General features: G+C 64.4%; 49 protein-coding genes (1 of these 49 running past the window's edge). 35 read left to right on the top strand and 14 right to left on the bottom strand.

Features of this window, described 5'->3' with window-relative positions:
* From O0881_RS12480 to bla, 7 genes are all read left to right on the top strand, one after another.
* Positions 1 to 147: the end of a CerR family C-terminal domain-containing protein gene (locus tag O0881_RS12480; protein ID WP_289911528.1), read on the top strand. It extends 528 nt beyond the left edge of the window; only the last 147 of its 675 coding nucleotides appear in the window; its start codon lies off the left edge, out of view; it ends in the stop codon at positions 145 to 147.
* The gene (locus O0881_RS12475) at positions 144 to 1,352 is read left to right on the top strand and encodes a multidrug effflux MFS transporter (protein WP_289911527.1); all 1,209 of its coding nucleotides are present in this window, start codon (positions 144 to 146) and stop codon (positions 1,350 to 1,352) included. The genes O0881_RS12480 and O0881_RS12475 overlap by 4 nt, the downstream gene beginning before the upstream one ends.
* A 99-nt stretch (positions 1,353 to 1,451) precedes the next feature.
* Complete coding sequence (locus O0881_RS12470) at positions 1,452 to 2,798, top strand: DUF3422 domain-containing protein (protein ID WP_289898922.1); 1,347 nt, start codon at positions 1,452 to 1,454, stop codon at positions 2,796 to 2,798.
* A 104-nt stretch (positions 2,799 to 2,902) separates the two neighbouring features.
* The gene (locus O0881_RS12465) at positions 2,903 to 4,402 is read left to right on the top strand and encodes a hypothetical protein (protein ID WP_289911525.1); all 1,500 of its coding nucleotides are present in this window, start codon (positions 2,903 to 2,905) and stop codon (positions 4,400 to 4,402) included.
* Between the two features lie 63 nt (positions 4,403 to 4,465).
* Positions 4,466 to 4,858, top strand: coding sequence for a BlaI/MecI/CopY family transcriptional regulator (locus O0881_RS12460; protein ID WP_099664459.1), 393 nt, complete (start codon positions 4,466 to 4,468; stop codon positions 4,856 to 4,858).
* Positions 4,855 to 6,618, top strand: a complete 1,764-nt coding sequence (locus tag O0881_RS12455; protein WP_289911523.1) for a M56 family metallopeptidase — start codon at positions 4,855 to 4,857, stop codon at positions 6,616 to 6,618. Before O0881_RS12460 ends, O0881_RS12455 begins: the two co-directional genes overlap by 4 nt.
* Before the next feature lie 58 nt (positions 6,619 to 6,676).
* Positions 6,677 to 7,639, top strand: coding sequence for a subclass B3 metallo-beta-lactamase (gene bla, locus O0881_RS12450; protein WP_289911522.1), 963 nt, complete (start codon positions 6,677 to 6,679; stop codon positions 7,637 to 7,639).
* Between the two features lie 7 nt (positions 7,640 to 7,646).
* On the opposite strand, the gene O0881_RS12445 is transcribed toward bla, so the two are convergent.
* Positions 7,647 to 7,970, bottom strand: coding sequence for a tetratricopeptide repeat protein (locus O0881_RS12445; RefSeq protein ID WP_289898918.1), 324 nt, complete (start codon positions 7,968 to 7,970; stop codon positions 7,647 to 7,649).
* A 183-nt stretch (positions 7,971 to 8,153) separates the two neighbouring features.
* Between O0881_RS12445 and O0881_RS12440 the strand changes: the two genes are divergently transcribed.
* The 9 genes from O0881_RS12440 to O0881_RS12400 all read left to right on the top strand — a co-directional run bounded on the left by O0881_RS12440 (position 8,154) and on the right by O0881_RS12400 (position 21,068).
* Positions 8,154 to 9,014: an AraC family transcriptional regulator gene (locus O0881_RS12440; RefSeq protein WP_289911521.1), complete on the top strand. Its 861-nt coding sequence runs from the start codon at positions 8,154 to 8,156 to the stop codon at positions 9,012 to 9,014.
* Between the two features lie 119 nt (positions 9,015 to 9,133).
* Positions 9,134 to 11,293, top strand: a complete 2,160-nt coding sequence (locus O0881_RS12435; protein ID WP_289911520.1) for a TonB-dependent siderophore receptor — start codon at positions 9,134 to 9,136, stop codon at positions 11,291 to 11,293.
* Between the two features lie 4 nt (positions 11,294 to 11,297).
* Positions 11,298 to 12,422, top strand: a complete 1,125-nt coding sequence (locus O0881_RS12430; protein ID WP_289911519.1) for an ABC transporter substrate-binding protein — start codon at positions 11,298 to 11,300, stop codon at positions 12,420 to 12,422.
* Positions 12,423 to 12,463: 41 nt separating this feature from the next.
* A complete protein-coding gene (locus O0881_RS12425; RefSeq protein ID WP_289912225.1) occupies positions 12,464 to 13,489 on the top strand; it encodes an iron ABC transporter permease in 1,026 nt (341 codons plus the stop codon).
* Positions 13,486 to 14,271 carry an ABC transporter ATP-binding protein gene (locus O0881_RS12420; RefSeq protein ID WP_289911517.1) on the top strand — a complete coding sequence of 262 codons (786 nt, stop codon included), beginning with the start codon at positions 13,486 to 13,488 and terminating at the stop codon, positions 14,269 to 14,271. Before O0881_RS12425 ends, O0881_RS12420 begins: the two co-directional genes overlap by 4 nt.
* Positions 14,268 to 16,004, top strand: coding sequence for an ABC transporter ATP-binding protein (locus O0881_RS12415; protein WP_289911516.1), 1,737 nt, complete (start codon positions 14,268 to 14,270; stop codon positions 16,002 to 16,004). The genes O0881_RS12420 and O0881_RS12415 overlap by 4 nt, the downstream gene beginning before the upstream one ends.
* Positions 16,001 to 17,743, top strand: a complete 1,743-nt coding sequence (locus O0881_RS12410) for an ABC transporter ATP-binding protein (RefSeq protein WP_289911515.1) — start codon at positions 16,001 to 16,003, stop codon at positions 17,741 to 17,743. The genes O0881_RS12415 and O0881_RS12410 overlap by 4 nt, the downstream gene beginning before the upstream one ends.
* A gap of 70 nt (positions 17,744 to 17,813) precedes the next feature.
* Positions 17,814 to 19,901 carry a TonB-dependent siderophore receptor gene (locus O0881_RS12405; protein WP_289911514.1) on the top strand — a complete coding sequence of 696 codons (2,088 nt, stop codon included), beginning with the start codon at positions 17,814 to 17,816 and terminating at the stop codon, positions 19,899 to 19,901.
* A 9-nt stretch (positions 19,902 to 19,910) separates the two neighbouring features.
* Positions 19,911 to 21,068, top strand: a complete 1,158-nt coding sequence (locus O0881_RS12400) for a heparan-alpha-glucosaminide N-acetyltransferase domain-containing protein (RefSeq protein ID WP_289911513.1) — start codon at positions 19,911 to 19,913, stop codon at positions 21,066 to 21,068.
* A gap of 7 nt (positions 21,069 to 21,075) precedes the next feature.
* On the opposite strand, the gene O0881_RS12395 is transcribed toward O0881_RS12400, so the two are convergent.
* The 3 genes from O0881_RS12395 to O0881_RS12385 form a co-directional block, all read right to left on the bottom strand.
* Positions 21,076 to 22,947: a hypothetical protein gene (locus O0881_RS12395; RefSeq protein WP_289911512.1), complete on the bottom strand. Its 1,872-nt coding sequence runs from the start codon at positions 22,945 to 22,947 to the stop codon at positions 21,076 to 21,078.
* A gap of 107 nt (positions 22,948 to 23,054) precedes the next feature.
* Entirely contained in the window at positions 23,055 to 23,585 is a 531-nt protein-coding gene (locus O0881_RS12390) for an isochorismatase family protein (protein ID WP_289905446.1), read from the bottom strand.
* 44 nt (positions 23,586 to 23,629) lie between these two features.
* A complete protein-coding gene (locus O0881_RS12385) occupies positions 23,630 to 24,547 on the bottom strand; it encodes a LysR family transcriptional regulator (protein WP_289911510.1) in 918 nt (305 codons plus the stop codon).
* Positions 24,548 to 24,668: 121 nt separating this feature from the next.
* On the opposite strand from O0881_RS12385, the gene O0881_RS12380 reads away from it, so the two are divergent.
* The 3 genes from O0881_RS12380 to mmsB are packed head-to-tail and all read left to right on the top strand — an operon-like array spanning position 24,669 to position 28,355.
* Complete coding sequence (locus O0881_RS12380) at positions 24,669 to 25,886, top strand: ABC transporter substrate-binding protein (protein ID WP_289911508.1); 1,218 nt, start codon at positions 24,669 to 24,671, stop codon at positions 25,884 to 25,886.
* 26 nt (positions 25,887 to 25,912) lie between these two features.
* Positions 25,913 to 27,439: a CoA-acylating methylmalonate-semialdehyde dehydrogenase gene (locus O0881_RS12375; RefSeq protein ID WP_289911507.1), complete on the top strand. Its 1,527-nt coding sequence runs from the start codon at positions 25,913 to 25,915 to the stop codon at positions 27,437 to 27,439.
* Between the two features lie 10 nt (positions 27,440 to 27,449).
* On the top strand, positions 27,450 to 28,355 hold the full coding sequence (mmsB, locus tag O0881_RS12370; protein WP_289911506.1) for a 3-hydroxyisobutyrate dehydrogenase: 906 nt from the start codon (positions 27,450 to 27,452) through the stop codon (positions 28,353 to 28,355).
* Here the strand turns inward: mmsB and O0881_RS12365 are convergent.
* A complete protein-coding gene (locus O0881_RS12365; protein ID WP_289911505.1) occupies positions 28,352 to 28,741 on the bottom strand; it encodes a DUF1090 family protein in 390 nt (129 codons plus the stop codon). The genes mmsB and O0881_RS12365 overlap by 4 nt on opposite strands.
* Before the next feature lie 134 nt (positions 28,742 to 28,875).
* Here O0881_RS12365 and O0881_RS12360 point away from each other — a divergent pair, with 134 nt between their 5' ends.
* From O0881_RS12360 to O0881_RS12345, 4 genes are all read left to right on the top strand, one after another.
* Positions 28,876 to 29,718, top strand: coding sequence for a tetratricopeptide repeat protein (locus O0881_RS12360; RefSeq protein WP_289911504.1), 843 nt, complete (start codon positions 28,876 to 28,878; stop codon positions 29,716 to 29,718).
* On the top strand, positions 29,715 to 30,716 hold the full coding sequence (locus O0881_RS12355) for a tetratricopeptide repeat protein (RefSeq protein WP_289911503.1): 1,002 nt from the start codon (positions 29,715 to 29,717) through the stop codon (positions 30,714 to 30,716). Before O0881_RS12360 ends, O0881_RS12355 begins: the two co-directional genes overlap by 4 nt.
* 68 nt (positions 30,717 to 30,784) lie before the next feature.
* The gene (locus O0881_RS12350; protein ID WP_289911502.1) at positions 30,785 to 31,999 is read left to right on the top strand and encodes an AGE family epimerase/isomerase; all 1,215 of its coding nucleotides are present in this window, start codon (positions 30,785 to 30,787) and stop codon (positions 31,997 to 31,999) included.
* A complete protein-coding gene (locus tag O0881_RS12345; protein ID WP_289911501.1) occupies positions 31,996 to 32,928 on the top strand; it encodes a carbohydrate kinase in 933 nt (310 codons plus the stop codon). The genes O0881_RS12350 and O0881_RS12345 overlap by 4 nt, the downstream gene beginning before the upstream one ends.
* Positions 32,929 to 32,956: 28 nt before the next feature.
* Here the strand turns inward: O0881_RS12345 and O0881_RS12340 are convergent, their stop codons facing one another.
* Positions 32,957 to 34,051 (bottom strand): LacI family DNA-binding transcriptional regulator, encoded by a 1,095-nt coding sequence (locus O0881_RS12340; RefSeq protein ID WP_289911500.1) that lies wholly within the window; start codon positions 34,049 to 34,051, stop codon positions 32,957 to 32,959.
* Positions 34,035 to 35,948: a glucokinase gene (locus tag O0881_RS12335; protein WP_099380657.1), complete on the bottom strand. Its 1,914-nt coding sequence runs from the start codon at positions 35,946 to 35,948 to the stop codon at positions 34,035 to 34,037. The genes O0881_RS12340 and O0881_RS12335 overlap by 17 nt, the downstream gene beginning before the upstream one ends.
* Positions 35,949 to 36,294: 346 nt before the next feature.
* On the opposite strand from O0881_RS12335, the gene O0881_RS12330 reads away from it, so the two are divergent.
* The 5 genes from O0881_RS12330 to ugpC all read left to right on the top strand — a co-directional run bounded on the left by O0881_RS12330 (position 36,295) and on the right by ugpC (position 42,074).
* Positions 36,295 to 37,581 (top strand): carbohydrate porin, encoded by a 1,287-nt coding sequence (locus tag O0881_RS12330; RefSeq protein WP_289911499.1) that lies wholly within the window; start codon positions 36,295 to 36,297, stop codon positions 37,579 to 37,581.
* A 245-nt stretch (positions 37,582 to 37,826) separates the two neighbouring features.
* Positions 37,827 to 39,080 (top strand): ABC transporter substrate-binding protein, encoded by a 1,254-nt coding sequence (locus O0881_RS12325; protein WP_099664439.1) that lies wholly within the window; start codon positions 37,827 to 37,829, stop codon positions 39,078 to 39,080.
* Between the two features lie 124 nt (positions 39,081 to 39,204).
* Entirely contained in the window at positions 39,205 to 40,089 is an 885-nt protein-coding gene (locus O0881_RS12320) for a sugar ABC transporter permease (protein ID WP_010397323.1), read from the top strand.
* Positions 40,086 to 40,955 carry a carbohydrate ABC transporter permease gene (locus O0881_RS12315; RefSeq protein WP_034777933.1) on the top strand — a complete coding sequence of 290 codons (870 nt, stop codon included), beginning with the start codon at positions 40,086 to 40,088 and terminating at the stop codon, positions 40,953 to 40,955. Before O0881_RS12320 ends, O0881_RS12315 begins: the two co-directional genes overlap by 4 nt.
* Positions 40,956 to 40,964: 9 nt before the next feature.
* A complete protein-coding gene (gene ugpC, locus O0881_RS12310) occupies positions 40,965 to 42,074 on the top strand; it encodes a sn-glycerol-3-phosphate ABC transporter ATP-binding protein UgpC (protein WP_099380230.1) in 1,110 nt (369 codons plus the stop codon).
* 70 nt (positions 42,075 to 42,144) lie between these two features.
* Here ugpC and O0881_RS12305 read toward each other — a convergent pair whose 3' ends face one another.
* The 3 genes from O0881_RS12305 to O0881_RS12295 all read right to left on the bottom strand — a co-directional run bounded on the left by O0881_RS12305 (position 42,145) and on the right by O0881_RS12295 (position 45,551).
* Positions 42,145 to 43,800, bottom strand: coding sequence for a ParB-like protein (locus O0881_RS12305; protein WP_289911498.1), 1,656 nt, complete (start codon positions 43,798 to 43,800; stop codon positions 42,145 to 42,147).
* Positions 43,801 to 43,939: 139 nt separating this feature from the next.
* The gene (locus O0881_RS12300; protein WP_289911496.1) at positions 43,940 to 44,917 is read right to left on the bottom strand and encodes a ParB/Srx family N-terminal domain-containing protein; all 978 of its coding nucleotides are present in this window, start codon (positions 44,915 to 44,917) and stop codon (positions 43,940 to 43,942) included.
* An 88-nt stretch (positions 44,918 to 45,005) separates the two neighbouring features.
* Positions 45,006 to 45,551 (bottom strand): TetR/AcrR family transcriptional regulator, encoded by a 546-nt coding sequence (locus O0881_RS12295; protein WP_289912224.1) that lies wholly within the window; start codon positions 45,549 to 45,551, stop codon positions 45,006 to 45,008.
* Positions 45,552 to 45,780: 229 nt separating this feature from the next.
* On the opposite strand from O0881_RS12295, the gene O0881_RS12290 reads away from it, so the two are divergent.
* The gene (locus O0881_RS12290; RefSeq protein WP_289912223.1) at positions 45,781 to 47,160 is read left to right on the top strand and encodes an MFS transporter; all 1,380 of its coding nucleotides are present in this window, start codon (positions 45,781 to 45,783) and stop codon (positions 47,158 to 47,160) included.
* A 3-nt stretch (positions 47,161 to 47,163) separates the two neighbouring features.
* On the opposite strand, the gene O0881_RS12285 is transcribed toward O0881_RS12290, so the two are convergent.
* Positions 47,164 to 48,381 carry a hypothetical protein gene (locus O0881_RS12285; RefSeq protein WP_289911494.1) on the bottom strand — a complete coding sequence of 406 codons (1,218 nt, stop codon included), beginning with the start codon at positions 48,379 to 48,381 and terminating at the stop codon, positions 47,164 to 47,166.
* A 240-nt stretch (positions 48,382 to 48,621) separates the two neighbouring features.
* On the opposite strand from O0881_RS12285, the gene O0881_RS12280 reads away from it, so the two are divergent.
* A complete protein-coding gene (locus O0881_RS12280) occupies positions 48,622 to 48,996 on the top strand; it encodes a type II toxin-antitoxin system RelE/ParE family toxin (RefSeq protein ID WP_289912222.1) in 375 nt (124 codons plus the stop codon).
* Positions 48,953 to 49,291 (top strand): addiction module antidote protein, encoded by a 339-nt coding sequence (locus O0881_RS12275; protein ID WP_289911493.1) that lies wholly within the window; start codon positions 48,953 to 48,955, stop codon positions 49,289 to 49,291. The genes O0881_RS12280 and O0881_RS12275 overlap by 44 nt, the downstream gene beginning before the upstream one ends.
* Positions 49,292 to 49,304: 13 nt before the next feature.
* Here the strand turns inward: O0881_RS12275 and O0881_RS12270 are convergent, their stop codons facing one another.
* The 3 genes from O0881_RS12270 to O0881_RS12260 are packed head-to-tail and all read right to left on the bottom strand — an operon-like array spanning position 49,305 to position 52,201.
* Positions 49,305 to 50,327, bottom strand: a complete 1,023-nt coding sequence (locus O0881_RS12270) for a Gfo/Idh/MocA family oxidoreductase (RefSeq protein ID WP_289911492.1) — start codon at positions 50,325 to 50,327, stop codon at positions 49,305 to 49,307.
* Positions 50,328 to 50,355: 28 nt separating this feature from the next.
* On the bottom strand, positions 50,356 to 51,342 hold the full coding sequence (gene iolG, locus O0881_RS12265; protein ID WP_289912221.1) for an inositol 2-dehydrogenase: 987 nt from the start codon (positions 51,340 to 51,342) through the stop codon (positions 50,356 to 50,358).
* Positions 51,335 to 52,201: a MurR/RpiR family transcriptional regulator gene (locus O0881_RS12260; RefSeq protein WP_034757651.1), complete on the bottom strand. Its 867-nt coding sequence runs from the start codon at positions 52,199 to 52,201 to the stop codon at positions 51,335 to 51,337. The genes iolG and O0881_RS12260 overlap by 8 nt, the downstream gene beginning before the upstream one ends.
* Before the next feature lie 251 nt (positions 52,202 to 52,452).
* Here O0881_RS12260 and O0881_RS12255 point away from each other — a divergent pair, with 251 nt between their 5' ends.
* The 4 genes from O0881_RS12255 to iolC all read left to right on the top strand — a co-directional run.
* Positions 52,453 to 53,499, top strand: a complete 1,047-nt coding sequence (locus tag O0881_RS12255) for a sugar ABC transporter substrate-binding protein (protein WP_289911491.1) — start codon at positions 52,453 to 52,455, stop codon at positions 53,497 to 53,499.
* 171 nt (positions 53,500 to 53,670) lie between these two features.
* On the top strand, positions 53,671 to 54,792 hold the full coding sequence (locus O0881_RS12250; protein WP_289912220.1) for an ABC transporter permease: 1,122 nt from the start codon (positions 53,671 to 53,673) through the stop codon (positions 54,790 to 54,792).
* A 3-nt stretch (positions 54,793 to 54,795) separates the two neighbouring features.
* Complete coding sequence (locus O0881_RS12245) at positions 54,796 to 55,581, top strand: ATP-binding cassette domain-containing protein (RefSeq protein ID WP_251351989.1); 786 nt, start codon at positions 54,796 to 54,798, stop codon at positions 55,579 to 55,581.
* Positions 55,582 to 55,589: 8 nt separating this feature from the next.
* The coding region (gene iolC, locus O0881_RS12240; protein ID WP_289911489.1) for a 5-dehydro-2-deoxygluconokinase at positions 55,590 to 57,278 on the top strand (1,689 nt) is incomplete at its 3' end.

Here is a 57,278-nt window from a genome sequence, read left to right as displayed (position 1 = left end):
CGTTCGCGCATCGTGCATGAATTGGTGGCGCCGGAAATCACCTATGACGAGGCGGGCACCGCCAGCATCGCGCAGCATGTCGCCGCGTTCTCGCTGGCCGCCCTCGATGGCTTGCGCCGTCAGCATGCCGCGCAGGCGCTCGCATGAAGGCGCGCAACCTGACCCTGGTGCTGGCGGGGCTGGCCATGCTGGGCCCGTTCGCCACGGATACCTTCCTGCCGTCGTTTCCCGCGATCGGCACGCATTTCGACGTCAGCAGCGTGCTGGTGCAGCTGACCCTGAGCGTCTGCCTGGCCGCGTATGCCTTCATGACCTTGTTCTACGGCACCTTGTCCGACTCCTTCGGCCGCCGTCCTGTGATCCTCGCTTCGCTGCTGATCTTTGCCGTCGGTTCCATCGGCGCCGCCTTCGCGCCCAGCTTTGGCTGGCTGTTGTTCTTCCGCGGCATGCAGGGCGCCTCGGCGGGGGCGGGCCGGGTGATCGGGCAAGCCATCGTGCGCGACAGCTTGTCGGGCGTGGCCGCGCAAAAGATGCTGGCCAATATCATGATGGTGTTCGGCATCGCGCCCGCCATCGCGCCCATCATCGGCGGCTGGCTGCACGTGGCGTATGGCTGGCAATCGACGTTCGTCTTCACGTTTTCCGTCACGGTGCTGCTGGCGCTCGCCTGCCTGAAAGGCTTGCCGGAAAGTCTAGCCGTCGAGCAACGCCAATCCTTCCACCCAGGCAACATCGCGCGCAATTACTGGCTGGCCTTGCGCCACCGGGCTTTCCTGCTGCGTTCGCTGGCCGTGGCCTTCGCGTTTGGCGGCTTTGCCCTGTACATCGCGTCCGCGCCGCATTTCATCCTGGAATTGCTGCGCTTGCCGGAAACGGCGTTCGGCTGGATGTTCATCCCCATGGTGGCGGGCCTGGTCGGCGGCTCGGCGCTGTCGTGCAAACTGGCCCATGCGGTGAAAAGCACCGTGCTGGTGCGCTGGGGCTTGCTGGCCATGGCCGCCACGGGCGCGCTCAACATTGCATATAACTATTGGTTCGCGGCCAGCATCCCGTTCGCCGTCGTGCCCGTGATGCTGTACGCGTTCGGCATGTCGCTGGCCTTGCCGGGCATGACCATGTCGACGCTCGACATCTTCCCGCAGATGCGGGGCCTTGCCGCCTCGTTGCAAAACTTCGTGCAAATGCTGGTGTTTGCGCTGGTGTCCGGTTTTGTCGCACCGTTGCTGTTCGACAGCGCATTGAAATTGGCGCTGGGACAGGCTTCGGCCGTGGCGCTGGCCGCGTTTTTCTGGTGGCTGGGCACGCGCCAGGACGCGGCGCAGGGCGCGCTGGGAGTTGCTAAAACGGCATGAGCGGAGTTTGAAAAGGATGGCATGCTTTCTGCTTTGTTACACTGTGACAATCAGACCCGCGCGGGTCTAAGCAGTTTTGCAACTTTACCTTTGGCTATCATGCACTTGATTAACTCCAGTTTGAACCACGCCTTGCGCGTGCCGCTGGCCGCGGAAATCCACTCGCGGCCATTCTTGCAGCTCGACGCCCCCGAGCTGATCACCCATCTGGCCGTGTATAAAGATGACAGCGCGGCGCCCGGTGCGTCGAATATGGCGGCCCAGCACGCCACCCTGGCGGCCCTGTGCACGCATTTCGGCGTCACGCCGCCAAGCACCGAAGCCAAGTATTTTTACTACGACTTCGGCCGTTTCCGCCTGAAATGGGAATGCCATACGGAATTTGCCACGTTCACCTTCGCCGAGCATCCCGGTACCGCCTTGCCGCTGGAGCAAGCGTTCGAGCGCATGCCTTTGGCGCAATTGCCGCAGCAATGGCTGGCGGGCTTGAAGGGCAAGCTGATGGTGGCGGCGCACGTGGTGCTGGAGCAAGCGACCGAGCCGGCCGAGATCTTCATGCAGGGCTTGTCGCGCGTGTTTGAAGGCAATACCCTGGCCGGCAGCAAGGTGCTGCAGGGCGGCGAATTGTGGACGGATTTCACCATCCAGTCCGATGGCTTCAGCCGTTTCGTCATCCGCGACGCGGGCATGCGCTCGCAGCAGTCGGGCCGCTTGGTGCAGCGCGTGCTGGAAATCGAAACCTACCGCATGATGGCCTTGTTGGGCTTGCCTTACGCCATGCAGGCGGCGCCATCCTTGAATGCCATCGAGAATGAATTGGCGACCCTTGCCGCCGCCATGGTCGACACGGACGACGCACCGGGCCTGGTTAAGGCCGACGAAGGCGTAGCCGAACAAACCTTGCTCGACCGCATCACGCGTTTGGCGGCCCGCATTGAAAAGCTGTCGCTCGACAATAGCTACCGTTTTTCCGCCTCGAAAGCCTACATGGGCCTCGTCAAGGCGCGCATCGACGAGTTGCGCGAAGTGCGCATCGAAGGCATCCCCACGGTCGAGGAATTCATGGACCGCCGTTTGACGCCCGCCATGAATACGTGCGCAGCGATGGCCAGCCGCCAGGAAGCGATGGCGCAGCGCATCGCCAACACGAATGACTTGCTGCGCACGCGCGTGGGCATCGTGCAGGAATTGCAGAACCGGCAAATCCTGCAATCGATGAACGCCCGCGCGGCGCAGCAGCTGCGCCTGCAGCAAGCGGTGGAAGGCTTGTCGGTGGCCGCCATTTCGTATTACGTGATCGGCCTGTTCAGCTACACGGGCAAGGCGGCCAAGGTGCTGGGCCTGCCCGTGAACCCGGAAATCCTCGTCGGCGCCCTGGTGCCGTTCGTGGCGGCCGCCGTGTGGCTGGGATTGCGCCGCATGCACCACAAGCTGCACGCGGACTGAACAGGACGACACCGCGCTGTCATTTTTGCTATCTTTCAACATTCGACCGTCAGGTGTTTTGAAAAGGAAGTTGCGTGCTAGCGAATGTTGGAGATGTTTACAGTGTGTTTTCGCCCGAGCTGCAGCAGTATGTGGCTTGCCAGGTCACCCGCATCAAGGATGCATCCTCGTCCAGGCCGGTAGCTGCCGTGCTGGAGCTGGACTGGACCGGCGACGCCTTGCCCGATGCGGCGGCCGTGCAAGCCATGCGGCCGCTGCTGTGCGATTATTTCTTTTGGAACAATCGCCACGATCACTGCTATGCCACGGCGAACGTGCCGCCTGGCTATACGCTCGTTGGCAATATCGCGCCGCTGGTGGATGTGGAAGTGAACAGCTACCGCAGCGCCTGGTACGTGGGCGACAGCGTGCTGCGCCAGCGCAACTGGGAGCGCATCGATCCGCTGCGGCGCCAGCAGTTCAAGGCCGCGTCGGACAAGCGTGAAGTGACCTTGGGCGGCCAGGTCTTGCGGCAAGACGCGACGAAAATCAATGACAGCGTCTTGCAGGCGCTGGGCGACGTGTCCGAGCTGGAGAAACTGCCTTGCCTGATGTCGATCGAGACGGGCAACGGCACGCAAGCCTTGATGGAGTTTATCCAAGGCAATCCCTTCATCAATGAGCTGGACTGGCAATCATCGACGGTGCATGCGCTCGATTTCAGCGGCAGCGGCCTGGAACGCCTGATCCTGCAGCCCGATGGCGTCACCAGCCTCGTCTTGAACGAAGGCTTGAACCTTCTCGCGCTGGACAGCGCGCCATCGCCGGCGCTGCGCATCGAAGATGGCGCCGATGGCCGCCACCTGACACTGCAGTGCAAGCACGCGCTGCCGCCGTTTCACGGCCTCGGCCAGCTGGGCGGCCTGTCGCTGATCGGCATGAAAGAAGTTGATCTGGCGCAAGTGGCGCGGCGTTTTCCCCATCTGACCTCCTTGCGCATCTGGGGCAAACCCGGAATGGCGTCGCAGATGGCCAGCCTTGCGCAGCTGACCCGGCTGCGGACGTTCACCGCCTATGACCTGTTCGGCTTCACGGCGGAGGAGTTCCCATCGGCCGCGCAATTGCCGCAGCTGTCGGCCTTGTGGCTGACCAGCTTGCCAGCCGATGTCGCCAAGGCCATCAAGGCCGGCTACAAGAAAGCGGCGGCGCAGGGACTGGACCTATCGGTCACCAAGGCGCGCAAGCCGGAATGGCTGGCTGAAAACCTGCTCAACCCGTTCCGCGACTGGGATGGCCGCGAGCAAATTTCCCCTGCGTATGCGAAAAAGGCGGCGCTGGCCTACAAGAACATGCTGGCCGTGACGCGCAGCCTCGATGCGGCCATGGCGGCGACGGCCGCTGCCGCCGCGCTGGAAGCGATGGTCGCCGCCTATGTGGAGGCATTCAACAAGATCGAGCGGCGCGCCAGCATCATCGAGACGGTCGAGCGCGAGGAAATCTACACGGTGCTGGCGGAATTGCTGGCCCAGCTGCGGCAGCAATTGCAGCAAGCGGGCGGGCAGGGGGCTGCGCTCGTCGACGAGGCGGCCTTGCTGGACTTGTTCGACCGCTTGCGCGAATTCTAGGCTTGCCGGCAATCTAGAAAAAAAGTTCTAGACAGGGCGTTCTAGACTGGGTATTATAGCGTCATGCTAAAAAATACCTCCACTCCCCATCCCACGGCCGCCGAACTGGACCTGCTGCGCATCCTGTGGCAGCGCGGTCCGTCCGACGCCCGCGCCGTGTATGACGCCCTGGCCGCGGAGCGTGCCGACGCCAGTTACGCCACCGTGCTGCGCCAGTTGCAATTGATGCATGGCAAGGGCTTGCTGAGCCGCGATGAAAGCCAGCGGCCGCAGCTGTATGCCGCCGTCGAAGCGCAGGAAAAGCTGCAGACCAGCTTGCTCAAGGACTTGATCGGCAAGGTGTTTTCCGGTTCCGGCAAGGCGCTCGTGCTGACGGCGCTGCGCGAGCACGTGAGCGACGCGGAACGCCTGGAAATTGAAAAAATTCTGAGCAGCAAGGATGGCAAGGCGCCATGAACGTGGACATGCACCTCGGCATCGATGTGGGCAACCTTGTCCCCGCGCTGGGCTGGGTCTTGCTGTATTTCGTCTGGCAAGGCTTGATCGTCGGCGCCGTATCTGCCGTATTGCTCCGGCTGCTGCGCCACGCCAGCGCGCGCTGGCGCTATGCCGTCTGCGCGCTGGCCTTGCTGCTGTGCCTGTGTATTCCCTTTGTGCACCTGCTGTCTCTGCTGTCGGGCGTCTCGCCGGCCCGGATGCCGGTGGATGCGCCGCCCGCCTGGCGCGCCGCGCTGCAAGCGTGGATGCCGGCCCTGGTGCTGGCCTGGAGCGCGGGCGTTGGCCTGATGAGCTTGCGCCTGTGCCTGGGCCTGGCCTGGGTCGGCAAGCTGCGCCGCCAGGCGGTGGCGGCGCCGGCCATCTGGCAGGCGCGCGTCGATGCGCTGGCGCAGCGCATGGGCTTGCACCGCAGCCGCCAGGTGCCGCTCAAGCTGCATGCGGGCTTGTCCAGCCCCGTGACGGTGGGGTTCTGGCGCCCCGTCATCCTGCTGCCGGCCGCCTTGCTGAGCGGCATGCCCGTCGCCTTGCTGGAAGCGCTGCTGGCGCATGAACTGGCCCACGTGCGGCGCTGGGATTATCTGGTCAACCTGTTGCAAAGCGTGGCCGAGGCACTGCTGTTTTTTCACCCCGTCGTCTGGTGGCTGTCGGCGCGCATGCGAGCCGAACGGGAGCAGGTGGCCGACGCCCTGGCGGCGCAAGCGCTGCAAGACCCGCAGCAGCTGGCCACGGCGCTGCATGCGCTATCCCTGCACGCTGCCGTGCCGCAGCATTCCGGCTTGCTGATGTCGGCACGGGGCGGAGCTTTGCTGACGCGCATAGAACGCCTGATGGCGCCCGGCCCGGACACGGCCGGCTGGAAACTGGCCGTGCCCGCCTTGTTGCTGGCTTGCGCCACCTTGCTGCTGCAGGTGCAGGGCAAGCCCGCCGTCAACGGGGCGACCCTGGCCGAGGCCGCCTCCGGCATGCTGGCCTTGCCCGTCAGCGCGAAACACATGCTGGTGTTCGATGATGCCAGCGGCAAGGTGCTGATGGCGAAGGATGCGGACACCGTCGTGCCCATCGCCTCGATCACCAAGCTGATGACGGCCATGGTGGTGCTCGATGCGGGCCTCGACCCGGAGGAACAGTTGCGCATCGTGCGCGCCGATGGCGACGCTTCCATGCAGCGCCACAGCCTGCTGGCCGAGGGCGTGGCCGTGTCGCGCGGCGCGCTGTTGCAACTGGCGCTGCTGCCATCCGAAAACCGCGCCGCCGCCGCGCTGGCGCGCACCTATCCGGGCGGCAGCGCGGCGTTTCACCTCGCCTTGCAAGCGAAGATACGCCAGCTGGGTTTGCGCCGCACCACCTTGACGGACCCGGTCGGCAGTTCGCCCGCGAATACGTCCACGGCCAGCGAAGTGGCGAAGATCGTCGCGGCAGCCGCGCGCTATCCGGACATCGCGCGCATCACCAGCCACCCGCAGGCGAGCGTGGCCGTCAATGGCAGGACGCGCACCTTGCACAACACGAATCCCTTGGTGGGCGGCAAGGGCTGGGACATCTTGCTGTCCAAGACGGGCAGCAGCAACGCGGCGGGCAGCTGCCTGACGATGCGCATGCGCAGCGGCGGCAAGCACGTCACCGTGGTGCTGCTGGACGCCGCCGGCGCGCAGCGGCGCTCGCTCGACGCCGGACACATCCGCGACACCCTGGCCGACAGGACCGGCCGCATGCATTGATACCCCCCCCGGGCGCGCCAGTGCGGGCGCCCTTCTTTTTGACACTCTGGAGATGAAGATGACACTATTGGCGAAGTTGATGCTGGCTACGGTTGCGACCATGGCGGCTGGCGCGGTGCAGGCGAAGACGCCCGCACCGGTGCAGGATAAACCTGTTAATTGTGATAGTTGCAAGGAATGGAACGCGCCCGTCAAGCCGTTCAATGTCTTTGGCAATACCTGGTATGTGGGCACGGCTGGCCTGTCCGCCGTGCTGGTGACGAGTCCGCAGGGCCATATCCTGCTCGACGGCGCGCTGCCGCAATCGGCGCCCCTGATCATCGCGAATATCCAGGCGCTGGGCTTTCGCATCGAGGATGTGAAAGTCATCCTCAATTCGCACGCCCATTGGGACCATGCGGGCGGCATTGCCGCGTTGCAACGGGCCAGCGGCGCCACCGTGATGGCCAGCGCCTCGGGCGCCCTTGGCCTGCAAAGCGGCACGAATGGCAAGGACGATCCGCAGTACCAGGCCAATCCCGTCGTACACGTCGCCAAGGTGCGCAAGGTCAGCCTGGTGGGCGAGGGCGATACCGTCAAGGTCGGACCGTTGACCTTGACGGCCCACATGACGCCGGGCCACACGCCAGGCGGCACGACGTGGACGTGGACCTCGTGCGAAGGCGACCGCTGCCTGGACGTCGTGTATGCGGATAGCCTGAACCCGTATGCGAGCGGCGATTTCCGCTATACAGGCAAAGGCGCGGGCAAGGGTGGCACGCCTGACATCTCAGCCTCGTTCGAAGCGAGCATCGCCAAGGTGGCGGCCTTGCCATGCGACATCATCATCCCCGTGCATCCGGGCACGACGGACGTGCTGGGCAAGGCCTCCAGGCGCAGCGGCACGGACAATCCCCTGATCGACGCCAGCGCCTGCCGCGCCTATGCGGCCGAAGCGGGCGGCTTGCTGGCCAAGCGCCTGGCGAAGGAACGGGGTGAAACGCTGCCTGCGGAGGCCAAGGCCGCGGCGCACGCGCACTAAGCCGTTTTTACTGTGCCGCCTGCCGCTGTTTTTGCAGGCGTTTCAGGAACACCGTCATTTCCTTGACGGCCTGCAAGTCGCCTTGCTGCTGGGCCACCGTCATGCCGGTGGTCCAGGCGGCTTGCGCGTCATCCAGCCGGCCCAACTGGTGCAAGGCCTTGCCCAGCAGTTTCCAGGCGGCGGAATAGCCCGGTTGCTGCACGGTGGCTTGCGCCAGGTGCAGGGCCGCTTGCTGCGCGTCATGCTCTTTCAGGTAAGCATCTCCCAGGCCAAAGCGCAGCAGCGCGTTATCGCGCCCCTGCGCCAGCAGTTTTTCCAGTTTTTCACGCATGCCCGGCCTCATTAATATGCAAGTATATTCTTGTATATTAACGCTTCCGCGTGCCTGTAACAAGCCGGCGTTCGAGCGTGCAAGCGTTCGTGGATTTTCTGGCGCAGATCTTCCATGGCCGGCACGCATCCGAGACTTCGCTGTGTTACCATAAATGAGAATTATTCTCATATGGAGTAGGGCGTGGTATCGACTGTGTGGACGCGGCAACTGTCTTCCGAACTGACCTTGTCGGCCGGTTCCGTGCTGTCGCCCACTCCCATCACCGTCAATACGCCCGTGTTCGAGGGTTTGCAAGTCATCGTCTCGCTGAACGGCAAGTTGAGCGGCAGCGTGGATGGCCGCGCGCCGTTCGCCATTACCGATGCGGGCGTCTACCTGGTGCTGGCGCGGGGCCGCCACGAAGGCTGCGACCGCTTTGAAGCGAATACCTTGCAGCGCTACGTGAAAGTGGGACTCGACGCGGGCCATGCGCAGCGCAGCGGTTTCGACCTGGAACGCCTGGCCGTCACGGGCGGCCAGCAGCTGCACCGTGATGGCGTGCTGGTGATGCGCCAGGTGTTGACGCCGGCCCTGCGGGCCATCGCCACGCAGATCCTGATGTGCCCCTTCGACGGCGCCGTGCGCGACATGTATATGGCGGGCAAGGCGCTGGAGATGGCGGCCGTGGCCAGCGACCGGGTGTTGGGACGGTCGCGGGGCGGCGCTGGCGGCGCGGATTTGAGCGCCTTCGAGATTGAGCGCCTGCAGCAGGCGCGCGAGCTGGCCGAGCAGCATTTCCAGCAACCGCTGGGTTTGCCTGAAATAGCCAGATTGAGCGGCTTGAACGTGAAGAAGCTGACGGCCGGCTTTCGCCAGCTGTTTGGCGTCAGCGTGTTCGAGCATGTGCAGGATTACCGTCTGCAGGAAGCCTATCGCATGCTCAGCGCGGGCGGCTATACGGTGACCCAGGTGGCGTGCTTTGTCGGCTATGCCATTCCGCATTTTTCCACCTTGTTTCGCAAGCGTTTCGGCATGCCGCCCAGCCAGCTGGCGCGCGCATAGCCGGCTGCATCTTTTCCGTTTTTCGTAAGCCGAAGGCCCGATAACGAAAGCAGCCGGTGCTTCCAGATTTTATGATGAATGATATTCATTCTCATTTAAAGCCTGGAAGGACACACCGTATGTCACGCTCGCAGTCCCACCGTTTGCCGCGCCTTGTGCGCGCCGTTCCCATTCCTCTCGTGCTGGTCCTGGCTTGCCGCGCCGCCTATGCCGCCGCAGCGCCGGAGGCGCCGCAAGCCATGCAAGGCGTGACGATCGAAGCGCAGCGCTTGAAAATCGCCACGCAAAGCACGACATCGAGCAAGACGGATACGGCGCTGATCGAAACGCCCGCTTCCGTTTCCGTCATCACGCGCGACCAGATGGATGCCCAGGGCATCCAGTCTGTCGGCGAGGCGCTGCGTTATTCGGCCGGCGTGCTGGCCAGTCCGTCGATGGCTGCGTCGCAGCGCTATGATCGTTTTGATAACGTCAAGATCCGCGGCTTCGACGTGGGCAGCAACGGCATGCTGCGCGACGGCTTGCGTGGCACCACAGTGCAAGCCTGGCCCAAGGTCGAGCCGTATGGCCTGGAAGCGGTGGAAGTGTTGCGGGGACCCAGTTCCGTGCTGTATGGCCAGAATTCGCCGGGCGGCATCGTCAACCAGATCAGCAAACAGCCGCTGTTTCAGCCATACCGGGAGCTGCAATTGCAGACGGGCAACTTCCACCGCAAGCAGGTGCAGGGCGATGTGAGCGGCCCCGTGGGCGAGGGCGGCGACTGGGCTTACCGCATGACGGGCTTGCTGCGCGATAGCGATTCCCAATTCACAGGCGTGCCGGACGACAAGGTATATTTCGCGCCCGCCCTTGCCTGGCGCCCCAGCGCGGCCACCAGCCTGACCTTGCTGGCCGATTACACGCGCGACAAGTTCGGTCCGCCCGCCGTGGTGGCGCCCATCCAGGGCACCCTGTTGCCAAACCGCCATGGCCGCCTTCCCTATAACCAGATGCTCAACGAAAAGGGCCTGGACAATCACCGCGTGCAATATTCGCTGGCCTATCTGCTCGAGCACCGCATCGACGACGTGTGGAGCGTGCATTCCAAGGCCCGCTACGGGCGGGTCAACCTGATCACGGAAACCATCCAGGGCCGCCTGCTGGCCGACCAGCGCACCTTGCGCCGCACGCCATATTTCTTCGATATCGATGGCGAGAGCTGGTCGCTGGATAACAATGCCAAGGCCAGCTGGCGCAGCGGCGGTGCCGAATTCGAAACCCTGGTGGGCCTCGACTACCGCCACACGAAAGAGGATTATGTGCTCAATGGCGGCCCGGCCGGCGCCGAGATTGATATATATCAGCCTGTCTACCTGGGCCATATGCTGCCCACGCCGGAGCGCTATGCCAGCACCGTGCAAAGCTCGGACCAGTACGGCCTGTACACGCAGCAACAGATCAAGCTGGCGCGGCAATGGGTGCTCAGCGCTGGACTGCGCAAGGATTGGTCGGACACGTCCACGCGCGACCGCCTGGACGGCGTCACGCCGCCGTCGCAAAAGGATGACGCGCTGACGTGGAAGGCGGGCGCCGTCTATCTGGCCGAGAATGGCCTGGCACCTTACGTCAGCCTGATGACCTCGTTCAATCCCGTGTTGGGCAACGATTTCTATGGCAAATCCTACGACCCCACCAAGGGCAAGCAGGCGGAAGTGGGCGTGAAATACCAGCCGCCCGGTTTCGACGGATTTTTCACGGCATCCGTGTTTGACTTGCGTCAGGAAAACGTGCAGACCCTGGACCCGAACAATTCGCTGAACCGTTTGCAGACGGGCGAAATCAAATCGCATGGCGTGGAACTGGATGCGCTGGCCAATCTCACGCGCAATTTCAACGTGGCGGCCAACGTCACGTGGAACCGCCTGGAAGTGAGTAAAAGCAATAACGTCAATGAAGTGGGCAAGCGTCCCGTCGGCATGCCGGAGACCATGGCCAGCGTATGGGGCAAGTACAAACTGGTGCAAGGCCCGCTGGCGGGACTGGGCATAGGCCTGGGCCTGCGCTACACGGGCGCCACCAAGGCCGACTCCGCCAACCGTATCGACGTGCCGTCCTACCTGCTGACGGACCTGGCGCTGGACCTGGATCTGCTGCGGCTGTCGCCGTCCCTGCGGGGCACGCAGCTGGCGTTGAACGTGACGAATCTGAGCAACAAGCATTACTACGACAGTTGTTCATCGAGCAATTGCAGCACGGGCGATGCGCGCCGCTTGCTGCTGACCGTCAAGCATGCGTGGTGATGCCATGAGAAAAATCGTATCCATGCTGGCCGCCGCGTTGTTGTCCTGCATCAGTTTGTCGGTTGAAGCCGTCACCGTCACCGACCTGGCGGGACGCACGGTGAACGTACCCGACAAGGTGCAGCGCGTCGTGCTGGGTGAGGGCCGCCTGATCTACACCTTGTCCATCTTGGAAGGAAAAAATCCCTTTGCCCGCCTGGCGGGCTGGCAGGGCGATTTCCGCCACTTGGATGTGCAGGGCTACGCGGCCTACCGCAAGGTCTTTCCGCAAGCGGAGCAGGTGCCCCTGGTGGGCGCCACGTCGGCCGACAGTTTTAGCGTGGAAAAAGCGCTGTCCTTGCGGCCCGACCTGGCCATCCTGGCCCTGTCGGGCGGCCACGGCCCCGCGCCGGGCAGCGACGCCGTGCGCCAGCTGGAAGCGGCCGGCGTGCCCGTGATCTTTGTCGACTTCAGCAACCATCCGCTGGCAAATACCGTGCCCAGCATGCGCCTGATGGGCAAGGCGCTGGACCGCCAGGCGCAGGCCGCCGCCTTCATCGCCTTTTACGAAGAGCAGGTGGGTCAAGTGGCGCGCGCCGTGCAAGCGGCGCAGGCCCGGCCGGGCTTTCGCCGCCCTGGCATCTTTGTCGACATGCTGGCGGGCTTGCAGGGCTGTTGCGGCTCTCCCGGCACGGGCAATTTCGGCGAGATGATCGCCCTGGCCGGTGGCGAGAATATCGGCGCCGGCAAGATTCCCGGCCCCATCGGCACCCTGAACCCGGAATACATCCTGTCGCGCGATCCCGACGTGTATGTGGCGACGGGCGTGTTCGCCAGCGGGCAGGGCGGCGTGACCCTCGGTTACCAGGCCACCTTGCCGCAGGCGCGCAGCAGCCTGCGCGCCGTGGCCTCGCGCACGGAAACGGCCCAACTGCGCGCCGTGCGCGAAAAAAATGGCAGGCGCTCGCACGGCCTGTGGCATGTGTTCTACGACTCGCCCGAACACCTGGTGGCGGTGCAGGCGCTGGCCAAGTGGCTGCATCCTGAGCTGTTTGCGGACCTGGACCCGGCCCGCACGCGCCTTGAAATGTATCGCCGTTTCATGCCGATTCCCGCCACGGGCGTGCTGTTCGTGGACATGCAGCCGTGAGCGCCGTGCTGACACAAGCGCCGCCTGCCATGGCGGCGGGCATGGCGTACCGCCAGCGCCATGTGCGCCGCGTCATGCTGGTGGGCGCGCTGCTGTGCACGCTGGCCGTCTCGCTGGCGATGGACATCGCCACGGGACCGTCCGGCATGGGCATCACCCGCCTGTTCCAGGTGCTGCTGCAGCCCGATGGCGTGCCGCGCATGGAGCAGGTCATCGTGTGGGATGTGCGCCTGCCATATGCGCTGATGGCCGTGCTGGTGGGCGCCGCGCTGGCGCTGGCGGGCGCCGAGATGCAGACCATCCTCGTCAATCCGCTGGCCAGCCCGTTCACCCTGGGCGTGTCGGCCGCCGCCTCGTTCGGCGCCGCGCTGGCCATCGTCCTGAACTGGAGCTTGCCCGGGGTGCCGCCCCAGTACGTGGTGTCGGCGAACGCCTTCCTGTTCGCCTTTGCGTCGGTCGGTCTGCTGCACCTGCTGACGCGCTGGCGGGGCTTCGGCGTGGAAAGCCTGGTGCTGTTCGGCATTGCGCTGGTGTTTGCCTTTAATGCGCTGGTGGCCCTGCTGCAGTTTGTCGCCAGCCAGGACAGCTTGCAGCAACTGGTGTTCTGGACCATGGGCAGCCTGTCGCGCTCTTCCTGGGACAAGATCGCCATCCTGGCCGCGGCGCTTGCCGTGATCGCGCCCTGGGCCGTGCGCGACAGCTGGGCCATGACGGCCCTGACCATGGGCGAGGACCGTGCGCGCAGCTTCGGCGTCGATGTGCGCCGCTTGCGCATGCTGTCCCTGCTGCGTATCAGCCTGCTGTCGGCGCTGGCCGTGTCCTTTGTCGGCACCATCGGTTTCGTCGGCCTGGTGGCGCCGCATATCGCGCGCCTGCTGGTGGGCGAGGACCACCGCCTGCTGTTGCCCGCGTCCGCGCTGGCCGGCGCGCTGATCCTGTCGCTGGCCTCGATTTGCAGCAAGACGCTGATCGACGGCGTGCTGATCCCCGTCGGCATCGTCACGGCGCTGGTCGGCATCCCGTTTTTCATGGCCATCGTCATGCGCCAGCGGGGAGGTGCTGCATGAGCGGCTTGCTGGTGCGCAATGCCTGCGTGGCGTACGGACGGCGCGACGTGCAGCTCGGCGTCAGCCTGCCGCCCTTGTTGCCGGGCAGCGTGACTGCCCTGATCGGCCCGAACGGGGCCGGCAAATCGACCCTGTTGCGCGGCATTGCCGGCTTGCAGGCGATGCAGGGCGCCGTGCTGCTCGATGGCGTGGACCTGGCCTGCGGGCCGCAAGCCCGGCGCGCGCAAAGCATGGTGTACCTGCCGCAAAGCCTGCCCTCGCGTACGCGGCTGGGCGTGTTCGAGGCTGTGCTCAGCGCCGCGATGGCGGGGCGCAGCGAAGGCTGGCTGGGGGCGAAGGTCGATGCGGGCGCCGTGGCCAGGGTGGAGGCCGTGCTGGCGCGCCTCGACTTGCTGCCCCTGGCCAGCCGCCAGGTTGAGGCGCTGTCGGGCGGCCAGCGCCAACTGGTGGGCCTGGCCCAGGCATTGGTGCGCCAGCCCAAGGTGCTGCTGCTGGACGAGCCCACCAGCGCGCTGGACCTGTATCACCAGTTCCAGGTGATCGAGGCGATAGGGCGCGCCACGCGCGAACATGGTTTGATTACCGTCATCGTCCTGCACGACATCAACCTGGCGCTGGGCTGCGCCGATCAGGTGATGGTGCTGCACGATGGCGTGCTGGCGGCGTCCGGCGCGCCGCATGCCGTGATTGACGCCGCCCTGATCGCTCGCGTCTACCGGGTACGAGCCAGGGTACGCCAGCTCGACGCGGGTGCCGTCGTCTGCGTGGAGGGGACACTGTGAGCGACTGGCGCGAATTATCGGCCTTGCTGGCGCCCGTGCGGGGCCGCTTGCTGGGGGCTGGCGCACTGCAGGCGCTGGCCGCCCTGTGCGGCGTACTGCCATATGTTGCCATGGCGCAATTGGGCGCCTTGCTATTGGCATCGGATGTCGATGCCGGCCGCGCCTGGAATGTGCTGTGGCTGGCACTGGTTGCGCTGTGCCTGCGTCAGCTGACGACGGCGCTGGGCCTGCACTTGACGCACCTGGCCGATGCGGACTTGCAGTGCCAGTTGCGCCTGCGGCTGGCGCGGCAGTTGTCCAGGGTGCCGCTGGGCTGGTACGCGGGCAGCAATGCGGCCAGGGTCAACGAAATCGTGCACGCTGACGTGGCTGCGCTGCACCGCCTGGTGGCGCATGCGCCGTCCGACCTGGCCGCCGTGGTCGTCGCTCCCGTGGCATGCCTGGCCTGGCTGCTGCATGCGGACTGGCGCATGACGGCCATCACCCTGGTCGCGCCAGCCCTGGCCTGGTGGCGCTATCGGGGCATGGCCGCGCCAGCCTTCCGCGAGGGGCTGGCGCAGTTGCAGCGCACGGGCGGCGAACTGGCGGCGGCGATGGTGGAACTGGTGCAGGGCATGGCTGTCTTCAAGACGTATGCGCAGCAGACATTGCCGCAAGCACGCTTTGATGCTGTGGCGGGACGCCATGCGCGGCAGTTTCTGGCCTGGGTGCGGCGCTGGGGCGGCATGGGCGCGCTGGTCGATGTGCTGCTGTCGCCGCCCGTCGTGCTGGCTCTTGTCGTGAGCGGCGCCTGGCTGGGTGCGCAAACCTGGGCGATGGCGCCCGCGCAGATGCTGCCGTTTGCCTTGCTGGGCATGGCCTTGTGCGCGCCCGTGGCCGCGCTGGGACACGGCGCCGATGGCTTGAAGGGCGGCTTGGCGGCGGCGCGCAGGATAGGCGTCTTGCTGGCCGAGGCGCCCATGCCGCAGGCGCAGACGCCGTTGCTGCCCGCCGGCGACGATGTGTGTTTTGAACAGCTGCGTTTTGCCTATCCGGGCGGTACCGAGGTGTTGCACGGCATCGATTTATGCCTGCCTGCGGGCAGCGTGACAGCCCTGGTGGGGCCGTCGGGCGGCGGCAAGTCGACCCTGGCCATGCTGTTGCCGCGCCTGTGGGACGCGACGGCCGGCGCCGTGCGCGTCGGCGGCGTCGATGTGCGCCAGATCGATCCCGCCGTGTTGTATGCGCGTGTGGGGTTTGTCTTGCAGCACGCGCAAGTGCTGCGCCTGTCCGCGCGCGACAACATCCGCCTGGGCCGGCCGGAGGCGAGCGACGCCCAGGTGGAAGCGGCGGCGCGCGCCGCGCACATCCATGCCCGCATCACCGCCTTGCCGCAAGGGTATGACACCTTGCTGGGCGAAGGCCTGGCGCTGTCGGGTGGCGAGGCGCAACGCCTGGCGATCGCCCGCACCCTGCTGGCCGATCCCCGTATCGTCGTGCTGGACGAGGCGATGGCAGCCCTCGACCCCGAGTCGGAAGCGCAGGTGCAGGCTGGCCTGTCGGCCTTGCTGGCGGGACGCACGGTGCTGGTGGTGGCGCACCGGCTGCAGACCATCGTGCAGGCCGACCAGATCGCATTGCTCGACGGCGGCCGCCTGTGTGAGCTGGGCACACATGCGCAGCTGCTGGCCGCGCGGGGCGCGTATGCGGCCCTGTGGGCGGCGCAAAGCCGGGTTGACGAGGTGGCGGCATGATCGCCGCCGTGCGTTTGCTGTTGCGCCTGCTTGATGGCGCGGCCGCCGGCAAGTTGCGCCTTGCGCTGGCGCTGATGGGGGCCAACAGTATGCTGAGTGCGCTGGCCCTGTGCATGCTGCTGCCGCTGCTGCGCGCCTGGCTGGCGCCGCAGCCGGGGCAGGCGCAAGGTGCATGGCTGGTCCTCTTTCTGCTGTTGGCAACGGCCAGCGCCGCGCTGCGCCATGTCACGCGCTTGAAAGGCTATGCGGCCGGCGCCCACTGCGCGCATGCGCTGCACCGGCGCCTGGCCGATAAAATCGTGCGCCTGCCGCTGGCCTGGTGTACGCCGCGCCGCGCCGGCGATATGCGCCAGCTGGCCTCTGGCGGCGTGATGACCGTGATGGGCGCGCCCGCGCATTTGCTGCAGCCCCTGTTCGATGCCGTGCTGGCGCCGCTGGTGGTCGGCTTGCTCTGGCTGGCCGTCGACTGGCGCCTGGGTGCGGTGCTGCTGCTGGCCATGCCGCCCTTGTTGTTCGTGTATCGAGGGGCGCTGGCCTGCGGCAGCCGGGCCGAGACGGCGCTGGCGGCCAGCAGCGCCGAGGCGAATGGCCGCGTGCTGGAATATATCGCGGCGCAACCCGTGCTGCGCGCCACGGGCCGGTCCGGGCTGGGCAGCGCCATGCTGGAACAGTTGCTCATGGCGCAGCGCCAGGCGGAAAGGCGTTCCCAGCGTTTGCTGTTCCCCGCCGCCCTCGGGTTTACCGTGGCGGCGCAGCTGGCGTATGCGCTGTTGCTGGCCATCGGCTTGCGCCAGGTGTTGGCCGGCGCCCTCGATGTGCCGGCGCTGCTGGCGACATTGATCGTCGCCACCGTGCTGGCCGAGGCGATGGCCGCCGTCGTGCACACGGGCGCCGCCCTGCAACAGGTGGCCCACGCCCTGCGCCAGTTGGATGGCGTGCTGGCGGAGCGGGAATTGCCCGTGCTGGCGTTGCCCGGCGGCGCGCCGGAACAGGGCGCGCCAGCCGCCGAGGCGCGCCATGTCTGCGTGCGGCGCGATGGACGCCCCATCGTCGATGAAGTCTCGCTGGAGATTGCTCCGCGTTCCCTGACGGTGCTGGCGGGCGCCTCCGGCTCGGGCAAGACGACCTTGCTGCAATTGCTGTGCCGCCAGCTGGATCCCGATAGCGGCGTGCTGCTGGCCGGCGGCGTCGATATGCGGACCAAGGACGACGCCGCGCTGGCCAAACTGGCGACACCGATGTTCCAGCATGCCTGGCTGCTGCCGGCCAGCTTGCGCGACAATCTGAGCCTGGGCCGGCAGATCGCGGCGCAGGATCTGCTGGCGGCGCTGTCGGCGGCCGGCCTGGCATCGCTGGCGCAGTCCTTGCCTCAGGGCCTGGACACGGTGATAGGCGAGGGCGGCTGGACCTTGTCGGGCGGGGAGCGCCAGCGGCTGGCGTTCGCCCGCGCGTTGTTGAAACCCGCGCCGCTGATGCTGTTCGACGAACCGCTGTCGGCGCTTGACGCCATCAGCGAACGGTGCGCCATCGCCACCCTGGCCGGCTTGGCGCGTACCCATGCCGTGGTGGTCGCCACGCACCGGCTGGCGATTGCCGCGCAGGCGGACCAGATCCTGGTGATGCAGGCGGGGCGCATCGTCGAGCGGGGCACGCATGCGCAATTGCTGCGGCAGGGCGGCGTGTACAGCGGCATGCTTCGCCAGGCGGGCCAGGCACGGGGCTGGCATCTGGGAGTCTAGGTCTTTATTGAGAGTGAATTATCATTTATAATGCAATTCATTTGCATGTAATTTTCTTTCAGGAATCCCCATGTGCCTCTTTTTACAGCGTCCGATGGCGCTGCTGCTGGCCGCTGCCAGTCCGCTGGCCCTGGCGGATGGACCCGCTGGGCAGGATGTCGTCACCGTCAGCGCGGAGCGCCAGCATTACCGCAGCCTGTCGGCCACGGGCGCCACCAAGACGGACGCCTTGCTGATGGATTTGCCGCAAAGCGTGCGCGTGCTCACCGGCGACCTGCTGCGCGACGCGGGCGTGACAACCCTGGCTGGCGCGCTGGAGCTGGCCAGCGGCATTGCGAAGCAAAGCCCGCTGGGCGGCCTGTGGGACAGTTATGCCATGCGCGGCTTTACGGGCGACCCGAATTTCGGCTCCGACTACATGGTCAACGGTTTCAGTTCCAGCCGCGGCTACAACGGCATGCGCGACGGCGGCAATACGCAGGCCATCGAAGTGCTGAAAGGCCCCGCTTCGGCCCTGTACGGCCGGGGCGAGCCGGGCGGCACGGTGAACATCACGACGAAAAAACCGAAGTTCGCGCCCGAATATGGCGCGGATTTTTCACTCGGCAGTTTCCAGACGCGCCGCGCCGCCGTCGACTTGACGGGACCCGTAAGCGGCACCATCGCCTACCGCCTCAATGCGGCGCATGAAGAGGGGTACAGCTTCCGCGATACCGTGAAGGTCGAACGCAGCCTGTTTTCGCCTTCGTTTCTCTGGCTGGCGGGCGAGCACACGACCGTGTCGTATGAAATCGAAGCGGTGCGGCAGCGCGCGCCGTTCGACCGGGGCGTGGTGGCCGTCAATGGCCAGCTGGGTCTTGTCCCCGTCTCGCGCTTCCTGGGCGAACCGGGCGACGGACCCATGACGGTCAAGTCGCTGGGACAGCAGCTGTTCATCCACCACGCGCTGTCCGACGACTGGACGGTGCAGGCGGGCGTTTCTTACCGCGACAGCGAATTGACCGGCTATTCGACCGAGGCGAACAAGCTGCTGGCCGATGGCCGCACCTTGAACCGCCAGCGCCGCCATCGCGATTTCTCGGCCACCGACGCGTCGGCCCGCGTCGAATTGCTGGGCAAGTTCAGGACGGGCGCCCTGGCGCACGAAGTGCTGGCCGGTGTCGACGCCTATCATTTTGACGACCACCGGGTACAGCTGCGCCGCAATCCCTCCGCTGCCAACGCCTATGCCATCGATATCTTCCATCCCGCGTATGGCGGCCAGGCCGATCCGCTGGCCCTGTCCATCGATACGCAGGAAGGGCAACGGGCGCGCGGTCTGTATGCGCAGGATCAGGTCGACTTGGGCGCGCAGTGGAAGGCGCTGGTCGGCGTGCGCCACGATACGTACACGCAGGACGTGACGAACAGGCGCCTGAATGTCAGCAACCGCCAGTCGCTGTCGGCCACCAGTCCCCGCGCGGGCCTCGTGTACCAGCCATCGAAGGCATGGTCGCTGTACGCGAGCGCGGCGAAGGGCTTCCGGCCCAACAGCGGCATCAGCATCGCCAACCAGGCTTTCCCGGCCGAGCGCAGCCGCTCGTATGAGCTGGGCGCGAAGCTGGAAACGGGCAAACTGACGGGCACCGTGGCCGTGTACGACATCCGCAAGCGCAATGTGCTGACGACCAATCCCGCCAACACGGACTTCGCCATCGCGGCGGGTGAGGTGGGCAGCCGTGGTCTGGAGCTCGACGTGTCGGGCGAAGTGGCGCGCGGCTTGCGCGTTTCGGGCGCCTATGCTTATACGGACGCCAGCGTCACGCGCGGCGACAATACGATCGTGACGGGCAGCCGCTTCGCCAACGTGCCGCGTCACAGCGCCAATGTCCTCGCCACGCAGCAGTTCGCGCTGGGTACGGGCACGGCCAGCGTGGGCGGCGGCGTGCAGTACGTGGGCGAGCGCCTGGGTGACGTCGCCGTCAGCAGCAGTTTTACCCTGCCGGCCTACACGACGGCCAAATTGCTGGCCACGTATTCGCCCAACGCCAAACTGCGCCTGGCCTTGAACGTGGAAAACCTGTTCAACCGCAGCTACTATGCGAGTTCCTATAGCCAGCTGTGGGTGGCGCCGGGGGCCGAACGCACGCTGACCCTGAATGCGCATTACCGTTTTTAATAGATCACCATGACCTTGACTTCTACTACCACCCTGCGCGCCCGCATCGCCGTCATCGACGTATTGCGCGGCCTCGTCATGCTGATCATGCTGTTCGACCATGTGCGTGAAACGGTCTTCCTGCACCACCAGGTGAGCGACCCGATGGAGGCGGCCAGCGTCGATCCGGCCCTGTTCTTCACGCGCCTGGCGGCCCACGTGTGCGCACCCATGTTCGTCTTTTTGACGGGTTTGTCCGCCTGGCTGTACGCGCATCCGGCCGCCGGGCCCCGCAGCGCCAGCGGTTTTCTGTTCAAGCGGGGTTTGCTGCTGGTGCTGCTGGAACTGGTGTTCGTCAACTTCGCCTGGAGCGGGGCGTTTCCGCCGGCCGTGCTGTATTTGCAAGTGATCTGGGTCATCGGCCTGGCCATGATGGCGCTGGCCGTGCTGCACCAGCTGCCATTGAAAGTGCTGGCGCTGCTGGGCGTGGCGATCATCGCGGGGCAGCATCTGTTCACCGGCTTGCGCGCGGAAGAGGGCAGCTTTGCCTATTACGCGCTGACGGTGCTGCTGCAACGGGGTTACCTGGTGGCGGACGGCGCCATGAAGATCAAGGTCAGCTACCCGCTGCTGCCATGGATAGGCGTGATCGTGCTCGGCTATGCGGCCGGGCCCCTGTATGCGCGCGGCCGGTCCGCCGAAGGACGGCGCCGCCTGTTGCTGGCGCTGGGCGGCGGCAGTTTGCTGCTGCTGGCGGTGCTGCGCGGTTTCAATCTCTATGGTGAAACCTTGCCGTGGGGGGCGGGCGACACGGCCTTGCGCACGGCCATGAGCGTGCTGAACTTCACCAAGTATCCGCCGTCGCTGGATTTCCTGCTGTTCACCCTGGGCCTGGGCTTGCTGGGCCTGGCCTGGCTGGAAAGCGTCGACAACTGGTTCACGCGGGCGTGCGCCACCTTTGGCGGCGCGCCCATGTTTTACTATCTGCTGCATTTATACCTGCTGCTGGCCATCGGCCTCGCCTTGACGGCCGTGCTGGGCGCCAACCACGGTGCCCGGTACGGCGTCGAGCATGTCTGGCAAGTGTGGCTGATCGCGCTGGCCCTGATGCCCGTGCTGTACTTTCCCTGCCGCGCGTTCGCCAGCTACAAGCGCACCTCGCAACGGGCGTGGGTGCGCTATTTCTGAAGCATGCCTACTTGCAGTACAGCCTGTCGATGCTGTGGCTGGACGCCAGGTAATGCCGCGTCTGCCACGAAATCGCCACGCGGTAGGCGCACGGCGGATCGAGCGCCACGTTGACGGGGAAGCCGCCATTGTTGCCCGATAAATGCGGTCCGCCCGCACCGCCGCGGAACAGATAATTGCTCGGTGGCGGCGGTGGGGTAAAGCTGGCGGCCGGCAGCGGTGGCAGCGGATGCTGGATGCCGTTGTTGTTGGAAATCGTGATATTGAAAAAGCGCAAATGCGGATGGTCGATCGTGTACAGGATATGCACGAGGCCGCCCGCGATGGGGTTGCAGGCATTGCTGCGCAGCTCTTCCAGGTCCAGCGCCACGATGACGGGCGAGTTGTCGAAGACGATGGAGTCGAGCCCGTCCGTCGCCACCTGCGCCAGGCTGATGCCGTCGCGCACCTCGAAGCCCAGGCGGTAGCGGCGTATCGGTTCGCTCTCGGCCGCCGTCAGGCTGCGGCCCGCGTCGAGGATGGGCAAGCCGCCCGGCAGCTTGGCCGGATGCAGGCTGGTGATGGCCGGCGTATTCACCGTCAGTAAATCAAACGTGCGCAGGAAGATGTTGGGCGCCACGTTGACGACGGCCGTCGTGCCGTCGCGCATGTCCACCGTGACGGGCTTGCCGTCCACCCGTATCCAGCCGCCCGCTTGCAGATCGCCCGCATCGATGATGACGGGCGCCGAATCGGCGAGGCCCAGGCCATTCGTATAAAACACATAACCGACATGCGTGCCCAGGATTTGCGTCAACGGCGCCAGGCTGGCCGGCGCCACCGTGGGCAGCGCCGTGGGATCGTCCGTGCCGCCGGGCCAGGACCATTCGCCGATCAGGAAGCGGTATTCGAGCGGGTTGGCGGGGATGGCGCTGTTGCGCAGCGGGCAATTGCCTTTCAGGGTGACGCCGCCGGCGAAGACATACGAGGCGCCGGCGCCGCCCGCATAGCCTTGCGGGGAAAAGCCCGCCAGCGAGGGAAATGGGTGGATGTCGAAGATTTCCACCTGTTGCCAATGGGGCACGCCTTCCACGTCGGGCGGCAAGACTTCTTTCGAGCACAATTCCACGCAGAAACAGTGGCCCACGTTTTCCCGGCCCGGCTGGCGGCCGTTGGCCTGCGTTTCCGCCAGGATGGTCACGCTGCCCAGCTGCGCCGTGAAATACACGTCGGGGCCGCTGGCGAACTCCACATTGATGAAAGGCGAGAAGGGCGTCAAGGTGAAGTCGGACGTCAGGTAATCGATGCGGAAGCGTCCGCCGGCATCGGTGATCGCCTGGCCCAGCGCGTCGTCCTGCAGCCAGTCGGCATCGAACGCCCGCACGGTGGCGCCGGCGATCGGCGCATGCGGCGCATCGCAGGTGCGCAGGCGGCCGCAGATGGTCCAGGCGCCGAAGCGGGCGCGCACCAGGCACCAGAAGCGTTGCGGCAGGCAATAGTCCCAGACGGCGAGGAAATCATTGTCGGCCTGGCGCCAGCGGGGCTGGAGCGTGGTGATGGAAAACTGCAGCGGCACGGGGTCTTTCGGCCCCGGTTTCAGATGCGGCACGGTAGTGCACAGGATATCGACTTCGACAGCCTCGCCCTGATAATCGCCTGCCAGGGTAAAACTGTAGTTGCCATCGTCGTCCGTGCGCGTTTCGGCCAGCAGGAAGGGGGCTTTGGCTTGCACTTCTTCGTCGGTGAGGATGGCGAAGGTTTCCTTGGCGCTGGCCACGGCCAGGGCCGTGACGTTTTGCGACGCGCGCGGCCGGTACAGGCGCACGATGACGTGGGATAAGGCTTCAGGACACTCGGCGCAGATCAAGCCGCACAGCTTGCCTCGCAGGATATAGGCCATGATGGTTCCCTTGCTGAGATGGACGGCGCGCCGCTCGCAATGGCGGCGCTGTTACCAAGCTAGCAAATGGGCCGCCGAAGGGCTTGATCTGGCTTAAACCCCGCGTATTATTTAATTAACGCCAGCACTTCGCGGAAACGCGGATGCTTGCAGTCGCGCAACCATTCGAAGGCCAGCATCTCGACCGTCACCAGGTGGGCGCCCAGCTTGTCCAGGCGGGCCAGCGCCGCGTCGCGGCTGGCGGCCTGGCGCGAACCGACGGCGTCGATGGCGATGCTCACGTCATAGCCGCGTTCCAGCAAGCCGATGGCCGTCTGCAGCATGCACACATGGGCTTCGCAACCGGTGACGACGATTTGTCTGCGCCCGGCGGGTAGCATGTCCTGCAAGCCATCAGAACAGGCGCCGAAATGCGTCTTGTGCAAGGTCCGTTCGCACAGGGCGGCGATCTCTTCCACGTTCGGCCCCAGCCCCTGGCGGTTCTGTTCCGTGCCCAGTACGGGCACGTCGAGCAGGCGGGCGATCTTCGCCAGGCGCAAGTTTTGTGCCAGCACCAGGCCGGCGTCGTGGATGGCCGGCATCAAGCGGCCTTGCAGGTCGACAATGACCAAAACGGCCTGGTTTGCATCCATCAGCATCGCGTTCTCCTTTAATTAGTCTGTGGCGACAGTGTAGCGCGCAGTCAGCTTGGCCAGCTGGGCGTGGCCGTTTCGCCCATCAGGTAGGCGTGATTGAGGTCGATGGCGGTGCGCAGGTAGTTCCACAGGGCGCTGACCCGGGCGATGTTGCGCCGCTCGCTCGGCGAGATCATCCAGAAGGCGCGCAGCAGGTCGATCTCGCCGTCGAGCACGGGCACCAGTTCGTTCGATTGCTGCGCCACGAAGCAGGGCAGGATCGCCAGCGCCTGTCCCGCGCGCGCCGCGTGGTACTGGGCGATGACGCTGGTGCTGCGAAACGCGCGCAGGGAATCAGGCGCCACGTTGTCCATGTAGCGCAGTTCCGCGCTGAAGACCAGGTCGTCCACGTAGCCGATGATGGGGTGCTGCGCCAGTTGCGCCACGCTGGTGATTGGCGCGTGGCGCGCCAGGTAGCCTGGCGTGGCGTACAGTTTCAGGCGGTAGTCGGACAGCTTGGTCACGACATACGGGCCGGACAGGGGGCGCTCGATGGAGATGGCCACGTCCGCTTCGCGCTTGGACAGGCTGACGAAACGGGGCACGGCGATCAGGTCCACGCTGATGTGCGGGTATCTGCCGCAAAACTGCGCCAGGTGGGGCGCCAGCACGATGGCGCCGAAACCCTCGGTAGCGCCCAGGCGCACCTGGCCCGACAGCAGGCGATTGTGTTCGCCCAGTTCCTCGGTGGCGGCAAACACCGTGCTTTCCATGGTTTCCGCGTATTCCATCAGGCGGTGGCCCTCGGGCGTCAGTTGGTAACCCACGTAGTTGCGGTCGAACAGTTGCGTGCCCACTTGCTCCTCGAACTTGCGCATGCGCCGCGACACGGTGGAATGGTCAATGCCCAGCTTTTTCGCCGCATCGACGAGGCCGGCGCTGCGCGTCAGTTCCAGGAAGACCCGTACATTGTCCCAATCGAGCATGGCAAACCCTCTCTGTGCATTTTTGCAAAGGAATTATGCATTAATTTCACTTGAGCGCATATTTTTACACATGCAGAATGCAGATAAACATATAAGAAAACCCATCCACCTGGAGACACGCATGAAAAAAACCGTTCTGGCCATGGGCGCGCTGGCGCTCACCCTTTCCTTTGGCGGCGCGCACGCGCAAATTTCCGATGGCGTCGTCAAGGTGGGCATCTTGACCGACATGTCCGGGCCGTATTCGGCCATGGGCGGGCGCGGCTCCGTCGTCGCCAGCCAGATGGCCGTCGAGGATTGCCTGAAGGCCGAATGCAAGGGCATGAAGATCGAGATCCTCTCGGCCGACCACTTGAACAAGGCCGACATCGCCGCCTCCAAGGCGCGCGAATGGATAGACCGCGACAAGGTCGACGCCATCGCCGACCTGACCAATTCCTCGGTGGCCCTGTCCGTGCAAAAGCTGATGAAAGAGAAGGGCGGCATCGCCATGTTCAGCGGCCCGGCCACGGGGCGCCTGACCAATGAAGACTGCTCGCCGAACGGCTTCCACTGGATGTTCGACACGTATTCGCAGGCGGCCGGCACGGCAGCGGCGCTGACAAAACTGGGGCAGAAATCGTGGTACTTCGTCACCGTCGATTACGCGTTCGGCCATTCGCTGGAAAAGGATGCCAGCGAAGTCGTCAAGCGCAACGGCGGCACGGTGCTGGGCGCCGTGCGCCATCCGCTGAACGCGTCCGACTTTTCGTCCTTCCTGGTGCAGGCGCAAGGGTCAAAAGCGCAGGTGATCGGCCTGGCCAACGGCGGCGCCGACACGGTATCGGCCATCAAGCAGGCGCGCGAGTTCCGCATCGGCAGCGGCAAGGACCAGCGCCTGGCCGCCTTGCTGGTGTTTCTCTCGGACGTGCACGCGCTGGGGCTGGAAACGGCCCAGGGCCTCGTCTACGCGGACGGCTTTTACTGGGATTACGATGACCGCAGCCGCGCGTTTGCCAAGCGTTTCGAGGCGCTCAACAAGGGCGCCAAGCCGACCATGGTGCAGGCGGGCGTGTATTCCAGCGTCTACCACTACCTGAAATCGGTGGCGGCGGCGAAAAGCGACGATTCGAAGGTCGTCGCCCAGAAGATGCGCGAGCTGCCCATCAAGGATGCCGTCATGAACAACGCCTCCATCCGCCCCGACGGTCGCGTGATCCACGACATGTACCTGGTGCAGGTCAAAACCCCGGCCGAATCCAAAGGCGCGTGGGATTACCTGAAAGTGCTGTCGACCATCCCCGCCGACCAGGCATTCAAGCCGATGGATGCGGCGGCGTGCAACCTGGTCAAGAAATAACCATCGAATACCTTACGGAGCCTCACATGAACCAAGCCCTCACTCACGCAGTCACCCCGGTCCCCGCCGTCCCCCTGCACATCGGCGGCAAGCACCACGCCTCGAGCAGCAGCGAATGGCGCGACGTCGTCAACCCGGCCACGCAGGAAATCGTCGCCAGGGTGCCGTTTTCCACGCCCGACGAAGTCAATCTGGCCGTCGCCACGGCCAGGGAAGCCTTTAAAACCTGGCGCAATACCCCGCTGGCGGCGCGCATGCGCATCATGCTCAAGTACCAGCACCTGATCCGCGAAAACATAGTCGCCCTGGCCGAACTGATCACGCGCGAGCATGGCAAGACCTTGCCCGACGCGGAAGGGGAGGTGATGCGCGGCCTGGAAGTGGTGGAGCACGCGTGCTCGATCGCCACCCTGCAACTGGGCGAAATCGCGGAAAACGCGGCCACGGGTGTCGATGTCTACAATATCTACCAGCCGCTGGGCGTGGGCGCCGGCATCACGGCCTTCAACTTCCCCGTCATGCTGCCGTGCTTCATGTTCCCGATTGCCATCGCTTGCGGCAATACGTTTGTCCTGAAACCGTCCGAGCAAGACCCGTCCTCGTCGATGTACCTGGTCGAACTGATGTACCAGGCGGGCTTGCCGGCCGGTGTGCTGAACGTCGTGCATGGCGGCGCCGACGTCGTCAACATGCTGTGCGACCATCCCGACATCAAGGCCGTCTCCTTCATCGGTTCCACCCACGTGGGCACGCATGTGTACCGCCGCGCCAGCGAATCGGGCAAGCGCGCGCAATCGATGATGGGCGCGAAAAACCATTGCGTCGTGCTGGCCGACGCCAACAAGGAACAGGCGATCAATAACCTGATCGGCGCCGCCTTCGGCGCGGCCGGCCAGCGCTGCATGGCCAATTCCGTCGTCGTGCTGGTGGGCGAGGCGCGCTCCTGGCTGCCGGAAATCGTCGCCCGCTCGAAGGCCCTGAAAGTGGGGCCGGGCAGCGACCGCGATGCGGACCTGGGGCCGATGGTGTCGAAAGCGGCCATGCAGCGCGCGGAAAAGCTGATCCAGGTGGGCGTGGACGAAGGCGCGCAATTGCTGCTCGACGGCCGCGGCCACAAGGTGGCCGGCTACGAGGGCGGCAATTTCATGGGGCCGACGATCTTCTCGAAGGTGGCAGCGTCGAATTCCGTCTACACGCAGGAAATCTTCGGCCCCGCCATGTGCGTGGTCGAGACGGACACCCTGGACCAGGCCATCGCCTTCATCAACGCCAACCCGAACGGCAACGGCACTTCGATCTTCACTTCGTCCGGCTGGGCGGGGCGCAAGTTCCAGAACGAGATCGATGTGGGACAGGTGGGCATCAATGTGGCCATTCCCGTACCCGTCGCGTATTTCAGCTTTACGGGGTCGCGCGCGTCGAAACTGGGCGACCTGGGCCCGAACGGCAAGCAAGCCTTGTACTTCTGGACGCAGACCAAGACCGTCACGGCGCGCTGGTTCGCCCCGGACGACGGCGGCAGCGGCGTCAATACCACCATTTCGATGAAATAAGGGGAAGGCCATGGGCACCAATATCGTTTTCATCGGCCTGGGCAACATGGGGCTGCCCATGGCGCGAAATCTCGTGCGGGCCGGCCATGCGGTGACGGGTTTCGATTTGCTGCCGGCCAGCGTGCGGCAATTCGCCGATGGCGGCGGCCTGGTGTCCGATGACCAGGCGGCGGCGATAGGCCAGGCCGACATCGTCATCACGATGCTGCCGGCCAGCCGCCACGTGCTGGGTGCTTATTTGGGTAACCCTTTGGGGGACTCTGGAATCCTGGCGCAAGCGCGGCCCGGCACCCTGCTGATCGACTGCTCGACGATTTCCACCGAAGCGGCGCGCCAGGTGGGCCGCGCGGCGCAGGACAAGGGCATGCCGATGCTGGACGCGCCCGTGTCGGGCGGCACGGCGGGCGCCACCAACGGCACCTTGACCTTCATGGTGGGCGGCGAAGAATCCGCGCTGGCGGCGGCGCGGCCCTACCTGGACGTCATGGGCAAGGCCATCTTCCACGCGGGCGGCTCGGGCTGCGGCCAGACGGTCAAGATCTGTAACAACATGCTGCTGGGGATACTCATGATCGGCACCAGCGAAGCGATACGCCTGGGCGTGGCCAATGGCCTGGACCCGAAGGTGGTGTCGGACGTGATGGCGAAAAGCTCGGGCCGCAACTGGACCCTGGAGGTCTACAACCCGTGCCCCGGCGTGGCGGAGAACGTGCCTGCGTCGCGCGGTTACACGGGGGGCTTTGGCGTCGATTTGATGCTGAAAGACCTGGGGCTGGCCGTGGAAAGCGCGCTGGCCAGCGGAGCGAGCGTGCCGCTGGGCGCCTTGTCGCGCAACCTATATAGCTTGCACAGCAAGGCGGGGGCGGGCGCGCTGGACTTTTCCAGCATTTATCAACTGCTGGGCGAGAAGGCTTAAGGCTGTTGCGCCTGCAGGGCCGCCAACTCGGCCCTGGCTTTTTCCAGCTTGCCTTCCAGCTTGGCGATTTTCTTCGGCTCCTTGTTCGCTTCCTGGGCCAGGCGCAGCGAACGCTCCGTCTGGTTCACCTTGGCCTGCGCCTTGACGATTTTCTTGTTGTGGCGCTCGATCAGGGTACTGTCGCGGCAGTGGGCGTTGACTTCGTCGAGCGCGCGCGTCAGGCCCGCGACCTTGTCGGACAGGCCCTGTTCCTGCGCCTGGTGCAATTCGCTGCGGATGCTTTCGCGCTTGGCGGCGCAGCCGGCCAGCTGGGTGTCGGCGGCGCTGGCGCTCACGGAGGCTGCGGCCAGCAGCAGGGACAAGGCGGTTGTGGCGAGGCGGTTCATGGCATTCCTGTGTAAGTGGTGGGCTCGTGCAATGTAAGCCTGCCGGCTTGCCCTGTCAAACTTCTTGTGCAGTGCGCGCCTGTCTGGCATGGCATCGGCTACCATGCGTGTTTTCTTCTTCCCGACACCTTCGCATGCCCAAGAAACTCCTCTTGCTGATTCCTTTCCTGCTGCCGTTGCCGCTCCTGGCCCAGACCCCGCCCACCTTGCTCGACCTGCAGCTGCTCGCCATCAAGGTCAGGGCGGATGCGGCTAGTCATAGCCCGGAAAGCATCGCCGAATTTGAGCAGGCACGGCGCGTGGCGGAAACGGGCGACGTGGAGGCGCAGCTGGACCTGGCGCGCATGCTGCAGCTGGGCGTCGGCACGCCGCAAGATACGGCACAGTCGATGGCCTGGATACGCAAGTCGGCCGAAGGCGGCTATGCGCCGGCGCAGGCGGCCATGGGGGTGGCCTACACCTTGGGCGGCAAGGTGCCCATCGACCGCGTGCAGGGCGAATACTGGCTACGCCGGGGCGTGGCGCAGGGCGATGCAGAGGCGCAAACCATCCTGGCGATGGAATACATCGATGGCGACAGCAGTGCCGAAGAGCAGGCGCTGGCCATCACCTGGCTGAAGGCGGCGGCGAACGAACAGCACTTTGTGCCCGCCTACAATGCGCTGGGCGAGCACCTGATGCGCGCAGCCGTCGATGAACAAGATCGCGGCGAGGCTTTCCACTGGTATTACAGATCGGCGCGTGAAAAGGAGCCGGCTGGCATGCGCAACCTGGCCCGCGCACATGAACTGGGCCTGGGCGTGGCGCAGTCGGACAAGTGGGCCCTGGTCTGGTACGAGCGGGCCGGATGGAGCGGCGACTTGCCCGCCATGCGGCGCATGATCGAGGTATATGTCAAAGGCGAACTGGGAGAACAGGCGAATGCCGAAGACGCGGCCGAATGGCGCGCCAAGCTGGCAGAGAAGGAAAACAAATGAAGACCATCCTGTTGATATTGAGCGTGGCCCTGGCGCAGAGCGTGCTGGCGCAGCCAGCGTCCACGAACGCACCGCGCCAGCATCCGGCGCTGGCCGAATTCGATATGTCCGGCCTCGATGACATGCGCGCAAGGGTGCGGGCCGTGGTCGACCGTCCCGCCGACCTGTCGCCGGACAAGGTCGCCGCCTTCGGGAAGGCGCGCCTGGCCGCGGAAGGGGGAGATACGGCCGCCCAGCTGGAGTTGTCGCAGATGCTGCACGGCGGCGAAGGCACGCCGCGCGACCGCGACCTGGGCCTGGCGTGGCTGAAGAAGGCTGCCGAAGGCGGCAACGGTCCCGCGCAGGCTTTCCTGGGCGTCGCTTATACGCTGGGGCAGGGCATGGCCATCGACCGCAAGCTGGGCGAATACTGGTCGCGCAAGGGCGCCGCGCAAGGCGTGGAGCTGGCCAACTTCACGGTGGCCATGCACTTTGAAAATATCCGCAGCAGCCCGGAAGAACAGGCGCATGCGCTGCACTGGCTGAAATATTATGCGGAAAACGGCTTCATCCCCGCCTACAATGAAATCGGCTACCGCCTGATGATGACGGCGCAGGACGAGGCGCAGCGCAAGCAGGCATTCACCTGGTACATGCGGGCGGCCAAGGCGCTCGATCCCTCCGGCTTGAACAATGTGGCGTACTCGTATGAAGCGGGGCAGGGCGCGCCGCAGAGCGACGAGGCGGCCCTGGGCTGGTATGAAATGGCGGCCATCGCCAAAAGTCCGCCCGGCCAGACGGGTTTCGCGCGGCTGCTGGAGCAGGGCCGGGGCGGCCCGACCCGGCAAGGGCCGGCGCCCAAGCCCTTCGCGTTGTACCTGCTGGCGGCGAAGCAGGGCGACCTGGAAGCCATCGAACGGCTGGTCAAGGTGTACGATAAGGGCGAGCTGGAACAGGCGGCCGACCCCGCGCAGGCGGCACTGTGGCGCGAAAAGCTCAGGCTGGCCAAGACTCCCTGAGCGGGCATGACGGAGCCAAGACGGCATGCTATCATCATTGTTATCGATAACAATATCATGAGAGACCCATGAATCCCGATTTCCGCTCCAGGGACATGCTCGAAAAGCATATCCAGCACACGATGCACTTTTATCACCCGCGCGCGTTTGACCCGAGCGGCGGCTTTTATCACTTCTTCCTCGATGACGGCACGGTGTACGACGCCAGTACGCGTCACCTGGTCAGCAGCACGCGCTTCATCTTCAATTACGCCATGGCGTACCGCCACTTCGGCGATGACGCTTACCAGGCGGCCCTGCGCCACGGCGTGGCCTTCCTGCGCGACGTGCACCGCGACCCGGCCACGGGCGGCTACGCCTGGCAACTGTCCTGGAAAGACGGCGTCAAAACGGTGGAAGACGGCGCCAATCACTGCTACGGCCTGGCCTTCGTGCTGCTGGCCTATGCGCACGCCTTGCAAGCTGGCGTGACGGAAGCGCGCGCGTATCTGGACGAGACCTTCGAATTGATGGAGCAGCGCTTCTGGCTGCCCGAACACGGCCTGTATGCGGACGTGGCCAGCGCCGACTGGTCCACCCTGGACGGCTACCGGGGCCAGAACGCCAATATGCACGCTTGCGAAGCCATGCTGGCAGCGTTCGAGGCGACGGGCGAAGCGAGATATCTGCACCGCGCCGAGACCCTGGCGCACAACATCACGGTCCGTCAGGCGGGCCTGGCGAACGGCATGATCTGGGAGCACTACAAGCCCGACTGGTCGATCGACTGGGACTACAACCTGCACGACAAGAGCAATATCTTCCGTCCGTGGGGCTACCAGCCCGGCCATTTCACGGAATGGGCCAAGCTGCTGTTGATCATGGAGCGCCATAGCCGGTTCATGGCCGGCCCGTCGGACTGGCTGCTGCCGCGCGCGCGCGCCCTGTACGACACGGCGCTGGCCAAGGCCTGGGATGGCGCGCATGGGGGCATCCACTACGGTTTCGGTCCGCAGGACGAGATCTGCGACGGCGACAAATACTTCTGGGTGCAGGCGGAAAGCTTCGCGGCGGCCGCCGTGCTGGCCGTGCGCACGGGCGACGAGGCTTACTGGCATAGCTACGACAAGATCTGGGACTACAGCTGGACGCACTTCGTCGACCATGAACACGGCGCCTGGTACCGCATCCTGACGCCTGAAAATCAAAAAATCAGCGACGAGAAAAGCCCGGCCGGCAAGACCGATTACCACACCATGGGCGCCTGCTATGAAGTGCTGAACGTGATTGGCGGTGCCGCATGAGCGCCGCCGCTTTTCCCGCTTTCCCCGCTTTTGTGTCGGCCGGCGAAGCGCTGACGGACATGCTGCGTACGGGCGCGGACTCCTGGAACAGCCAGGTGGGCGGTTCGACCTGGAACGTGGCGCGCGTGATGGCGCGCCTGGGCGTGCCCAGCGCCTTTGCGGGCGGCGTCAGCCTGGACGTCTTCGGCGACGCGCTGGCCGCTGCCACCGGGGCGGCGGGCCTGGACATGCGCTTCCTGCAGCGCCATGCGAAGTCGCCGCTGCTGGCCATCGTGCATGAACTGCATCCGCCTACCTATTACTTCATCGGCGACGACAGCGCCGACCTGCATTTCGACGCGTCGCTCCTGCCGGCCGGCTGGATGCAGGGGGCGCAGTGGGTGCATTTCGGCGGTATCAGTCTGGCGCGCGAACCGCTGGCGGGCAAGCTGGTGGCGCTGGCGCAGGAACTGAAGGAGGCTGGCGTGAAAATCAGCTACGACCCGAATTTCCGCATCATGATGGATGAACGCTACGACGCCACCTTGCGCCGCATGACGCAGCTGACCGACGTGATCAAAGTGTCGGACGAAGACCTGGCGGGCCTGTTCCGCCATGACGACATCGATGGCGCGTTTGCCACCCTGCGCAGCTGGAATCCGCAAGCCACGTATTTGTATACGCGCGGCGCGCAAGGCGCGGCGCTGTACCGGGGCGAGCAGACATGGCAGGCGGCGCCGCCCGTCATCGAGGTGGTCGATTCGGTGGGGGCGGGCGACGCCAGCATCGGCGGCTTGCTGTACAGCCTGATGTACCGGCCCGAGGCCGATGGCGGCCAGCATTTGCGCTTTGCCGTCGCGGCGGGCGCGGGCGCCTGCCTGGCGGCCGGTGGCGCTCCCCCTTCGGTGGAACTGGTGGAGTCGCTGGTGCAGCGCACGGTGGTGCGCTAAGTGGCGCTCGACGGGTTGGTGGGGGCAGTCACTTCGCGCCCGGAATGTGCCCCACTGGAGCACATTCCCCCGTCGACGCCCGCGCCATCAAGGTAAACGCCATCAAATGATGCGTGGCGGGCACCGTTTCTCCGGCACGGCGCTGGCGGATTTCGTCGATGACGAGATTGACGGCGGCGCGCGCCATGTCGGCGATGGGCTGGTGGATGGTGGTCAGCTCGGGCCAGACCGTGGTGGCGACGGGCGTGTCGTCGAAACCGCACACGCTCAATTGCGTCGGTACCTGCAAGCCCATGCCGTGCGCCACGGCCAGGGTGGCGGCGGCCATGTCGTCGTTGCTGGCGAAGATGGCGCTGGGATGCGGTGCTTGCGCCAGCAGCTGGCGCGCCGCGTCGAGACCCGAACGATACGTAAAATAGCCTTGCGCCACCCTGTGCGGCGCTACCCGCAAACCCGCTTCCCGCATGGCGTCCTCGAAAGCCTGGCGGCGCAGCAGGGCGGGCGTGTGCGCCGGATCACCCTCGATGAAGCCGATGTCGCGGTGGCCCAGCGCGAGCAAATGGCGTGTCATGGCCAGCGCGCCCTCGTAATCGTCGATGCGTACGGCCGAAACGCCGGGCGAGGGGCGCGCCGTGGCCACGGCGATGGCGGGGATGCCCATCCGGTTCAACTGCGCCAGCACTTCCGGCGAATCGCACAGGGGCGGCGGCACGAGGATGCCGTCCACGCCGGCCGCCACCAGGCAATCGATGCCGGCGCGCTGGCTGTCCAGGTCTTCGCAGCGCTCCAGCAGCAACTGGCCGCCGCCCTGGCGGCATTGATCCATGGCGCCAACTAAAAATTCGCTGAGGAAGGCCGCGCTCGGATTGCTGTACAACAGGCCGATGCGCAGGGTGCCCGTGCGCGCCGCCCTGGCCGCAAGGTTGGGCTGGTAGTGCAGGCTGGCGATCGCCGCCTCGACCTTGTCGCGCGTGGCCGCGCTGACGCTGGCGCGCCCGTTGATCACGCGCGACACCGTCATGGCCGACACGCCGGCCACGCGCGCCACGTCGTGCACGGTGGCGCCGCTGGCGGCGTCGGAGGAGGTGGGGGCGGCGTGCGCCGCCTTATTCGAGGTGGCCACCGAATTTCAGCTTGCCGCTGATGCGCATGCCGTGCAATTGGCCTTCTTCCAGTTCGGCGGCGCTGGTGCGCTGCGCCGTGTCGCGCCGCGCCAGTCCCACCGACAGGATATCGAGCATCATCAGCTGCAGCAGGCGCACGATCATGGGTACGAAATTGAGGTTGCCTTCCGGGTGGTTCAAGGTCAGCAGCACGTCGGCCAGCTTGGCCAGCGGCGAACCGCTGGCCGTGATCGCCAGCACGCGCGCGCCGCAGCCCTGCGCCACCTTGACGGTGCGCAGCAGGTCGGGCAAGGCGCCGGAACGGGAAATGACCAGCGCCACGTCGCCTGGTTTCAGCATGGCGGCGCTCATTTCCTGCGCCTGCGGGTCGGCAAAGAAGCTGCTGACGATGCCCAGGTTGAGCAATTTGTGCTGCATGTCGTCGGCCACCACGCGGGCGCTGCCCACGGCCAGCAATTCCACGCGCTGCGCGCCGCGCAGCAGTTCGATGGCGGCCGTCAGCGCTTTGACGTCGAGCATGTCGCGCAGGGCCAGCGCGGCCGAGGCGTTATTGCCCAGTACCTTGCGCGCCAGCTCGGCGTCGGAATCCGATATCTCCACGTGGCAGTGGGCCACCGTGATGGCGCCGCCCGTCAGGCCGGACGCCAGCTTCAATTTGAAGTCGGCCAGGCCCTGCACGCCGATCGAGCGGCAAAAGCGCATCACGGTCGGCTGGCTCACGCCGACGCGCTGGGCGATTTCGGCGATCGGCAGGGTCAGCATGGCGTTCGGCTCCTTCAAGACCCAGTCGGCCACCTTGCATTCCGAGGGACTCATCCTGCCGCGCGCCTGGCGCACGGATTCGAGTACGGGCGCGCCGGAATGGGCGCGCTTGAGCTTTTGCGCGAGGATGGCGGCGATGCCGAGGAAAGTCGGCAGTTCGGCCGTGATCAGAAAGGTGGGAATCTGCGCCAGGTACTCGTTCAGGCGGCCCTTTTGCTCGAAGCGGGCGCGGAACTGCGACTGTTCGAACAGGGGCCCCAGGCGCGGCACGATGCCCCCGCCTATATAGATGCCGCCCAGCGCGCCCAGGGTCATGGCCACGTTGCCGGCGATGGAGCCGAGGATGGCGCAGAAGCAGTCCACCGCTTCGAGGCACACGTCGCATTCATTGTTCAGGGCGCGGCTGGTGATTTCGGCGGCCAGCAGCGGCAGCGCATCGGGCTTGCCGGCGCGCTCGGACAGGGCGCGGTAGATCAGTTCCAGGCCGCGCCCGGAAGCGAGGCGTTCGGCCGAGACGTGCGACAGCTCGCGCCAGGCGAAGGACAGCACGTCCATCTCGCGCTGGTCGCACGGGGCGAAGCTGACGTGGCCGCCTTCGCTGCCCAGCGCGATCCAGCGGTCTTCGGCGGGGATCATGCCCGACACGCCCAGGCCTGTGCCCGAACCGAGCAGGCCGATGACGCTGTCGGCGCGCGCCATGCCGCCGCCGATCTGCAGGCGCTGGTCGGGCCGCAGATAGGGCAGGGCCATGGCCAGCGCCGTGAAGTCATTCACCACCAGCAGGGTGTCGAGGCCCAGCGTGGCGCGCATGGCCTCGATCGAGAAGAACCAGTGATGGTTCATCATGCGGATATTGTCGTCGTCGATGGGATTGGCGATGGCGATGGCCGCATGGCGCACGCGCGCCGAACCGGCGGCGCGCGCTTCGCTGCTATCCATATAGGCGGTGATGGCGTCGAGCAGCGACGCGTAGTCGTCGCAGGGCAGCACGGCGACCGCTTCCAGGTGGCCCTGGCGCGTTTCGAGCACGAAGCGCGCGTTGGTGCCGCCGATGTCGGCCAGCAAGCGCGGCCCTTCACTGAAACGCTCCGCCGGATCGCTGCCTGCTACTTCCATTTTTTCATCTATTTTCATGGCGGTGCCTAGTCTCGTCTGCGTGCGCTGTCTTGGCGGCGCACTGTCGTTATGGCAAAAACCAAGGATTTTAATTCGTATACGTGCCGCGTGCCGAAAAATGCGGGACGCCTGCATAAATGCTTGCCCGCAGTGCCGGAAACGGGCGGCGCCGGCGGAAAAAACAGGGCAGTCAACGCGCCTGTCGGTACGCAAATAAAGTGTCGCAGAGTAGTCGTAGGATTACAACATAATATGTTGATATTTGTTCGTAGTATAGTTACTATGTCCCTGCTGGAAAGAATTCTGGCCAGTACATTCGGCCACGAATGACTAGATAAAAAATAAATTACTGAGGAGACTTACCATGCTGCATCGCACCATGTTGAAGGCCGTGTTGAAAACGCTGCCAGCTGCCATCGTCTTAGCCATCGCCAGCGGTTCCGCTGCCGCCGACCCGATGTACCCATCCGACTCCGAAGGCTTCCACGGCTACCTGCGCGCCGGCGCCGGCAGCAATACGTCGGGCGGCGGCGGTTCGCAAGGCTGCTTCGGCCTGGGTGGCAATACCATGAAATACCGTCTGGGCAATGAGTGCGACGCCTACACGGAATTCGGCTACACAAAATCCGTCGCCAAGTCCGGCGGCGTGAACTACCTGGCCACCATCTGGGTCAACGCCTACGCGCCAAACTCGGATTTCGGCGACAACAAGCTGGGCATCGTCAAGGCCTACGTCGAAGCGCAGGGACTCGATTTCCTGAACGGCGGCACGGCCTGGATCGGCAAACGCTTCTACTACCGTCCTGACATCCACATGCTGGACTTGCAATACATCAATATGAATGGCACGGGCGCCGGCCTGGACCGCATTCCCGCTGGCCCGGGTAAATTCTCGTACGCCTTCTTCAAGGACAACGACGTCAAGGTCGCGTTGCCGAACGGCGGCGTCAACACCAAATCGGCCGTGCGTCAGAACTTCATCTACGGCGAGATTCCCGTCAATGAAAACGGTACCCTGGACCTGGCCGCGACCTACATCATCGGCGAAGGCAAGGATGACGTCGCCACTGGCAAGCGCAATAACGGCTGGCAGCTGTCGGCCTTCCACCGTCAAGGTAAAGTGTTTGGCGGCGGCAACACCTTCGGCGTGCAGTACGGCGTCGGTCCCGGCACGGGCAAGGGCGCGCAGTTCGGCGCTTCGGGCGACACCAATTTCGGTTCGGACGTCAAGCGCACGCGTATCTTCAATGACATGGCGATCCAGCCGATGGCCAACTTCGGCATGGAATTCGTCGCCCTGTGGCAAAAAGACGAGTCGAACGCCAACGGTTCCTCGACCTGGACCTCGGTTGGCGTGCGCCCTGTGTACGCATTCACCGACAACTTCAAGCTGGTGGGCGAACTGGGCACGGACCGCGTGACGCAAGCGGGCGGCCTGCCGGCCAAGCGCCTGACCAAGCTGACCATCGCCCCGACGATCTCGGCTGGTCCTGGCCTGTGGTCGCGTCCTGAACTGCGCGCTTTCGTGACCTACGGCAAATGGAACGATGCGGCCACCGCGTCGGTCAACGCGTCGAACAACGGCGGCCCGATCTACAACAACAATACCAGCGGCACGTCCTACGGTTTCCAGGTAGAAACTTGGTTCTAAGTTAGCAGGCGTTGTAAGTCTAGATCAACCTGGCGCATCCTTCGCGGATGCGTTTTTGGCGCCGTCCCGTGATATAAATGCAATGTAGTCGTTTCATGGATCACGGCGCCGTCTTTTCACTGAAGATGATGCCCGTTTGCAAGCGGGTCTGAGCACAAGAGCGCCGGTACAGGCGCAGATTTCACCTTTTTCGGCCCCCGTATGCCGAAGCCCCCTAAAAGCTTGATCAAAAAAGGAATGTGGAGATGAAACTGAAATTCAAGATTACCCAACTGGCCGCGTTGACCACCCTGGCATTTGCCGGCAGCGCCTTTGCGACCGACGTGGAAGTGTTGCACTACTGGACCTCCGGCGGCGAAGCGAAATCCGTGGGCCAGTTGCAGCAAATCGTGAAGGAAAGCGGCTTCGGCTGGAAAGACTTCGCCGTGGCCGGTGGCGCTGGCGAAAACGCCGCGACCGCGCTGAAAACCCGCGTCATTTCCGGCAACCCGCCAACGGCCGCCCAGATCAAGGGCCCGTCGATCCAGGAGTGGGGCGCGGAAGGCGTACTGGCCAATATCGATGATGCCGCCATTCCAGGCAAATGGGATGCCGTGCTGCCGAAAGTCGTCGCCGACATCATGAAATACAAGGGCCACTACGTTGCCGCCCCTGTCAACGTCCACCGCGTCAACTGGATGTGGGTCAACCCGGAAGTGCTGAAAAAAGCCGGCGTGGCCACCACCCCGACCACCTGGGATGCGTTCTTCGACGCGGCCGAGAAAATCAAGAAATCGGGCGGCATCGCGATCGCCCACGGCGGCCAGCCATGGCAGGATGCCACCGTGTTTGAATCCGTCGCGCTGGGCGTGGGCGGCACGGAATTCTACAAGAAGGCCATCCTCAAGCTGGATCAGAAGGAATTGACCGGCCCGACCATGCTCAAGGTGTTCGACACCCTGGGCAAGGTGAAGACCTACATCGACAAGGATGCGGCAGGCCGCGACTGGAACCTGGCGACCGCCATGGTCATCAACAACAAGGCCGGCTTCCAGTTCATGGGTGACTGGGCCAAGGGCGAGTTCACGGCCGCAGGCAAGGTGCCGGGCAAGGACTATCTGTGCGTGGCCGCTCCTGGCACGGACAAGGCCTACACCTTCAACATCGATTCGTTTGCCATGTTCACGCAAAAGGATGCGAATGCGAAGAAAGGGCAGATCGCCCTGGCCAACGCCATCATGAATCCGAAGTTCCAGTCGATCTTCAACCTGAACAAGGGTTCCATCCCCGTGCGTTCCGGCGTATCGAAGGACAAGTTTGACGCTTGCGCCCTGAAATCGATGGAAGACATGGACGCCACCAACAAGAACGGCGGCCTGGTGCCATCGTTCGCCCACGGCATGGCGCTGGCATCGGCCACGCAAGGCGCCGTGACCGACGTCATCGCCAAGTTCATGAACACCAACATGAGCTCGAAAGACGCGGTTGCTGCATTGGCCAAAGCGGCAAAAGTGAAGTAATCACGATGGCGCCGGCACTCCCGCCGGCGCCCTCTGCATCGCATGCATCGCATGCATCGCAGGCGTCCGCCCTGGCATTCGTCCAGGCCGGCGCCACACGCAGTTCTACTTCTACGGCTGTCCTATGTCCATACGCAAGCAATTCGACCGATGGATACCGCAGATGGTGCTGGGCCCCACGCTCATCGCCAGCTTGGTATTCGTCTATGGTTTTATCTTTTTGACCGGTTGGCTGTCGCTGACCGAATCGCGGCTGATGCCGAACTACGAGTTCGCCGGCCTGGTGCAATACGTCGAGCTGTTCGACAACGAGCGCTGGTGGACCTCGCTCAAGAACCTCGGCATCTTCGGTGTCCTGTTCATCGGTTGCAGCATCGCCATCGGCCTGTTCCTGGCCATCCTGCTGGACCAGAAAATCCGCGCCGAAGGCGCGCTGCGCGCCATCTACCTGTATCCGATGGCGTTGTCCTTCATCGTCACCGGCACGGCGTGGAAATGGATGCTCAATCCCAGCCTGGGCCTGGAAAAGGTCATGCACGACTGGGGCTGGACCTCGTTTACCTTCGACTGGCTGGTCAATTCCGACATGGCCATCTACACGGTGGTGATCGCCGGCGTGTGGCAATCGTCGGGCTTCGTCATGGCCCTGTTCCTGGCGGGCCTGCGCGGCATCGATGATGAAATCATCAAGGCGGCGCAAGTCGATGGCGCATCCCTGCCGACGATTTACTGGCGCATCGTGATTCCCGCCATGCGACCCGTGTTCTTCAGCGTGCTGCTGATCCTCGCGCATATCGCCATCAAGAGCTTCGACCTGGTCATCGCATTGACGGCTGGCGGACCTGGCAATTCGTCGTCCGTGCCGGCCATCTTCATGTACCAGTTTTCCTTCACCCGCGGCCAGCTGGGCCTGGGCTCGGCATCGGCAATGATGATGCTGGCCACCATCGTGGCCGTGCTCGTGCCGCTGATGTACCTGGAAACGCGCAGCGCAAAGGCGATGAGATGACACCTACACGCAATAATCGCCTCACCCTCGGACGGGTGGTTGTATATCTGCTGCTGATCCTGTTTGCGGTGTACTACATCGTGCCCCTGTACGTGACCCTGTCGACGTCGTTCAAGTCGCTCGACGAGATCCGCAGCGGCAACCTGCTGGCACTGCCGCACGTGTGGCAGTTCGATTCCTGGTCCAAGGCCTGGTCCTCGGCCTGCACGGGTGTCACCTGCGACGGCATGCAGCCGTTCTTCTGGAACTCGATCAAGATGGTGATTCCCGCCGTGCTGATCTCGACCTTCCTGGGCGCCTTCAACGGCTACGTGTTCGCGCACTGGCGCTTCCGCGGTTCGGAAATCCTGTTTGCCGCCTTGCTGGTGGGCTGCTTCATTCCTTTCCAGGTGGTGATTCTGCCGATGGCGCGTTTGCTGGGCGAATTCGGCCTGGCCAACACCACTACCGGCCTGGTCTTCGTCCACGTGGTGTATGGCACGGCGTTCACGACCCTGTTCTTCCGTAACTACTACATCGGCGTGCCGGAAGAATTGATCAAGGCGGCCCGCATCGACGGCGCCGGCTTCTTCTTGATCTTCCGCAAGATCGTGCTGCCGATTTCGGGTCCGATTTTCGTCGTCTGCATCATCTGGCAATTCACGCAGATCTGGAACGACTTCCTGTTCGGCATCGTCTTCGCCAGCGGCGATTCGCAACCGATCACGGTGGGCTTGAACAACCTGGTCAACACGTCCACGGGCGTGAAGGAATACAACGTCAACATGGCGGCCGCGGTGATTGCCGCGCTGCCGACCCTGCTGGTCTATCTGGTCGCAGGCCGTTATTTTGTGCGCGGTCTGACCGCAGGCGCAGTCAAAGGTTAAGGAAAGAATATGTCCAGTTTATCGATACGCAGCATCCGCAAGGTGTACACGAATGGCGTCGAAGTCCTCAAGGGTATCGACATCGAGATCAAGGATGGCCAGTTCCTGATCCTCGTCGGCGGTTCCGGCTCCGGCAAGTCGACCTTGCTCAATATGGTGGCCGGCCTGGAAAGCGTCACCTCGGGCGAAATCCTCATCGACGGCAAGGTGGTCAACGACCTGCCGCCGAAGGACCGCGACATCGCCATGGTGTTCCAGTCGTATGCGCTGTACCCGTCGATGACGGTGCGCGAAAACATCGCGTTTGGCTTGAACGTGAAAAAAGTGCCGAAGGCGGAGCAGGAAGAAATCGTCGCCCGCGTCGCCGAAACCCTGCAGATCACGCATTTGCTGGACCGCCGCCCGGCGCAGCTGTCCGGTGGCCAGCGCCAACGGGTCGCCATGGGTCGCGCCATTTCGCGCAAGCCGTCGCTGTTCCTGTTCGACGAACCGCTGTCGAACCTGGACGCCAAGCTGCGCGTGGAAATGCGCGCCGAGATCAAGCTGCTGCACCAGCGTCTGAAGGCCACCATCGTCTACGTCACGCATGACCAGATCGAGGCGATGACCATGGGCGATTTGATCGCCGTCATGAAGGATGGGGTGGTGCAGCAACTGGGCACGCCGCAGGAAATCTACGACAATCCGGCGAATCTGTTCGTGGCCGGCTTCATCGGTTCGCCATCGATGAACTTCATCACCGTCAAGCCTGTCATCGAAGGCAATGAGGTGTTTGTCGCCATCGAGAACGCAGGCAAGAGCATGCGCCTGGCCCTGCCGTTCGCCACCGACAAGCTGCGCAGCTATGCGGGCCGCGACGTGATCCTGGGCGTGCGCCCGGAGCAGATCACGGACATGAGCAGCGCGCACGGCGACGTGGGCCAGGAACTCGGTTGCCTGATCGACCTGGTCGAGCCGACCGGCCCGGATACCTTGCTGACGACGCGCCTGAACGGCGCCGCAGTGACTTGCCGCACGCACCCGCGCGAAGCCGTGCTGCCGGGGCAGACGATGCAGCTGTCGTTCAACCTGTCGAAAGCGGCCCTGTTCGATCCGGAGAATGGTGAACGCATCGCGTAAGCGTCGTTACCCATGAAAACGGCCCGCCTGTCAGCTGACAGGCGGGCCGTTGTTGTTTATGCCGGTGCGCTTACTTTGCCAGCGATTTCTTGTAGGCGATGGAGTAGGTCAGCTTGCCCGTTGGCGTGACCAGGTCGTCCAGCGCCGCCTGGCTGAAGACGCCCGTCCAGCCCAGGGTTTGCGCCGTCACGCCGCGGCTGACGATATCGTTCGCCTTCAGGCCCGCCATCGCCGTCGATGCGCTCTTGATGGTGGCCATGTAGCTGGCAACGTCGCGCGTGTCCGTCTTGGCCAGGTCGATGCCGGGTTGCGTGCGCAGCCAGTCGGCCCAGTAGAACTCGAGGAATTCCGTGGCCGTCGACGGCACCACGTAGCCGGCGTCGCGCGTGAAGTAGACGAGCGAGCGGTACGGGTCGTTACCCAGCGACTTCAAACCGATGGACGCGGGCAGCTGGCTGGTGGCGATGGCCTTGTTGCCGCCATCCTTCAGCCAGACCTTGTTGGCCTTCTTCATCTGCGTCCAGAAGTCGTATTCACTGAGCTTGCTGAAATTGTCCGTCACCTTGACCCACACTTTCAACTGCAGGTTCTGGCCATTGTCGGCATCCCGGAAGGCGCTGAACGTGTGGTGGCCGTCCGTCAGGTACAGCGTGCCGTTCGGGCCGATGACGACCGTCTTCATGTCGCCCGGCTTGGTGCCCACGGCGGACTTGCACTGGAACGTGGCCGGTGGATTGCTCAGGGTGGCGCCGGCCACGTTGGCCGTCTTGCTCACCACGTCGTCCTGGCCGTTGGCTTCGCACAGTTCGGCGAATTTCTTCGGCTTGTTGGTCTTGGCCATGACCAGGTCTTCCGCGCCGTAGCGGCCCAGCTTGTAGTAGATCTGGTCGTAGCCGACGGCTGGCTGCGTGGGATGCAGTTCGTCGAGCGACACTTGCAGGAAGACGGGCGCCGCATCGGTGCCGGCAGCCGTGGCGGCCAGGACTTGCTGGCGCGCGCTGAGCACGGGCGGCGTTTCCAGCACACTCTTGCCGGTGGCGAGCGGCGCGCCGCCATCGATGATCTGCGCGACGATGCTGCCGCTGGCATTGACGATGTCGATATCCGTGCCGCTCTGTTTCACCTGCAGATTGTCGAGCAGGACGTCGGCCGGGTCCTTGCTGTTCGGCGTCAGGGCGCCATTGACGAAGTCGTAGTTGGCCGCCATGCCCAGGGTTTGCAGGGGCGCCGCCAGGGCCGTGCCCAGCTGCGTCTGCGCCGTTTGCAGCCTGGCCGCATCGATGGCGGCCAGGCTGGCGGGAGACGCGCTCGAGGGGATGCTGCCCAGCAGCTGCATGGCGATGACGGAGGTGAGCGGCGTCAGGTTGACGGCGCTTTCCTTCAGCGACAGCGCGTACAGGGTGGTGCCGCCTGCCGGCGTGACGGAGACGAGGAAGGGCGCCTTCGCCGTGGCAGCCAGGGTGATGGCCACTTTGCCTGTCGTGTCCGTGGTGCCGCTGCCGACGACATTCTTGCCGGCGTCGAGCACGGAGACGGAAGCATTCGCCACGGCCTTGCCGGTGGCCGCAACCACGTTCAGGATGCGTGCCGGGGTGACGGGGTCCACCGGGGCGACGGGCGCCGTGGTGTCGCGATAGTCTGTGCCGCCACAGGCGGCCAGGCTGGCGCCCAGTGCGAGGGCGATGGCAATCGATAAGGTGCTGCGGCGGATGCTGTGCTTGTACATGGTGTCCCGTGATGTCGGCCTGAAAAGTGCCGACATGCTAGCGGGCGCAGATGTCAGGATGATGACACGCCTGGATATTACTGACGCAGCAGCGACTTACGGTAGTCGATGGCGTAGCCCAGCTTGCCCTTGTCTTCGGTCAGTTCGTCGAACGCTGCATGGTTGATTTCGCGCAGCGCGCCAAGGTCCGCCGCGCGCTTGCCGCCGCTGACGAGCTCCGCCGGTTGCAGCGCCACCATCGCCTGCGCCGCCAGCAGGATGGTGCTGGCATACGCGACGGGATCAAGCAAGTCGACACGCGCCAGGTCCAGCGCCGGTTTGCGGCGCAGCCAGTCGGCCCAGTAGAATTCGAGAAATTCCGTAGCCTGGCCGGGCGGCTTGTAGCCGATCTCGCGCGTAAAGACACGAGCGAGCGGTACGGATCGTCGCCCAGGGATGCGAGGCCGATGGCGGACGGCAACTGCTGCGGCGTGATGGCCTGGTTCCGGCCGTTTTTCAGCCATACCTTGTTTTCCGCGCGCATGCGGGCCCAGAAGGCCGTTTCGCCCAGCGCGCTGAAATTGTCGCTGACCTTGACCCACACCTTGAGTTGGTGGTTGCGCCCGCCATCGGCATCCCAGAAAGTGGAAAACGTGTGGTGGCCATCGGTGAGGTATACCGTGCCGCGCGGCCCGATGACGACAGTCTTCATGTCGTCGGGGCGGCTGCCCACGGCCGCCTTGCAGCGGTAGCCGGGCGGTGGCGTGGCCAGCGTGGCGCCGGCGACATTGGCCGTGCCGGGCAAGACGTCACCCTGGCCATTGGCTTCGCACAGGTCGGCGAATTTCTTTGGCTTGGCGATGTCGGCGATATGTTTTTCTTCGGTCGCATAGCGTCCCAGCTTGTAGTACACCTGGTCGTAGCCGATGGCCGGCTGGGTCGGATGCAGTTCATCGAGGCGCACCTGCAGGATGCGTGGATGGGCGGCGCTGCCCGTGACGGTCGCCATCAGCGCCTGCTGGCGCGCGCTGAGGGCGGGCGCGACGGCGGCATCGCGGGCCAGTGCCGGCGGCAGGAAGGCTGCAATGCAGGCCAGGGCCAGCAGCAGGGCGGGGATGCGGGAAAGAATCCGGTTCATTGCCTGTGTCTCCAATCGATACAGTATGGATGACGCCAGGCGCCGTGGTTTGATGCCGCGCAGGAGTGGTTCACATCGCTGGGCGCCGTCAGCGGCCCAGCATGCGCAGGCAGGCGTCGGCCACGTCGGCGGCGAAGGCGCTGCTGTCCTGTAACTGTGCGGCGATGGCGTCGTCCGTCACGCCATGCACGGCCGAGTAAATCATCAGGGCCGCCAGGCGCGGCTGCGGCAAAGGCCATGTGCCGGCCGCCGCGCCGCCCGTCAGGATGGCGCCCAGCTGGGCCAGGATGGCGTTCTTGTCGGGATTGTCCGCGGGGTCTATGCCGATGCTGCGCCGGTGGCTCGTGTAGACGATGTCGTGCAATTGCCAGGTGCGCAGGTAAGTGGCCACATTCGCCTGTACCCACGCGCGCAGTCGGCCTTCCCAGTCGCCGGGCATGCACAGGTCGACGGCCGTTTCCAGGCTGGCCAGGAAGTGCTGTGTATAGCGTCCGGCCAGCGCCGCCAGCATCTCGTGCTTGGACGGAAAATAATGATAGAACGTGCCTTTCGCCACGCCTGCCAGGGTGGTGATGTCGCTGACGGTGGTCGCTTCCACGCCCTTGTCGAGAAACAGGCGCTCGGCAGCGGCCATCAATTCATCGAGGCGCACTTCGGCAGGCTTGGTGCGCGGGCGAACGGGGGCCGGCGCGGCGGCGGCATCGGGCAGGGCGGGGTTGGCGTGTCGTGTCGTGGTCATGCGCCCAGTATAAGTGAAGCGCGGGCGTCGCCCAAGCACCCGCCATGCAAGGCTGTAGTTTTTAATTGACTGACGGTCAGTCGATAATTATGATGAAGGCGAACTCATGAATTGGAGACACGCCATGCAGCGCTATCGCCGCGCGGCCCTGGTGGCCGCTGCCTACCTGGGCACCTTTCTCGCCTCGCTCGACATCAGCATCGTCAACGTGGCTTTGCCCACCTTGCAAACGGCGCTGGCGACGGATATGGCGGGTTTGCAGTGGGTGATCAACGCGTATGCGCTGTGCCTGTCGGCCTGCATGCTGTCGGCCGGACCGCTGGGCGACCGGCATGGGCACAAGCGCATCTGGCTGCTGGGCGTGGCGTTATTTACAGTGGGCTCGCTGCTGTGTGCGCTGGCGGCCAGCCTGCCGCTATTGCTGACGGGGCGGGCCGTGCAGGGCGTCGCAGGCGCCTTGCTGATTCCGGGCGCCATGCCGATACTGAGCCACGCGTTTCCCGACCCGCACGAGCGGGCGCACGTGATCGGCGGCTGGTCGGCCTTCAGTGCGCTGGCGCTGATCCTGGGACCCCTGCTGGGCGGCATGCTGCTGGAGGCCACGGGCTGGCAAAGCATCTTCCTGATCAACCTGCCGCTGGGAGTGCTGGCCGTGCTGCTGGGCGCCTGGGGCATGACGGAACGTCATTACCGGGAACAGGCGGCGCTGGACCGGACGGGACAGGTGCTCAGCATCGTCTGGCTCGGTGCGCTCACCTACGGCTTGATCGCGCTGGGCGAGGTGAACGGACCGGGCGGCATGGCTGCCCGGTCATCGCTGGGTGTGGCGCTGCTGGCCTTCGTCGCCTTCCTGGCTGTCGAAGCGCGCACGCCACGTCCTCTGTTGCCGTTGCGGCTGTTTTGCGACCGGACCTTTGCGTTGATCAACCTGGCGTCGCTGGTGCTGGGGTTTGCCTGCTACAGCAGCCTGTTCTTTTTCTCGCTGTACCTGCAGCAAATCCAGGGCTGGCCGGCGGGCGCCAGCGGCTGGCGCATGTTGCCGCAGTTCGCGGCCATGGGCGTCGTTTCCCTGTGTTTCGGCCGCCTCAGCCGCCACTTGTCGCTGCGGCGAATGATGCTGGGCGGCTATGTGCTGGCGGGCCTGGTGCTGCTGGCGACGGCGACCTTGGCGCCGCGGACGCCCTACGCCATCGTCGGCAGCCTGTTCGGCCTGCTGGGCCTGGCGATGGGCCTGGCCGTGCCGGCCACCGGTTTGCTGGTGATGGCATCCGTGCGCGGCGAGCAAGCCGCCATGGCCTCGGCCATCATGAATGCCTTGCGCCAGGCGGGCATGACCCTGGGCGTGGCCGTGCTGGGCAGCGTGATGAGCTTGCGCGCCGCCGCTCTGCTGGAGCGGGCGGGGCAGGTTGCCGCCCTGGCCGCCGGTTTTCAGCTGGCCATGCTGCTGGCGGGGCTGGCATGCCTGGCCGTGGCCTTGCCGCTGTACTGGCTGCCGCCGAAGTAAGGCTTATGCCTGCAAATGGCTGGGCACGCGCGGCGACGACATCAGGTTGCGGAACGCGGCCCAGTGCTCGGCGCGCGTCGCACCCTGGCGCTCGACATAGGCTTTCGCCATGTCCTGGCCCAGGTTGTAATTGATGACGTACGCGCCCATGGCGTCGTAGAACTGCAGGCGCTGCGCGGATTTTTCGGCCGGGTACAGGCGCACGTTGACCAGCCATTCCAGCGCTTCTTCGCGGGTCAGGCTGCCTTCGAGATACTGGCGCGCGATGTCGTTGTCGGCGTAGCCGAGCTTGGCCAGCAACTGGTTCAGCTGTGCGTAGCGGGGCGCCAGCGCCGGATCGAGGCCGGCCAGCGGGTACAGCACCTGCTGTTCGAATGCCAGCCGTTCTGCATCCGTAAAGCTCAGTTCGATGCCATAGTTGGCCGTGCCTTCGGCGATCAACGATTGCGGCGAGTACAGCGGATAGATGCAGTATTCCATCCAGCCCTTGCCGCGCACCAGGTCGCGCTCGAGCAGCACGTTGTACACGTGGTGACCGGGATACGCTTCGTGGCAGCCGAGGTCGACCGCGCGGTCTATATACACGGGCAAGTCGGTATTGATCTGGATCACGCTCTGGTAGTTGCCCTTGTACCAGTTGTAACCGCTCCACGGTTTGTCGGTGACGAATTCCAGCACGAAATCCTCGCCTTCGGGCAGGCCGATGTACTGCAAGGTGCGTTCGCGGCCGGCGCGGATGGCCGCATCCATGACGGCGCGCAGCTTGTCGGCGGGAATGATAAGTTGCGCGCGCAAGGCGTTGACGCGGTCGCTGACCGTGCCGTCGCCAGGCAGCAGGGCATCGATCTGCGCCACCAGTTCTGCGTAATATGCGCGGCTGTGGTGGGGCGAAATGGCGTCGTACAGGCGCGCGCTTTCCGTGTCGAAATCCAGGCGTGTCCCTTGCAGCATGTCCGCCTTGGCCAGCACGGCTTGTAACTGCTTGCGCAGGTTGAGGGCACGCAGGCAAGAGGCGTCGGCCAGCAGGGCCAGCGCCGCGTTTGCGCCATCTTTGATATCGCTCAAACTCTGTGGCTGTTTGACCGCTGCTGCCTGCCACGCGGGCGGGCCGTAATACGCGTCGACATACGAGGCGTCGTGCTGGCCCATGGCCAGGACCAGCTTGACGTAGCGTTCGGCCACGTCGGCGAGGGAAGGGGAGTTGCTGTCGTTGTTGGTCATGGAGGCAGGGTTCTTCACGGTTGGACAGCGCTTATTGTATAGCGCAATCAGCCAGACGTGAGGCACGGTCGGGCGACATCATTTCCCTATAACAATGAGAGAAATGCATCTTGATGTAGCTCAGTGAACCTGGCATTCGTGGTCTGTGTGAGCGGGTTTGGTAGCAAGATGGCGTGGTCTTCTTTTTTACATGTACACGTGATTTTCTCCTTGATCTTTCTTCGTTTATAGACGAATATGATGTATGAGATCCGGCACTACCTGACGTCATCGGGCAGGGATTTATATACGGAATGGCTGAAGCGCCAGCGCGACAACACGGCCAGGGTGGCCATCGTGCGCCGCGTGTTGCGTATGATTCCTGGCAATTTTGGCGACCACAAGTTTTGCCACGACGGCGTGTGGGAGTTGCGCATCGATGTGGGGGCCGGCTACCGCGTGTATTACGCCATCGCCGACGGGCAGATCATTTTATTGCTGTGCGGTGGCGACAAGCGCACGCAACCGAAAGACATCGAATACGCCTGTGCCTGCTGGCACGACTGGAAGGAGAGGGGACATGAGAGAGAACATGAGCGAGGACATCCGCAAACCACCAAGAGACCGCTCGCATGACGAAGCGATGGCTGAACTGTACCGCAACGATCCCGCCTTCGCCCTGGAATTGATCAACAATATCCTCGTCGATGGCGACCATGGCGAACTGCTGGCCGTGCTGCGCCAGCTGACGCGCGCCTTTGGCGGCGTGCCGGCCGTGGCGCAGGCGGCCAAGCTCAATCCTACCCAGCTGTACCGCACCCTGTCGCCCGAAGGCAATCCCTCGCTGAGCACCTTGACGGCTATCCTCGATGCCATGGGCTTGCGGCTGGCTGTGGAACCCAAGCAACCGTTTCCTGCGCCGGCTGCCTGAGTCCACTGGCAGCTTAAAACTCGACGAGCCGCGCTTCGCGCATCGCTTGCGTCATGGCCAGGCCGATGCGCGTCGCTTCCGTCGCGTCGTGCAAGGTCAAGGACAAGGTGCGCCGGCCCAGCGCCGCATCCGTAAACTCCTGTGCCTCGATCAAAAAGGCGTCGGCGAAGCGGGCATAGAAGTCCGGTGTGCATTCATTGCGCACGCCATGCGCATCCGAAATTTCCACCCTGTTCAGGCGCGGATTGCTGCCCACGGCCAGGCGGCCGCCCGTGCCGAACACTTCCGTCAGGGTTTCATGGCCATGCGCCATGGTGCGCGACGCCATGAAGCTGGCCATGCTGCCATCGGAAAACTCGACCGTTGCCAGGCCATTGTCGACGTCGCCAAACGCTTGCAAGCCCGTGTGGATGGCGTTGGTGCCACTGGCGTACACGCGTTTGGGCACGGGATTGCCCAGCAGCCAGCGTGCCAGGTCGATATCGTGCACGCTGCAATCGAGGAAGATGCCGCCGCTGGTGGGGGCGAAGCGCATGAAGGCGCCGCTGGGGTCGTTCTGGTCGCAGGTTTGCGAACGCACCAGATACGGCTTGCCGATGAGGCCTTGCGCGATTTTTTGCTGCGCGTCATGGTAGCTGGCGTCGAAGCGGCGCACGAAGCCGATCATGATGGTCAGCTGCGGGTGGCGCGCCGCTTCCGCTTCCACCTTCAGGCAATCGGCCAGGTCCAGCGACAGCGGTTTTTCGCAAAACACGTGCTTGCCGGCGCGCAGGGCGGCGATGATCTGGTCCGCATGCAGCGAGGTGGGCGTGACGAGGAAGATGGCGTCCAGGCCCGGGTGGGCTAGTAGGGCGTCGTAATCCGCATAAGCGTTGGTGATGCCGAGCGTGCTGGCGGCCCAGTCCAGTTCAGCTTGCACGGGACTGCAGGCGGCCACGACTTCGGCATTCGGCACGCGCTGCGTCAGGTTGATGGCGTGGCGCTGGCCCAGCCGGCCCAGGCCGACGATGCCGACTTTTAATGTTGGGGATGACATGGTATCTCCAGATATTTTTATTATTGGTTTATAAAGTGACCACGCGCTGTTCGCGCCATGACAAGGTGGCCGCCTCGGCCAGTTCCAGTGCCTTCAGACCATCGTGCACGGTGGTGCGCAGCGGCGTGCCGTGGGTGAGGGCGTCAAAGAAGTGCGCCATTTCCTGCGCGTAGGCAACGCGATAACGTTCCAGGAAAAAATCTTCCGGCTTGTCCACGCTGACGTTCACGGAACCATAGGCCGTCACTTCCGTCGGCTTGTGGTTGCCCGCCTGCAGCATGCCGGCGCTGCCCAGCACCTCGAAACGCTGGTCGTAGCCGTAGGCGGCGCGGCGCGAGGCATTGATCTGGCACAAACGTCCCTTGGCAGTGCGGATGGTGACGACGGCCGTGTCCAGGTCGCCCGCCGCGCCGATGGCGGGGTCGACGAGGCAGCTGCCCGTGGCGTGCACGCTGACGGCTTCATCGTCGAGTATCCAGCGGAAAATGTCGAAATCGTGGATCAGCATATCCTTGAAAATACCGCCCGAGACCTTGATGTAGCTCACGGGCGGCGGGCCGGGATCGCGGCTGGTGACCACCAGCAATTCCGGCGTGCCGATCTCGCCCGCTTCGATGCGTGTCTTGACGGCATTGAAAGTGGGGTCGTAACGGCGCTGGAAACCCAGCATGCATAGTACCTTCGCTTCCTTGACGGCGGCGGCGCAGGCGCGTGCGCGGTCGATGGTCAGGTCGACGGGTTTTTCGCAAAAGATGGCCTTGCCGGCGGCGGCCGAGCGCAGGATCAGGTCCGCGTGCGTGTCCGTGCTGGAAGCGATGACGACGGCCTTGATGGCCGGGTCGGCCAGCGCCGCTTCGACAGTCGCGCTGCTGCCGCCGTGCAAGCCGGCAAGGGCGGCGGCCGCTTCCTGGTTGACGTCGACCACGTACTTGAACTGCACGCCGGGTTGGGCAGCCAGGTTGGCCGCGTGGATTTTGCCGATGCGTCCGGCGCCGAACAACGCTACTTCAATCATCATGTTCTCCTGGGGTGTGGATTTCTTCGATGTCGAGCTCTAATTTGTATGCCAGCGCGATGAACAGCGCCTGGCACAGGCAGATGGTGCTGGTCAGCGAACGGAAGGCGAAGGCGCTGCCCTCGGTGACGGTGAGCAGCGCGTCGGCGGCCCGCGCGAGCGGGGCCAGCTTGCTGTCGGTAATCACGAGGACCTTGGCGCCCTTGTCTTGCGCCGCCTTGATGCACTGCTGGGTTTCCTTGCCGTAAGGCGAGAAACTGATGGCGATCGCCACATCGCGTTCGCGCACGCTGCGCATCTGTTCGCGGTGCATGCCGCCCAGTCCGCTAATCAGGTGCACACGCTTGTCCGTGTGTTCCAGCGCATAGGCGATGTAGGAGGCGATCGGAAAGGACCGGCGCACGCCGATCACATAGATGTTTTCCGCTTTCAACAGCAGGTTGACGGCCGCTTCCAGCTGCGCGTCGTCGAGGCCGGCCGCCAGGTCGTCGAGGCCGGCGCGGCTGGCGCCGACGAATTCGCGCGTCAGGTCGCCTGCGCTGAGGGCGGCGTCGCGCGTGGAAATGAGCTTGCGGATGCGCTGCTGGTAGTCGGGCGTGGCGCCGGCCTGGTCCGTGTACGCCTGGCGGAACACGTCCTGCATTTCCGAAAAGCCCGTATAGCCGAAGCGCTGCGCGAAGCGCACGATGGCGGACGGCTGCACATCGCAGGCGGCCGCGATGTCGCTGATGCGCTCGAGCATCAGGCTGGCACGGTGCTTTTCAATGTATTGCGCGATGACTTTCAGCTGGCGCGACAGATTGTCGTACTCGGCGGCAATGTGCTGCATCAGCTGTTCGATGGGGGCGGTGGCTGCCATGGTGTTTTCCTCGGTTGCTTGCTGGGCCGCGCAACATGACTGCGACGGCTGGTTCTGGCGAGAATTATAGGAGTGAATCCAGAAAATAGAAATGATTTTCTATTTAAATCTATTTTGAAAATTTTATTGCATTTGTCTTTTTTGTGGCCTAAGCTGTGCGCAGTGCATCGGGTCTTGCCGGTTTTCCGGCTCCCCGCTGACACGCGACAAAAGCTGGCAACTATAAAAATTAATCCTTCAAGGAGACATTCATGCAAAGCAATAAGCGTAAGGGATTTCTGAAGCACCTGGCCGTGCTGGGCCTCGGTCTGGGACTGGGTCTGGGCATGAGCGCCAGCCACGCGGCAGGCGAGAAATTCGTGCTGATCAGCCATGCGCCCGATTCCGATTCCTGGTGGAATACGATTAAAAATTCCGTCAAGCAAGCAGGCGAAGACTTCAATGTCACCGTCGACTACCGCAATCCACCGAACGGCGACCTGGCCGACATGGCGCGCCTGGTCGAGCAATCGGCTGCCCGCAACTACGACGGCGTGATCGTCAGCATCGCCGACTTCAGCGTGCTGCAAAAACCGCTGGGCCTTGTTGCTGCCAAGAAGATTCCGTTTGTCACGATCAATTCGGGCACCCTGACGCAAAGCGAGCAGCTGGGCGCCGTGATGCACGTGGGCCAGCCTGAATACGAGGCAGGCAAGGGCGCCGGCGAAAAAGCCAAGGCGGCCGGCATCAAGTCCTTCGTTTGCGTCAACCACTACGCGACGAATCCGTCGTCATTCGAGCGCTGCCGCGGCTTTGCCGAAGCCATCGGCGTCGATTTCAAGGCCGCCACCCTGGATGCGGGCGAAGATCCGACCACCATCGAAAGCAAGTTGAGCGCCTACCTGCGCAACAACCCGAAAACCCAGGCCGTGCTGGCGCTGGGCCCCACCTCGGCCCACGCTTCGCTGAAGGCCCTGGAAAAAATGGGTTTGAAGGGCAAGATGTGGTTCGCCACGTTCGACCTGTCCGATGACATCTCGAAGGGCATCAAGGATGGCAGCATCCAGTTCGCCATCGACCAGCAACCTTACCTGCAAGGCTATATCCCCGTTGCCGTGCTGGCCATCATGAAGCAGGACAAGACCACGGACCTGGCCAAGGTACGCGAAAAGCTGATCAATAACGCCAAATTCAAGGCGCGCCTGGCCGAGTACGGCCTGGCACCATCGTATGGCCCGCGCCATATCGGTTCCGGTCCTGGTTATGTCACCAAGGACAATATCGGCAAGGTAGAGAAATACGCCGGCCAGTTCCGTTAAGCACCCGCTTTTCAGTTCAATCAAGACCTTAGTCGTTGTCCCCGCGCGCAGGCCATGCTTGCCGGCGCGCGGGTCCTGCCGCCCTGGAATTGCTGTCGAGGCTGGTAGGTTGCTATAAAACAAGGGAGACATAGCATGAGTACCGTGAAATTAAGCGTGGAGCAGGGTGGCATGGCCGCCTCGGGCACGCCGCCGCAAAAGCAGGGCGTTGATGAGCGCGTGGGGCAGGTCAGCTGGCTCAAGCGGCTGTTCAGCCGCCCGGAATTCGCCTCGATCTCGGGCGCCATCCTGGTGTTCGCCTTCTTTATCCTGACGGCCGGCGACTCCGGCATGTTCAACCTCGACGGCGTGATCAACTGGGCGCAAGTGGCCGCCTACCTGGGCATCATCGCCATCGGCGCCTGCGTATTGATGATCGCCGGCGAATTCGACCTGTCGATCGGCTCCATGATCGGCTTTGCCGGCATGATGATCGCCATCCCTTCCGTCTACTTCCACTGGCCCGTGTGGGCCGCCATCCTGTTCGCCTTTGCCGGTTCGATGGCGCTGGGCTGGCTCAACGGCTACCTGGTCATCAAGACGCGCTTGCCTTCGTTTATCGTCACCCTGGCCTTCCTGTTCATCCTGCGCGGCCTGACCCTGGCCCTGTCCATCATGTTTGCCAACCGCACCATCGTCAGCGGCATCGGCGCGCTGGCCGCCGACGACTGGCTGGCCATGACCCTGTTCCATGGCGAAGTGGGCACGTCGCTGTTCGCCTGGATGGCCAAGGCGGGCTGGATCACGGCCCTCGACAATGGCGCGCCGCTGGTCAAGGGCATCCCCAAGGTCATCGTCTGGTGGGCCGGCCTGGCGCTGGTATCCGGCTTCGTCCTGGCCCGCACCCGCATCGGCAACTGGATCTTCGCCGTCGGCGGCGACGCCAACGCGGCCAAGAACGTGGGCGTGCCCGTGAAGACCATCAAGGTATCGCTGTTTGTCTTCACGGCGTTCTGCGCCTGCCTGTTTGCCACGCTGCAAGTATTTGACGTGGGTTCGGCTGCCGCCGACCGCGGCATGCAAAAGGAATTCGAAGCCATTATCGCGGCCGTCATCGGCGGCGCCTTGCTGACGGGCGGCTACGGTTCCGTCGTCGGCGCCTGCTTCGGTGCGTTGATCTTCGGCGTGGTGCAGATTGGCATTACTTATACCAATATCAATTCGGACTGGTTCCGCGTCTTCCTCGGCGTCATGCTGTTGATCGCGGTACTGTTCAACAACTTTGTCCGTGCCCGTGTCACGGAAGCGAGATAAGCCATGAGCGAATACATCCTTGCGCTGGAAAACATCAGCAAACGTTTCGGCTCCGTCATCGCCCTGCAAAACGTCACCCTGCGCCTGAAACCGGGCGAAGTGCATTGCCTGCTCGGTGATAACGGCGCCGGCAAGTCGACCCTGATCAAGACCTTGGCCGGCGTGCACCGGCCCACCAGCGGCGAGTATCTGGTTGACGGCAAGCCCGTCAGCTTCAATTCGCCGAAGGAAGCGCTCGACCTGGGCGTGGCTACCGTCTACCAGGACCTGGCGCTGGTGCCATTGCTGTCCGTGGCGCGCAATTTCTTCATGGGCCGCGAACCGATCCGGAAAATGTTCGGCGTGCTGCCCGTGATGGATATGGAATATGCAGCCACCACGGCGCGCGACAAGCTGGCCGAAATGGGCATCATGGTGCGCGACCCGCACCAGGCCGTGGGCACCATGTCGGGCGGCGAGCGGCAATGCCTGGCCATTGCCCGCGCCATCCACTTCGGCGCGCGCGTGCTGATCCTCGACGAGCCGACGGCGGCCTTGGGCGTGAAACAGTCGTTCAATGTGTTGAAATTGATCTACAAGGCGCGCGAACGGGGCTTGTCCGTGATCTTTATTACCCACAATGTGCACCATGCCTACCCCGTGGGCGACTCGTTCACCCTCTTGAACCGGGGCAAATCGCTGGGCACTTACACCAAGGAAACTGTTTCCAAGGATGAAGTACTCGACATGATGGCGGGCGGTGCGGAAATGCAAACGCTGATGAGTGAACTCGACGGTGTCACGATTTAAGGATAACCATGAATAACCCGACACAATTTGCCCAGAGCCGCGCGCTGGACGTCATCTGCCTGGGCCGCCTGGCGGTGGACCTGTACGCGCAGCAGATCGGCAGCACCCTGGAAGACGCGACCAGTTTCGCCAAGTACCTGGGCGGCTCGTCGGCGAATATCGCCTTCGGCACGGCCCGCCTGGGCTTGAAGTCCGCCATGCTGTCGAAAGTGGGCGACGACCACATGGGCCGTTTCTTGACGGACACCTTGGCGAAAGAGGGTTGCGACGTCAGCCATGTAGGCATCGACCACGACCGTTTGACGGCGCTGGTGATGCTGGGCATCAAGGATAAAAACACGTTCCCCCTGATTTTTTACCGTGAAAACTGCGCCGACATGGCCATCGAGCCATCCGCCGTCGACGCCGCCTTCATCGCCTCGAGCAAGGCCCTCTTGATCACCGGCACGCATTTTTCGACGGCTGCCATGCACGCCGTCAGCACGCAGGCCCTGAACTTGGCGCGCGCTAATAACGTGCGCACCGTGCTCGACATCGATTACCGGCCCGTGCTGTGGGGTTTGTCAGGCAAGGCGGATGGCGAAACGCGTTTCGTCTCGAACGACGGCGTGACGCGCCACCTGCAGGCGATCTTGCCGCAATTTGATTTGATCGTCGGCACGGAGGAGGAATTCATGATCGCCGGCGGCGGTGCCGACATCATGGCCTCCTTGCGCGCCGTGCGGGCCGCCACCCTGGCCACCTTGGTCGTCAAGCGGGGCCCGCTGGGCAGCGCCGTCATCGACAGCGTGGTGCCGCACAGCCTGGACGATGCGTATAACTACCGCGGCGTGCGCGTGGAAGTGCTGAACGTGCTGGGCGCGGGCGACGCGTTTCTCTCGGGATTCCTGAAAGGCTGGCTGCGCGGCGAGGATTACGAGGCGTGCTGCCGCTATGCAAATGGCTGCGGCGCCCTGGTCGTGTCGCGCCACGGTTGCGCGCCGGCCATGCCGTCGCCCATCGAGCTCGACTATTTCCTCGCCAATGCGGCGAAACTGACGCAACCGGACCAGGACGCCACCTTGTCCCGCCTGCACCGCACGACGGTGGCGCGCCCGCAGTGGGATGAACTGTGCGTGTTTGCCTTCGATCACCGCACGCAATTCTTTGAGCTGGCGCAACAGACAGGCGCGCCCGAATCGGCTATTTGCGCCCTGAAGCAATTGATGGTGCAAGCCGTGGCGCAGACGGAAACGGCCTTGCAACTGGCTGGCAAGACGGGCGTGCTGATCGATGGACGCTATGGCGTCGACGCGCTCAACGACGCGACGGGGCGCGGTTGGTGGATCGGCCGTCCCGTGGAATTGCCGGGATCGAACCCGCTGCAATTCGACTGGGGCCGCTCCATCGGTTCGCACCTGCTCAGCTGGCCGAAGGAACACGTGATCAAGTGCCTGGTGCAGTTGCACCCGGACGATACCGTGGAAAACCGATTGGAACAGGAAGCGCAGATCAAGGCCCTGTATGACGCGGCGCAAGTGAGCGGTCACGAACTGTTGTTGGAAGTCATACCGTCGGACTCCTTGCCGCACGGCGACGACACGGTCTTGCGCGCCGTCAAGCGCCTGTACAACCTGGGCATTTACCCGGAATGGTGGAAGCTGGAAAGCATGTCAGCCCAGCAATGGCAAGCCATCGATGCCCTCGTGCACGAGCGC

This window comes from Janthinobacterium sp. SUN100 (assembly GCF_030397705.1).
Lineage (GTDB): Bacteria > Pseudomonadota > Gammaproteobacteria > Burkholderiales > Burkholderiaceae_D > Janthinobacterium > Janthinobacterium kumbetense.
This window is presented reverse-complemented; position numbering and strand designations above follow the sequence as displayed.

Excerpts from the sequence above, each read along its gene's own strand:
- O0881_RS12475 (WP_289911527.1), top strand. The coding sequence starts at position 144 with ATGAAGGCGCGCAACCTGACCCTGGTGCTGGCGGGGCTGGCCATGCTG.
- O0881_RS12470 (WP_289898922.1), top strand. The coding sequence starts at position 1,452 with ATGCACTTGATTAACTCCAGTTTGAACCACGCCTTGCGCGTGCCGCTG.
- O0881_RS12460 (WP_099664459.1), top strand. The coding sequence starts at position 4,466 with ATGCTAAAAAATACCTCCACTCCCCATCCCACGGCCGCCGAACTGGAC.
- O0881_RS12455 (WP_289911523.1), top strand. The coding sequence starts at position 4,855 with ATGAACGTGGACATGCACCTCGGCATCGATGTGGGCAACCTTGTCCCC.
- bla (WP_289911522.1), top strand. The coding sequence starts at position 6,677 with ATGACACTATTGGCGAAGTTGATGCTGGCTACGGTTGCGACCATGGCG.
- O0881_RS12445 (WP_289898918.1), bottom strand. The coding sequence starts at position 7,970 with ATGCGTGAAAAACTGGAAAAACTGCTGGCGCAGGGGCGCGATAACGCG.
- O0881_RS12435 (WP_289911520.1), top strand. The coding sequence starts at position 9,134 with ATGTCACGCTCGCAGTCCCACCGTTTGCCGCGCCTTGTGCGCGCCGTT.
- O0881_RS12430 (WP_289911519.1), top strand. The coding sequence starts at position 11,298 with ATGAGAAAAATCGTATCCATGCTGGCCGCCGCGTTGTTGTCCTGCATC.
- O0881_RS12425 (WP_289912225.1), top strand. The coding sequence starts at position 12,464 with ATGGCGTACCGCCAGCGCCATGTGCGCCGCGTCATGCTGGTGGGCGCG.
- O0881_RS12420 (WP_289911517.1), top strand. The coding sequence starts at position 13,486 with ATGAGCGGCTTGCTGGTGCGCAATGCCTGCGTGGCGTACGGACGGCGC.
- O0881_RS12410 (WP_289911515.1), top strand. The coding sequence starts at position 16,001 with ATGATCGCCGCCGTGCGTTTGCTGTTGCGCCTGCTTGATGGCGCGGCC.
- O0881_RS12405 (WP_289911514.1), top strand. The coding sequence starts at position 17,814 with ATGTGCCTCTTTTTACAGCGTCCGATGGCGCTGCTGCTGGCCGCTGCC.
- O0881_RS12400 (WP_289911513.1), top strand. The coding sequence starts at position 19,911 with ATGACCTTGACTTCTACTACCACCCTGCGCGCCCGCATCGCCGTCATC.
- O0881_RS12395 (WP_289911512.1), bottom strand. The coding sequence starts at position 22,947 with ATGGCCTATATCCTGCGAGGCAAGCTGTGCGGCTTGATCTGCGCCGAG.
- O0881_RS12390 (WP_289905446.1), bottom strand. The coding sequence starts at position 23,585 with ATGCTGATGGATGCAAACCAGGCCGTTTTGGTCATTGTCGACCTGCAA.
- O0881_RS12385 (WP_289911510.1), bottom strand. The coding sequence starts at position 24,547 with ATGCTCGATTGGGACAATGTACGGGTCTTCCTGGAACTGACGCGCAGC.
- O0881_RS12380 (WP_289911508.1), top strand. The coding sequence starts at position 24,669 with ATGAAAAAAACCGTTCTGGCCATGGGCGCGCTGGCGCTCACCCTTTCC.
- O0881_RS12375 (WP_289911507.1), top strand. The coding sequence starts at position 25,913 with ATGAACCAAGCCCTCACTCACGCAGTCACCCCGGTCCCCGCCGTCCCC.
- mmsB (WP_289911506.1), top strand. The coding sequence starts at position 27,450 with ATGGGCACCAATATCGTTTTCATCGGCCTGGGCAACATGGGGCTGCCC.
- O0881_RS12365 (WP_289911505.1), bottom strand. The coding sequence starts at position 28,741 with ATGAACCGCCTCGCCACAACCGCCTTGTCCCTGCTGCTGGCCGCAGCC.
- O0881_RS12360 (WP_289911504.1), top strand. The coding sequence starts at position 28,876 with ATGCCCAAGAAACTCCTCTTGCTGATTCCTTTCCTGCTGCCGTTGCCG.
- O0881_RS12355 (WP_289911503.1), top strand. The coding sequence starts at position 29,715 with ATGAAGACCATCCTGTTGATATTGAGCGTGGCCCTGGCGCAGAGCGTG.
- O0881_RS12350 (WP_289911502.1), top strand. The coding sequence starts at position 30,785 with ATGAATCCCGATTTCCGCTCCAGGGACATGCTCGAAAAGCATATCCAG.
- O0881_RS12345 (WP_289911501.1), top strand. The coding sequence starts at position 31,996 with ATGAGCGCCGCCGCTTTTCCCGCTTTCCCCGCTTTTGTGTCGGCCGGC.
- O0881_RS12335 (WP_099380657.1), bottom strand. The coding sequence starts at position 35,948 with ATGAAAATAGATGAAAAAATGGAAGTAGCAGGCAGCGATCCGGCGGAG.
- O0881_RS12330 (WP_289911499.1), top strand. The coding sequence starts at position 36,295 with ATGCTGCATCGCACCATGTTGAAGGCCGTGTTGAAAACGCTGCCAGCT.
- O0881_RS12325 (WP_099664439.1), top strand. The coding sequence starts at position 37,827 with ATGAAACTGAAATTCAAGATTACCCAACTGGCCGCGTTGACCACCCTG.
- O0881_RS12320 (WP_010397323.1), top strand. The coding sequence starts at position 39,205 with ATGTCCATACGCAAGCAATTCGACCGATGGATACCGCAGATGGTGCTG.
- O0881_RS12315 (WP_034777933.1), top strand. The coding sequence starts at position 40,086 with ATGACACCTACACGCAATAATCGCCTCACCCTCGGACGGGTGGTTGTA.
- ugpC (WP_099380230.1), top strand. The coding sequence starts at position 40,965 with ATGTCCAGTTTATCGATACGCAGCATCCGCAAGGTGTACACGAATGGC.
- O0881_RS12305 (WP_289911498.1), bottom strand. The coding sequence starts at position 43,800 with ATGTACAAGCACAGCATCCGCCGCAGCACCTTATCGATTGCCATCGCC.
- O0881_RS12300 (WP_289911496.1), bottom strand. The coding sequence starts at position 44,917 with ATGAACCGGATTCTTTCCCGCATCCCCGCCCTGCTGCTGGCCCTGGCC.
- O0881_RS12295 (WP_289912224.1), bottom strand. The coding sequence starts at position 45,551 with ATGGCCGCTGCCGAGCGCCTGTTTCTCGACAAGGGCGTGGAAGCGACC.
- O0881_RS12290 (WP_289912223.1), top strand. The coding sequence starts at position 45,781 with ATGCAGCGCTATCGCCGCGCGGCCCTGGTGGCCGCTGCCTACCTGGGC.
- O0881_RS12285 (WP_289911494.1), bottom strand. The coding sequence starts at position 48,381 with ATGACCAACAACGACAGCAACTCCCCTTCCCTCGCCGACGTGGCCGAA.
- O0881_RS12280 (WP_289912222.1), top strand. The coding sequence starts at position 48,622 with ATGTATGAGATCCGGCACTACCTGACGTCATCGGGCAGGGATTTATAT.
- O0881_RS12275 (WP_289911493.1), top strand. The coding sequence starts at position 48,953 with ATGAGCGAGGACATCCGCAAACCACCAAGAGACCGCTCGCATGACGAA.
- O0881_RS12270 (WP_289911492.1), bottom strand. The coding sequence starts at position 50,327 with ATGTCATCCCCAACATTAAAAGTCGGCATCGTCGGCCTGGGCCGGCTG.
- iolG (WP_289912221.1), bottom strand. The coding sequence starts at position 51,342 with ATGATTGAAGTAGCGTTGTTCGGCGCCGGACGCATCGGCAAAATCCAC.
- O0881_RS12260 (WP_034757651.1), bottom strand. The coding sequence starts at position 52,201 with ATGGCAGCCACCGCCCCCATCGAACAGCTGATGCAGCACATTGCCGCC.
- O0881_RS12255 (WP_289911491.1), top strand. The coding sequence starts at position 52,453 with ATGCAAAGCAATAAGCGTAAGGGATTTCTGAAGCACCTGGCCGTGCTG.
- O0881_RS12250 (WP_289912220.1), top strand. The coding sequence starts at position 53,671 with ATGGCCGCCTCGGGCACGCCGCCGCAAAAGCAGGGCGTTGATGAGCGC.
- O0881_RS12245 (WP_251351989.1), top strand. The coding sequence starts at position 54,796 with ATGAGCGAATACATCCTTGCGCTGGAAAACATCAGCAAACGTTTCGGC.